Here is a 57,671-nt window from a genome sequence, read left to right as displayed (position 1 = left end):
AACGATGTACGACTCGGAACCCGCCGACCGGCTGGTCACGGCCGCCGCCGACGGTGAGGACCAGGCGGTGGAGGCGGCGCTGCGCCCCAAGCTGCTGGACGAGTTCATCGGCCAGGAGCGGGTGCGCGAGCAGCTGTCCCTGGTGCTCCAGGCCGCCCGCAAGCGCGGCAGCGCGCCCGACCACGTGCTGCTGAGCGGGCCGCCCGGGCTGGGCAAGACCACCCTGTCCATGATCATCGCGGCCGAGCTTGGCGCACCGATCCGGATCACCTCCGGCCCGGCGATCCAGCACGCGGGGGACCTCGCCGCGATCCTCTCCTCGCTCACCGAGGGGGAGGTGCTCTTCCTCGACGAGATCCACCGGATGTCCCGGCCCGCCGAGGAGATGCTCTACATGGCGATGGAGGACTTCCGGGTCGACGTGATCGTCGGCAAGGGCCCGGGCGCGACCGCCATCCCGCTGGAGCTGCCGCCCTTCACCCTCGTCGGCGCCACCACCCGGGCCGGCCTGCTGCCGCCCCCGCTGCGCGACCGCTTCGGCTTCACCGGGCACATGGAGTTCTACGCCCCGTCCGAGCTGCAGCGGGTGGTGCACCGCTCGGCCTCGCTGCTGGACGTGGAGATAGACCCGGCGGGCGCCGCCGAGATCGCCGGGCGCTCGCGCGGCACCCCGCGCATCGCCAACCGGCTGCTGCGCCGGGTCCGCGACTACGCGCAGGTCCGGCACGACGGCGTGGTCACCGCCGGGATCGCCGCGCAGGCGCTGGACGTCTACGAGGTGGACGCCCGCGGCCTGGACCGACTGGACCGCGCGGTGCTGGACGCGCTGCTGCGGCTGTTCGGCGGCGGACCGGTCGGTCTGTCGACGCTCGCGGTCGCGGTGGGGGAGGAGTCCGAGACGGTCGAGGAGGTCGCCGAGCCCTTCCTGGTCCGCGAGGGCCTGCTCGCCCGGACCCCGCGCGGGCGGATCGCCACCGCCGCCGCCTGGCAGCACCTCGGTCTGACCCCGCCGGTCCAGACCACCCGCGGCAGCGTGCCGCCCCAGCCGGAGCTCTTCCCGGCCGACGGAAGTTGACCGCCCTCGGCTGAACGGGTGAGACGAGGCCGAGCGTTCCCGCCCGGTGCGGTCGGCGCACGGCAAGGGGGAGGCGGGATCGGAGCCCGCGGAAACTGTGCAGGCGGAGGGTCGCCACTTTCGGCGGCAGGATGCGATGCTTGGCGTTGTCCGATCAGTTCGGGGTTGCATAGACTCCGCCGGACCGCCCCTCTCACCCGACGGGCCGACCCATACCACACAGGCCGCCGGCCGGCGGCCCGTAAAGGACCCTGGCTGCAGTGAACCTCATCATCCTTCTCCTCCCGATCATCGCGATCGTGCTCATGTTCCGGTCGCAGAAGAAGCGCCAGCAGCAGATGCAGAGCATGCAGACCTCGCTGGAGCCCGGGGCGGGAGTGCGCACCATCGGCGGTCTGTACGCCCAGGTGAAGGCGGTCAACGAGGAGACCGTCGAGCTGGAGATCGCGCCCGGCGTGGTCACCCACTTCACCAAGAGCGCGATCGCGGCCGTCCTGGACCCCCAGGAGTACGACGCGATCATCAACGGCCGCCCCGCCGGCGACGAGCTCCCCGAGCCGGAGGCCGCGGACGCCGACGCCGAGCCGGTCGAGGACAAGCCGCTGACGCTCACCAAGGACAGCGCCGAGAAGGGCGACGTCGAGGGCGGGGCTCCCGCGAGCAAGTAGTACGGACGGGCAACCCGCCCGGCCGCGCGGCACAGTGCCGCGAGCCCACAGGACCTCAGGGCCGCAGAACCGCCGGACCCCTGTCCCGCCACGAGCCGGACGGGGGTCCGGTCGGGGAAGTGGCATGGACAGGGAGAAACGAGCAAGGTGGCAACACCCAAGTCGCGCCCGCGCGACGGCTACCCAGGGCGGGCGCTGGCCCTCATCCTGGTCGTCACCGTCGGACTGGTCGCCCTCATGTTCGGGACGGGCAACACCAAGCCCCGGCTCGGGATCGACCTCGCCGGCGGCACCAGCATCACGCTGACCGCGAAGTCGTCCGACCCCAAGGCGATCAACAAGTCCAACATGGACATCGCCACCGGGATCATCGAGCGCCGCGTCAACGGTATGGGTGTCTCCGAGGCGGAGGTCCAGACCCAGGGCGACAGCACGATCATCGTGAACATCCCCAAGGGCGGCGACCGGCAGAACGCGGCGGACCAGGTCGGTACCACCGCCAAGCTGTTCTTCCGCCCGGTCCTGGCCGTGGCCCCGAGCGGCATCACCGCCCCGGCTCCCACCGGCACCCCGTCCGCGCCCGCCACGCCGTCGGCCGCCGCCACCCCCGGCGCGACCCCGTCGGCCGGTGCCACGCCGTCGGCCACCGCCGCTGCCAAGCCCGGCACGCCGTCCGCGACCGCGAGCGCCACCAAGCAGGGCCGCACTGTCGGTGAGGCGCTGGCCGCCGAGGGCACCCCGTCGGCCGCCGCCACCGGCGCGAGCGCGGCTCCGTCCGCCGCCGCCCCGGCCGCCACCGGCGCCCCGAGCGCCCCGGCCACCCCGCCGAGCGCCGCCGACCTGAGCGCCGCGATGACGCAGGGCACCGTGCCGCCGGAGCTGTCCGCCGCCTTCGCCGCCCTGGACTGCTCCAAGCCCGAGGTCCGCGCCGCCCAGACCGGCGCCGAGGACAAGGCCGTCGTCGCCTGCTCCCAGAAGGCCGAGAACGGCTACTACGAGAAGCTGGCCCTCGGCCCCGCGGCCGTGAAGGGCGCGGACGTCTCCAAGGCGCAGGCCTCCATCGACACCCAGACCGGCGCCGGCTGGCAGGTCCAGCTGCAGTTCAACGGCACCGGCACCGACGCCTTCGCCAAGGTCACCGGCCAGCTGGCCGCCCAGACCCCGCCGACCAACCAGTTCGCCATCGTGCTGGACAACCAGGTCGTCTCGCACCCGCAGGTCAACGGTCCGATCCCGGGCGGCAGCGCGGTGATCACCGGTCGCTTCACCCAGACCGAGGCGCAGGACCTCGCCAATGTGCTGAGCTTCGGCGCCCTGCCGCTGGAGTTCGCCAAGAGCGACATCACCACCGTCTCCCCGGCGCTCGGCAGCGACCAGCTCAAGGCCGGCCTGGTCGCCGGCGCGATCGGCATGTTGCTGGTCGTCGTCTACTCGCTGGTCTACTACCGCGGCCTCGGCCTGGTCTCGATCGCCGGTCTGCTGGTCTCGGCGGCCTTGACCTACTCGATCATGAGCCTGCTCGGCGGAGGGATCGGCTTCGCGCTGAACCTGCCCGCGGTCTGCGGTGCGATCGTCGCGATCGGTATCACCGCCGACTCCTTCATCGTGTACTTCGAGCGCATCCGCGACGAGGTCCGCGAGGGCGCCCCGCTGCGCCCGGCGGTCCAGCGGGCCTGGCCGCGCGCCCGGCGCACCATCCTGGTCTCGGACTTCGTGTCCTTCCTCTGTGCCGCCGTGCTCTACGTGGTCTCGGTCGGCAAGGTCCAGGGCTTCGCGTTCACCCTGGGTCTGACCACCGCGCTCGACGTCGTGGTGATCTTCCTCTTCACCAAGCCGCTGATCACGCTGCTGGCCCGTCGCAAGTTCTTCCTGAACGGCCACCCGTGGTCCGGCCTGGACCCGAAGCGGCTGGGCGCCCGCCCGCCGCTGCGCAGCAGCCGTCGCCGTAGCTCCTCCTCTGCCGCCGTGAAGGAGGCCTGACACCGTGTCGCGCTTCTCCAACCTGGGCCACCGGCTCTACCAGGGCGAGGTCAGCTTCGACTTCGTCGGGCGCCGCAAGCTCTGGTACTCCCTCTCCGGCGTGATCGTGCTGGTCGCGGCGATCGGCCTGGCCATGGGCCTGCACCTGGGCATCGAGTTCAAGGGCGGCTCGGTCTACACCGTGAGCAAGCCCGGACTGACCGTCTCGCAGGCGCAGGACAAGGCCGACCAGGTCGTCTCCTCGCACCCGCTGGTGCAGTCGACCGACAACGGCAAGATCCGCATCCAGGTCAGCACCGAGGAGCCGAAGAGCTCGGACGAGGTGCGTTCGCAGCTCGCCGAGAAGATCGGCGTTCCGCTGGACACCGTCGAGGCCCAGGTGATCGGCCCCAGCTGGGGCAAGCAGATCTCCAACAAGGCCATCACGGGTCTGATCATCTTCATGATCCTGGTGACGGCCTACCTGGCGATCGCCTTCGAGTGGCGGATGGCGGTGGCCGCCCTGGTCGCCCTCATCCACGACCTCCTGATCACCATCGGCGTCTACGCCCTGGTGGGCTTCGAGGTCACCCCCGGTACGGTGATCGGCTTCCTGACGATCCTCGGGTACTCGCTCTACGACACGGTCGTCGTCTTCGACACCGTGAAGGAGAACACCAAGGGGCTCACCAAGCAGAACAAGCTCACCTACAGCGAGGCGGCCAACGCGGGCCTCAACCAGACCCTGGTCCGCTCGCTCAACACCACCGTGGTGGCGCTGCTGCCGGTCGCCGCGCTGCTGTTCATCGGCGGCGGCATCCTGGGCGCCGGCACGCTGAACGACATCTCGCTCGCGCTGTTCATCGGCCTCGCGGCCGGTGCCTACTCCTCGATCTGCGTCGCCACCCCGCTGCTGGCGCAGCTCAAGGAGGAGCAGCCGGGGATGAAGGCGCTGCGCAAGCGGGTCCTGCAGCACCGGGCCGCGGCCGCCAAGGCCGAGGACGCGGTGCCCGGGGACGCGCTCGTGGACGAGGGCCAGCCTGCGGGTATGGTCGGTCAGCGTGGCCGCTCGGCCGGCACCCGTGCCAAGGGCCGTCCGTCCACCAAGCGCTGACCCGAACCACGACCCCGAGGAACACACCGTGACCACCGCCGACACCGCACTGGCCGAGCTGTTGAACAGCCGGATCCGGGACGTCCCGGACTACCCGAAGCCGGGTGTGCTGTTCAAGGACATCGCGCCGCTGCTCGCCGACGCCGAGGCCTTCGGCGCCCTCACCCGGGCGCTGGCGGACCGGGCGAAGGCGCTCGGGGCGACCAAGGTGGTGGGCCTGGAGGCACGCGGCTTCGTGCTGGCGGCCCCGGCGGCGGTCGCGGCCGGGCTCGGCTTCGTGCCGATCCGCAAGCAGGGCAAGCTGCCCGGCGAGGTGTTCCGGCGCTCGTACGAGCTGGAGTACGGCTCGGCGACGCTGGAGGTGCAGTGCGACGCCTTCGCGCCCGGTGAGCGGGTGCTGGTGGTGGACGACGTGCTGGCCACCGGCGGGACGATCGGCGCCTCGCTGGACCTGGTGAAGGAGGCCGGCGCCGAGCTGGTGGGCGTCGTGGTGCTGATGGAGCTGGGCTTCCTGGACGGCCGCGCGCGGCTGGCCGAGCACCTGGACGGCGCTCCGCTGGAGACGCTGGTCACGGTCTGACGGAGGTGAGCGGAGGGCGGCGGTCGGAACATCCGACCGCCGCCCTTCCGCTTGCTGGCCCGGCCGGATGAACACCCGGGCGCCCGGCTCGGTACCATGAAGATTCATCCCCTCCCGGTCGGGTCCGTCCGTTCGGGCCGCGGCAGGGGTCGGCCCGGTGCCCCGAGGAGTTGTCCTTGCCCGACGAGGTTGTGCCCACGGCCGCAGCGGCCGCTCCCGAAGACCGTCCCACGCCCTCGGGGGCCACCCCGGCACGCCCGGCGCCGACCTCCTCGCGTTCGCTCGCCCCCTCCGGGCGCGGCTCGACCGGCGGCATGCGCGCCCGTCTGGCCCGCCTCGGCGGCCAGCGCTCCAGCGTGCTCAACCCCGTCCTGGAGCCGCTGTTCCGCTCGATCCGGGCGAACGACCCCAAGGCCGACCCGGCACTGCTGCGCGACATCGAGAAGGCGTACGCGGTCGCGGAGAAGTGGCACCGCGGGCAGAAGCGCAAGAGCGGGGACCCGTACATCACCCACCCGCTCGCCGTCGCGACGATCCTCGCCGAGCTCGGTATGGACGCCCCGACGCTGATGGCCGGGCTGCTGCACGACACCGTCGAGGACACCGACTACGGCCTGGAGACCCTGCGCAAGGACTTCGGCGACTCGGTGGCCCTGCTGGTGGACGGCGTCACCAAGCTGGACCGGGTCAAGTTCGGCGAGGCCGCGCAGGCCGAGACCGTCCGCAAGATGGTCGTCGCGATGGCCAAGGACCCGCGCGTCCTGGTGATCAAGCTCGCGGACCGCCTGCACAACATGCGCACGATGCGCTACCTCAAGCGGGAGAAGCAGGAGAAGAAGGCCCGCGAGACGCTGGAGATCTACGCCCCGCTGGCGCACCGGCTGGGCATGAACACCATCAAGTGGGAGCTGGAGGACCTCGCCTTCGCGATCCTCTACCCCAAGATGTACGACGAGATCGTCCGGCTGGTCGCCGAGCGCGCCCCCAAGCGGGACGAGTACCTGGCGACCGTCATCGACCAGGTCCAGGCGGACCTGCGCGGCGCCCGGATCACCGCCTCCGTCACCGGCCGGCCGAAGCACTACTACTCGGTCTACCAGAAGATGATCGTCCGGGGCCGGGACTTCGCCGAGATCTACGACCTGGTGGGCATCCGGGTCCTGGTCGACACCGTCCGCGACTGCTACGCGGCGCTGGGCACCATCCACGCGCGGTGGAACCCGGTGCCGGGGCGGTTCAAGGACTACATCGCGATGCCCAAGTTCAACATGTACCAGTCGCTGCACACGACGGTGATCGGTCCCGGCGGCAAGCCCGTCGAACTCCAGATCCGCACCTTCGACATGCACCGGCGGGCCGAGTACGGCATCGCCGCGCACTGGAAGTACAAGCAGCGCGCGGTCGCCGGGGCGTCCAAGGTCCGCACCGACACCCCGACCCAGACCCGCAAGGACGACAAGGCCGGCGCCGTCAACGAGATGGCCTGGCTGCGGCAGCTGCTGGACTGGCAGAAGGAGACCGCCGACCCGGGCGAGTTCCTGGAGTCGCTCCGCTTCGACCTGGCCAGCAACGAGGTCTTCGTCTTCACGCCCAAGGGCGACGTGATAGCCCTGCCGGCCGGCGCGACGCCGGTCGACTTCGCCTTCGCGGTGCACACCGAGGTCGGCTACCGGACGATAGGCGCCCGGGTGAACGGGCGGCTGGTGCCGCTGGAGTCGACGCTGGAGAACGGCGACACCGTCGAGGTGTTCACCTCCAAGGCGGAGAACGCCGGCCCCTCCCGGGACTGGCTGGGCTTCGTCAAGTCGCCGCGCGCCCGCAACAAGATCCGCGCCTGGTTCTCCAAGGAGCGCCGCGAGGAGGCGATCGAGCACGGCAAGGAGGCGATCGTCCGGGCGATGCGCAAGCAGGGCCTGCCGATCCAGCGGATCCTGACCGGCGACTCGCTGGTCACCCTGGCCCACGAGATGCGCTACCCCGACATCTCCTCGCTCTACGCCGCGATCGGCGAGGGCCACGTCGCCGCGCAGAACATCGTGCAGAAGCTGGTCCAGGCGCTCGGCGGCGAGGAGGGCGCGACCGAGGACCTGGCGGAGACCGCCACCCCGACGCACGACACCCGCCGCGCGGTGCGCCGCCGGGCCAAGGGCGACCCGGGTGTGATCGTCAAGGGCGTCGAGGACGTCTGGGTCAAGCTCTCCCGCTGCTGCACCCCGGTGCCGGGCGACCCGATCGTCGGCTTCGTGACCCGCGGCAACGGCGTCTCGGTGCACCGCGCCGACTGCGTCAACGTGGAGGCGCTGAGCCAGCAGCCGGAGCGCATGATCGACGTCGAGTGGGCGGCCACCCAGTCCTCGGTCTTCCTGGTGGCCATCCAGGTCGAGGCGCTGGACCGCTCCCGCCTGCTCTCGGACGTCACCCGGGTGCTCTCCGACCAGCACGTCAACATCCTGTCGGCGGCGGTCCAGACCTCCCGCGACCGGGTGGCGATGAGCCGCTTCACCTTCGAGATGGGCGACCCGAAGCACCTCGGCCACGTGCTCAAGGCGGTCCGCGGCGTCGAGGGCGTGTACGACGTCTACCGCGTCACCTCCGCGCGGAAGTGACTCCGGCATGACGAAGGCCCCCGGGGAAGCTCCCCGGGGGCCTTCGCCGTACGGACCGCACGGACCGTACGGATCGTCCAGGCGGGATCAGCCGCTGAACTCCTCCTGGCTCTTGTGCGCCTGCTCCAGCAGGGTCTGCACGCCGGCCAGCTCGGACTCCAGCTTGGCGGCCTTGGCGGTGTTGCCGACCGCGCGGGCCTTGTCCAGGTCGGCCTGGATCTTGTCGGCCTTGGCCTGGAAGAGGCCGACCATGCCGGCCGCGCGGGCCTTGGCCTCCGGGTTGGAGCGCTTCCACTCGGCGTCCTCGGCCTCGCGGATGGCCCGCTCGACCGCGTTCAGCCGGCCGTCCAGCTTCGGACGGACCTCGCGCGGCACGTGCCCGATCGCCTCCCAGCGCTCGTTGACCTCACGCAGCGCGGCCTTGGCGGCCTTCAGGTCGGTGATCGGCAGGATCGCCTCGGCCTCGGCGGCCAGCGCCTCCTTGAGCTTCTGGTTCTCGACCTGCTCGGCGTCCCGCTCGCTGAACACCGCGGAGCGGGCCTGGAAGAAGACGTCCTGCGCGCCGCGGAACCGCGCCCACAGCTCGTCCTCGATGTCCCGCTGGGCGCGGCCGGCGGCCTTCCAGCGCGCCATCAGGTCGCGGTAGGCGGCTGCGGTGCTGCCCCAGTCCGTGGACGAGGACAGCGCCTCGGCCTCGGAGACCAGCGCCTCCTTGGTCTGCCGGGCCTTGTCGCGCTCGGCGTCCAGGGTGGCGAAGTGCGCCTTGCGGTGCTTGGAGAAGACCGAGCGGGCGTGCGAGAAGCGGTGCCACAGCTCGTCGTCGCTCTTGCGGTCCAGGCGCGGCAGGCCCTTCCAGGTGTCCACCAGGGCGCGCAGCCGGTCCCCGGCCTCCCGCCACTGGGTGGACTCGGCGAGCTGCTCGGCCTCGGAGACCAGCGCCTCCTTGGCCGCGCGGGCCTCGTCCTGGGCCCTGGCGCGGGCGGCCTTGCGCTCCTCGCGCCGGCTCTCGATCTCGCCGGCGAGCGTGTCCAGCCGCTTGGCCAGGGCGTCCAGGTCGCCGACCGCGTGCCCCTCGACCACCTGCGCGCGCAGGTGCTCCAGCGCGGTCTGGGCGTCCTTGGCGGCCAGGTCGGTGGTGCGCACCCGCTTCTCCAGCAGGCCGATCTCCACCTCGATGCCCTGGTACTTGCGCTCGAAGTAGGCGAGGGCCTCCTCGGGCGAGCCGGCCTGCCAGGAACCCACGACGCGTTCGCCGTCGGCCGTCCTGACGTAGACCGTGCCCTGCTCGTCCACACGGCCCCACGGGTCGCTGCTCATAGCGCGTCCTCCACATGACGTCGCGCCCGCGCCGGGGCGGCGCGCATCCGTCGTCCACAGTTGATGTGCGGCGGACCGATGAGTCCGCCGTCCCCGTCCGCCTTGACTTGCTGCCGAGGGTGACGGCCAGGCGGGTGCGGGCACCCTATACAACGCCAACATAGGCGACCAGGCCCGGTGCTGTCCGCATCCGGGCCGGGCGATTTCGGTCCGGGGCCGGCGGGCACGGCGGCGGTGCGCCGCTCAGAGGTGCCCGTCGACGGCCCCGGGATCGGTCAACCCTTGGACACCGTAACGGAGTTGAAGGTGACATCGGCCATCGGGTGGCCGTCCGGGGAGCCCTCCAGGGTGCCCGCGGCGGCGATCTTCTGCACGATGTCCAGGCCACCGGTGATCTTGCCGAAGGGGGTGTACTTCGGCGGCAGCTTGGTGTCCTTGTAGACCAGGAAGAACTGGCTGCCGTTGGTGCCCGGGCCGGAGTTGGCCATCGCCACGGTGCCCGCCGGGTAGGTCGCGCCGTCCAGGTTCTCGTCCGCGAACTTGTAGCCAGGGTCGCCGGTGCCGCCCGGGACGGTCGCGCTGGCGGTCGGGTCGCCGCACTGCAGCACGAAGATGCCGTCCGTGGTGAGGCGGTGGCACTTGGTGTGGTCGAAGTACTGCTCGCCGGCCAGGAAGGAGAAGGAGTTCACGGTGTGCGGGGCCTTGGCCGCGTCCAGCGCGATCGTCACCTTGCCGCAGTTGGTGTCCAGCGCCATGGTGTACGAGCCGCTCGGGTCGATCGACATGGCCGGTTCGGCCTGCCACTTCTTGCCGTTGGGCGCGCCCGGCGCCGGAGCGGCGCAGCCCTCGACCGGCTTGCGGGTCGGGGTGGTCGGCTCGGTGGCCTTGGTCGGCGCGGCCTGCGCGCTGCTCGCCGCGGACGCGGACTTGTCCTTGTCGTCCGAGCTGAACGCGCCGGTGGCGATCAGCGATCCGCCGCCGGCCAGGACCACGACGGCCAGCGAGGCGCCCAGGATCGTGTTCCGGCGCTTGCGGGCGGCCGCGGCCTCGACCCGGCGTTCCATCTGGCGCTCGTACTTTTCGCGGGCGAGCTGCCGCCGCCGCTGTTCGCTGCTGACCACCGGCCGTGTCTCCTACGGATGTGCGGGAAAAGTGGATGGATTCCGGAGCGGATCATCGCATCCCTCGGCGGCCAAGTGTAGGGACCGGGCCCGTAAGAACGCGGTGAACCTGTCATGCGGCCGTGTCCCGCACCCCTATCTGGTTCGCAACCGGAGGTGCACCGCCGGTAGGCTGCCCTTACATCACTTGACTGGCATCCATCCCTGTCGCCACCGACCGCATCACGAAGGACGCGCGTGTTCATCGCCGGATTCCCCGCTGGAGCCTGGGGCACCAACTGCTACCTGGTCGCTCCCGCGGCGGGCGAGGAGTGCGTCATCGTCGATCCCGGCCACCAGGCGGCCCGCGGCGTCGAGGAACTCGTCCGCGAGCACCGGCTCAAGCCCGTCGCGGTGCTGCTCACGCACGGCCACATCGACCACGTGGCCTCGGTGGTCCCGGTCTGCGGCGCCCGCGGCGTCCCGGCCTGGATCCACCCCGAGGACCGGTACATGATGTCCGACCCGGAGAAGGCGCTCGGCCGCTCCCTGGGCACCCAGCTGATGGGGGAGCTCACCGTCGGCGAGCCCGACGACGTCCGCGAGCTCACCGACGGCAGCGTGCTGGAGCTGGCCGGCCTGCGGCTCACCGTGGACCACGCCCCGGGCCATACCGGGGGGTCGGTGACCTTCCGGACGCCCGGTGCCGAGGACCTCCCCCCGGTGCTGTTCTCGGGCGACCTGCTGTTCGCCGGCTCCATCGGGCGCACCGACCTCCCGGGCGGGGACAGCGAGGCGATCATGACGTCGCTGGCCCGGGTGTGCCTGCCCCTCGACGACTCCACCGTGGTCCTCTCCGGCCACGGCGGTCAGACCACCATCGGCCGCGAGCGCGCCACCAACCCCTACCTCCGACAGGCAGCAGGGGCGGTCGGCGCCCCGGCTTTCCCGCGACGAGGAATGTGACGGAAGAGAAGTTGAGCACCTTCACCGCCCCCAAGGGCACCTACGACCTGCTGCCCCCCAGCTCCGCGACCTTCCTGGCGATCCGCGAGCGCATCGCAGCGCCCGCCCGCCGGGCCGGTTACGGCTACATCGAGACCCCGGTCTTCGAGGACGTGAAGCTGTTCTCCCGCGGTGTCGGCGAGTCCACCGACATCGTCACCAAGGAGATGTACACCCTCACCACCAAGGGCGGCGACGAGCTCGCGCTGCGCCCGGAGGGCACCGCCTCGGTGCTGCGCGCCGCCCTCCAGGCCAACCTGCACAAGCAGGGCAACCTGCCGGTCAAGCTCTGGTACTCCGGCTCGTACTACCGCTACGAGCGCGCCCAGAAGGGCCGCTACCGCCAGTTCTCCCAGGTCGGTGCCGAGGCGATCGGCGCCGAGGACCCGGCGCTGGACGCCGAGCTGATCATCCTGGCCGACGACGCCTTCCGCTCGCTGGGCCTGAGCAACTACTCGCTGCTGCTCAACAGCCTCGGCGACAAGCAGTGCCGCCCGGTCTACCGCGCCGCGCTGATCGAGTTCCTCTCCGGCCTGGACCTGGACGAGGACACCCGCCGCCGCGCCGAGATCAACCCGCTGCGCGTGCTGGACGACAAGCGCGAGTCGGTGCAGGCCCAGCTCACCGGCGCCCCGATGCTCCGCGACTACCTGTGCGAGGAGTGCAAGGCGTACGACGAGAAGGTCCGCGAGCTGCTCACCGCCAACGGCGTCGCCTTCGTCGACGACCCGAAGCTGGTCCGCGGCCTGGACTACTACACCCGCACCACCTTCGAGTTCGTGCACAACGGCCTCGGCTCGCAGTCCGCGATCGGCGGCGGCGGCCGCTACGACGGCCTGTCCGAGATGATCGGCGGCCCGGCGCTGCCGTCCGTCGGCTGGGCCCTCGGCGTGGACCGCACCTTCCTGGCCCTGGAGGCCGAGGGCGTGGACCTCGACCTGCCGGCCGCCACCTCCGTGTACGCCGTCGCGCTCGGCGAGGAGGCCAAGAACACGCTGTTCGCCAAGGTGGTCGAGCTGCGTCGGGCCGGCGTCGCCACCGACCTCGCCTTCGGCGTCAAGAGCATCAAGAACGCCATGAAGTCCGCCGACCGGTCCGGCGCCCGCTTCGCCCTGATCGCCGGGGACCGGGACCTCGCCGAGGGCGTCGTCCAGCTCAAGGACATGAGCACCGGCGAGCAGTCCCCCGTCGCCCTCGACGCACTCGTCACCACCCTGAAGGAGAAGCAGCTGTGATCCGCACGCACGACGCGGGCACGCTCCGCCCGGAGCACGCAGGCACCACCGTCACCCTGGCCGGCTGGGTCGCCCGCCGCCGCGACCACGGCGGCGTGGCCTTCATCGACCTGCGCGACGCCTCCGGCACCGTGCAGATCGTGGTCCGCGACCTCGACTCGGTGCACGGTCTGCGCGCCGAGTACTGCGTCAAGGTCGTCGGCGACGTCCGCGTCCGCCCGGAGGGCAACGAGAACCCCGACATCCCGACCGGTGCGGTCGAGGTCGTCGTCAGCGAGATCGAGGTGCTCTCCGAGGCCGCCCCGCTGCCCTTCCCGGTCGCCGAGTACGAGCCGGGCACGGTCAACGAGGAGGTCCGGCTGCGCTACCGCTACCTGGACCTGCGCCGTGAGGGCCCGGCCAAGGGCCTGCGCCTGCGCTCCAAGGTCAACAACATCATCCGCCGGGTGATGGAGGAGAACGACTTCCTCGACATCGAGACGCCGTACCTCACCCGCTCCACCCCCGAGGGCGCCCGCGACTTCCTCGTCCCGGTCCGCCTGCAGCCCGGCCACTGGTACGCGCTGCCGCAGTCGCCCCAGCTGTTCAAGCAGCTGCTGATGGTGGCCGGCATGGAGCGCTACTACCAGATCGCCCGCTGCTTCCGCGACGAGGACTTCCGCGCCGACCGGCAGCCGGAGTTCACCCAGCTGGACATCGAGGCCTCGTTCGTCGACCAGGAGGACATCCTGGCCCTCGGCGAGAAGATCATCGGCGCCATCTGGCGCGAGGTGCACGGCTACGAGGTCCCGAACCCGCTGCCGCGGATGACCTACGCGGACGCCATGGGCCGCTACGGCTCCGACAAGCCGGACGTCCGCTTCGGCCAGGAACTCACCGACCTCACCGAGTACTTCAAGGGCACCGAGTTCCGCGTCTTCCAGGCCCCGTACGTCGGTGCCGTGGTCATGCCCGGCGGCGCCTCGCAGCCGCGCAAGCAGCTGGACGCCTGGCAGGACTGGGCCAAGGCGCGCGGCGCCAAGGGCCTGGCCTACGTGCTGATCGACGCCGAGACCGGCGAGCTGCGCGGCCCGGTCGCCAAGAACCTCTCCGAGGAGCACCTGGCCGGCCTGGCCGCCGCCGCGGGCGCCAAGAACGGCGACGCGGTCTTCTTCGCGGCCGGCAAGGAGCGCGCCTCGCAGGAGCTGCTCGGCGCCGCCCGTCTGGAGATCGGCCGCCGCTGCGGGCTGATCGACGAGTCGAAGTGGGCCTTCCTCTGGGTCGTCGACTTCCCGATGTTCGAGCCCATCGAGGACGACAAGGGCCAGTTCCAGGGCTGGCACGCGGTGCACCACCCGTTCACCGCCCCGACCACGGAGTCGCTGGACACCTTCGACACCGACCCCGGCTCGGCGCTGTCCAACGCGTACGACCTGGTCCTGAACGGCTCGGAGCTGGGCGGCGGTTCGATCCGTATCCACCAGCGCGAGGTGCAGAAGCGGGCGTTCGACGCGATCGGCCTCTCCGAGGAGGAGGCGGCCTCGCAGTTCGGCTTCCTGCTGGACGCCTTCAACTACGGCCCGCCGCCGCACGGTGGCGTCGCCTTCGGTCTGGACCGGATCGTCACCCTGCTCGGCGGGTACGACACCATCCGCGACGTCATCGCCTTCCCGAAGACGTCCACCGGTGGCGACCCGCTGACCGGTGCTCCGACCCCGATCACCCCGGCGCAGCGCCGCGAGGCCGGCGTGGACGCCCAGCCCAAGGTCCGCGAGGACGCCAAGTCCGAGGCTCAGCCCAAGTCCTGACGAAGCGTCATCCGCTAACCTGCAACGGCCCCGGACGGTCCACCCACCGTCCGGGGCCGGTCCACAACGGTGTGTGACACAGGGAGGGTTGACTCATGCTGGTCACGAAGGTCACAACGAGAATCGAATGTCCGCAGGACGCCCCGGCGACCAGACGCGTCCACATGGCCGCGTTCCCCGGTCCGGACGAGGCGGACCTGGTGGACGCGCTGCGCCGCGATCCCGCCTGGCTGCCCGGGCTGTCGGTGGTCGCGGTCGACGAGGCCGGTCTGGTGATCGGGCACGCGCTGCTGACCCGGCTGCAGGTCGGCGACGGCGAGGCGCTGGCGCTCGCGCCGGTCGCCGTGGCGCCCGAGTGGCAGCGGCAGGGCGTCGGCGAGCTCGTCGTCCGGGCCGCGCTGGCGGAGGCCGAGGATGCGGGGGAGCGGCTCGTCGTCGTCCTCGGCGATCCGGGGTACTACGCGCGGTTCGGCTTCGCGCCGGCCGGGCGGCACGAGGTGGTCGGCCCCTTCGAGGTGCCGGAAGCCTACTTCCAGGCGCTGCCGCTGGCGGCGTACGACGGCGACCCGCGCGGGCTCTGCCGCTACCCCGAGCCCTTCGTCGCGGTCTGAGGCGTGTCTGACACGCCCTAGCGGTCCAGGGGTCCGCCTTCTCCGCCCGGTGCCGTTCCGGCCTGCGAACTCGCCGGGCTGCGCCTACGGTGAGTGTGCATCAGCAGCCATCGGACGGAGGATCAGAGGGTGCCCGAAAAGCAGCGGACCGCGCAGCCGGAGCGACTGGCGAAGAAGCCGTACGAGCGGGAGCTGCTGCGGCTGCAGCAGGAGCTGGTGAAGCTCCAGGAGTGGGTGCGGGTCGAAGGCGCCCGGCTGGTGGTGGTCTTCGAAGGACGTGACGCCGCGGGCAAAGGCGGGGCGATCAAGCGGGTGACGGAGTACCTGAACCCCCGCATCGCCCGGGTCGCGGCCTTGCCCACGCCGACCGAGCGGCAGAAGACCCAGTGGTACTTCCAGCGGTACGTCGAGCACCTGCCGGCGGCCGGGGAGATCGTGCTGTTCGACCGCAGCTGGTACAACCGCGCCGGGGTCGAGCGGGTGATGGGCTTCTGCACCGACGAGGAGTACTGGCAGTTCCTGCACCAGTGCCCGAACTTCGAGCGGATGCTGATCGAGGCGGGCATCCTGCTGCGCAAGTACTGGTTCTCCGTGAGCGACACCGAGCAGGAGCAGCGCTTCCGGGACCGCCTGGAGGACCCGGTGAAGCGCTGGAAGCTCTCCCCGATGGACGTCGAGTCGATCACTCGCTGGGAGGACTACTCGCGGGCCAAGGACGAGATGTTCATCCACACAGACCTCCCCGATTCGCCCTGGCACGTGGTGGAGAGCGACGACAAGCGGCGGGCCCGGATCAACATGATCGCCCACCTGCTCTCCACCGTGCCGTACCACGAGATCAAGGCGCCGCAGATCGAGCTGCCGCCCCGCCCGGCCTCGCGCGGCTACCAGCGGCCCCCGCGCGACCTGCAGAAGTACGTCCCGGACCACGCCGCCGAGCTCGGCTAGCGGGTCGCCCGGCGGATCGTGCCGCGCGGCGTCCCGCGGGTCGTGCCGCGGGTCGTCCGAACGGACGCGTGGCGTTGCCGATGCCCGGACGCGGTCGTGCGATGGACGTGCCCACTACGGCGCGGGCGCCCGACGCGGTGCCCGCCGGACGTCAGGAGACCCGCCCATGTTCGTGCGCACCGGCTACTTCACCGGCGACCCGGCCCGGATCGACGTGACCCTCGACGGCTTCCGGGCCGAGGCGGTCGGACTGGTCTCCGCCGAACCCGGCTACCGCGGCTACGGGCTCTTCGCCAACCGCGAGCTCGGCGTGATCACCATGGGCTCCTGGTGGGAGGACGCCGAGGCCGAGCGCAACAGCAACGCCAACCTGAGCCGGCGGCGTGACGAGCTGCTGGCGCCCTTCGGCGGGACGGCGGCGGTCGACGTCTGGGAGGCGGCGGCCTTCGCGCCGCCCGGGGAGGGCGGTCCCGGCGGCGGCTTCCGGCTGGTCAGCGCCGAGTTCGACCCCACCACGGCGGACCGGCTGGTCGAGCAGTTCCGGGAGAAGGCCCTGCCCGCCCTGGAGCAGATGGACGGCTTCGTCGGCGGCGCCCTGCTCGTCCAGCGGGACCGGGGACGGGCCTCGGTGGGCGCGATCTTCCGCGACCGGGACGCGCTGGCCGCCTCCCGCGGCCCGCAGGCCGAGGCACGGGCACGGGTCACCTCGGCCGCCGGAGTGACGGTGCGGTCGGTGGAGGAGTTCGAGGTCGTCCTGCTGGACCGCCGTCCGCCGCAGTAGCCGTCGAGCAGCAGTAGCCGTCGAGCCGTGGCAGCCGTCCGCCGCCCCCGGCCGTTGCCGGGGCGACGGGCTGTCCGAGCCCTCGCATAGGCTTCCGGTGTGGACGAACCGGACCTCTTCACCGCCGCCGCCGAGGAACGCCAGGCCAAGGAGCCGGGGCGGGCGCCCCTCGCCGTACGGATGCGCCCGCGCACCCTGGACGAGGTGGCCGGGCAGCGGCAGCTGCTGAAGCCCGGCTCGCCGCTGCGGCGGCTGGTCGCGGGCTCGCGCGGGCCGGCGGCCACCAGCTCGGTGATCCTCTGGGGTCCGCCCGGCACCGGGAAGACCACCCTGGCGCACGTGATCAGTCAGGCCGTGGAGGGGCGCTTCGTCGAGCTGTCCGCGATCACCGCCGGGGTCAAGGAGGTCCGGGCGGTGATCGACGGCGCCCGGCGGGCGGTCGGGATGTCCGGCCGCGAGACGGTGCTCTTCCTGGACGAGATCCACCGCTTCTCCAAGGCCCAGCAGGACTCGCTGCTGCCGGCCGTGGAGAACCGCTGGGTCACCCTGATCGCGGCGACCACCGAGAACCCGTACTTCTCGGTGATCTCCCCGCTGCTGTCCCGCTCGCTGCTGCTCACCCTGGAGTCGCTGACCGACGAGGACATCCGCGCGCTGCTGCGCCGCGCGGTCGCCGACGAGCGTGGCCTGGAGGGCGCGCTGGAGCTGAGCGAGGAGGCCGAGGACCACCTGGTGCGGCTGGCCGGCGGCGACGCCCGGCGGGCGCTCACCACGCTGGAGGCGGCGGCCGGGGCGGCGCTGGAGAAGGGCGAGTCGAGCATCACGCTGGCCACCACGGAGACGGCGGTCAACCAGGCGGCGGTGCGCTACGACAAGGACGGCGACCAGCACTACGACGTGGCGAGCGCGCTGATCAAGTCGATCCGCGGCAGCGACGTGGACGCCACCCTGCACTACCTGGCCCGGATGATCGAGGCGGGGGAGGACCCGCGGTTCATCGCCCGCCGGCTGATGATCTCGGCCAGCGAGGACGTCGGCCTGGCAGACCCGACGGCGCTGCAGACGGCGGTGGCGGCCGCGCAGGCGGTGGCGCTGATCGGCTTCCCCGAGGCGCGGATCATCCTCTCCCAGGCGGCGATCGCCCTGGCCCTGGCGCCCAAGTCCAACGCGGCCTACCTGGCGATCGACGCGGCGCTGGCGGACGTCCGGCAGGGTCTGGCGGGCGCGGTTCCGGCGCACCTGCGGGACGCCCACTACGGCGGCGCCGGCAAGCTCGGCCACGGCAAGGGCTACCAGTACCCGCACGACCTGCCGGAGGGCATCGCCACCCAGCAGTACGCGCCGGACGCGGTGCACGGCAAGGAGTACTACCAGCCGACCCGGCGGGGCGGCGAGGCCCGGTACGCGGACGTCGTGGAGTGGACCAGGGGGCGGCTCAGGGGGGAGTGAAAGGCGCGGCTCGCCACCCGGTACAATCAGTCGGAGTGCCATGTCCCGGGACGGCGGCGGGGGAGACCCCACCGACCGGCCGCACCAGCGGGACACCGGCCGTAGGCCCCTTCCGGGGGGCCCGCACCAGGAGCGTCGCGCACCGTTTCGGTGTCGCGTGCAGCCCACCAGCCTCGGTTCGGTGGGCCACACGCGTGCTTGCACTTTGTGCCCGGCTCCGGAGAGCGGCTGATCCCACCGCGCAGGCGGCGGGGTTTTCTCCGGGTCGCGACATGCGACCTCCGTCAACACCTGGTGAAAGCCGTATTCGTAAGCAAGGAAGGTTTGGTTCATGGCGAACCAGAAGCGTCCCAAGGTCAAGATCGCGCGTGCGCTCGGCGTGCCGCTGACCCCGAAGTCCGTCAAGTACTTCGAGGCCCGCCCGTACCCGCCCGGCCAGCACGGCCGTGGCCGCAAGCAGAACTCGGACTACAAGGTCCGTCTGCTCGAGAAGCAGCGTCTTCGCGCCCAGTACGACCTGAGCGAGAAGCAGCTGTCGCGTGCGTTCGACCGCGCGAAGAAGGCCGAGGGCAAGACCGGTGAGGCGCTCGTCGCCGAGCTGGAGACCCGTCTGGACTCCCTGGTCCTGCGTTCGGGCATCGCCCGCACCATCTACCAGGCCCGCCAGATGGTCGTCCACGGCCACATCGAGGTCAACGGTGGCAAGGTCAACAAGCCGTCGTTCCAGATGAAGCCGGGCTACGTGGTGACCGTCCGCGAGCGCAGCAAGGAGAAGGTCCCCTTCCAGGTCGCCCGTGAGGGTGGCTACGCGGGTGAGGGCCAGACCCCGAAGTACCTCGAGGTCAACCTGAAGGCCCTGGCCTTCCGCCTGGACCGTGCGCCGCAGCGCAAGGAGGTCCCGGTGATCTGTGACGAGCAGCTCGTCGTCGAGTACTACTCGCGCTGACCCGCGAGCGGTTCCGCTCTTCGCAGGACCACAAAGCGAGCCCCCGTCGCCTTTCGAGGCGGCGGGGGCTCGCCCCTTTGCGGGATCAGTGGCCCTTTCCGGTCAGCGGCCGGTGCTCACGGGTTCTCGCCGGTCATCGCGGCGGCCAGCCGCAGGTGCGGGCGGGCCTCCGCCGCGCGGCCCTGGCGCTCCAGGGTGCGGCCGAGCATCAGCCGGGCGTAGTCCTCGGCCGGATCGGCCTCCAGGATCCGGTGCAACTCGGCCTCGGCGCGCCGCAGTTGGGCGGAGTGGAAGTAGCTGCGGGCGAGCAGCAGCCGGACGGAGAGGTTGGCCGGCTCCTCGGCGAGCACGCCCTCGAGCAGGCGGGCGGCATCGGTGTACGCCTTGGAGTCGAAGTAGAACTTCGCCATGCGGTACTCGTCGGCGGCGTTGTGGACGGCCATGGTGCTCCTTCCGGGTGGATCCTTGCCTCCTCAAGCAATGGGCAAGCTTCAGCTATTCCGGACCGGGTCCCGGCGGCCTCCGGACCGGACCCGACCGCTCCGGACCGGGCCTCAGCTCTTCCGGACCGGCGAGGGCGCCGGGGCGGGCGGCACCGAGCAGGGCCCCGGGCCCGGCTCCGGACCGTCCGCCGAGCCCCCGCCGCCGAGTGCCCGGGAGACGGCCGCGTCCAGGTCCAGCAGGGTGCCGGCCTCGTAGCACTCCTCGTACTCCTGCTCGCTCAGCCCGGCGCGGGCGCGCTCGGCGCACTCCCGGTGGGTGCCGAAGAAGTTCCGCGAGCCCAGGAACGGCGTGCCGACCGTGCGCCAGATCCGGTGCGCGGCGCCCTGCAGCACCCGGGCCTCGCGCAGGTCGCCCGGCTCGCCCGGGCCGCTCGGCTCGGTCTCCAGCAGCGCCAGCAGGTCGATTCCCAGCACGATGCCCAGCAGGTCGTGGAAGAGGTGGTTCAGCCGGACGCACTCCCGGGCCAGCGCCCGGGCCGCCTGGACGGCGCCGTCCAGCCAGTGCGAGTAGGCCGTCGCGTACAGCACGTACGCGTACGCCCACTGCTCGCCGTGCTCCTCGCACAGCTCGCGGGCCTGGCCGAACCAGAGCTCGCCGCTGTCCAGGTCGCCCTGGAACAGGTAGGCCAGGCCCAGCTCCAGCATGGCCATCACCACGTTGCTGTTGAGCTCGCCGATGGTCCGGTAGTGCCAGAGCGCCTCCTCGAAGAGCTCGGCGGCGCGGTCCGGGTCGTCGCCGATCAGGGCGGCGCAGCCCTGGTGGTGGACGGCGTAGGCGAGGGCCCGGTCGTCGCCGGTGTCCAGGGCCTGGCGGCGGCACTCCTCGAGGGCCGGCCGGGCGGCTTCCAGGTCCCCCTGGAGGGTGGCCGTGTAGCCGGTCACCCAGAGCGCCTTGGCCCGGGCCTCGGTCGGTTCGCGGTCCAGGGCGAGCGCGCGGTCCAGCCAGTGCCGGCCCTCGCCGAGGTGGCCGCAGCCGACCCAGTAGAACCAGAGCGTGCCGGCCAGCAGCAGGGCGATCTGCTCCTCGCCGGGCTCGGCGAGGCAGAACTCCAGTGCCGCCCGGAGGTTGGTGTGGGCCAGCTCGGTGCGCTCGGCGGTCTCCGCCTGCCGGGGGCCGAACCACTCCACCTCGCCCCAGGTGGCGATGCCCAGGTACCAGTCCCGGTGGCGGCGCAGCAGCCGCGGCTGCTCGCCGGCGGCGCACAGCCAGTGGCCGCCGTACTCGCGCAGGGTGTCCAGCAGGCGGAAGCGGACGCCGAAGGCGCTGTCCTCGCGCAGGACCACGGACTTGGCGACCAGCTCGTCGAGCAGGTCAAGGACGTCCTCGGGCTCGATGCCGTCGCCGGCGCAGACGTACTCGGCGGCCTCGAGGTCGAAACTGCCGGCGAAGACCGACAGACGGGCCCAGAGTAAACGTTCCTGCACCGTGCAGAGCTCGTGACTCCAGCCGATCGTCGTCCGCAGCGTCTGGTGCCGCAGCAGGGCCGTGCGGGAGCCGCCGGTGAGCAGCCGGAAGCGGTCGTCCAGCCGGAGGGTGATCTGCTCGACCGACAGCGCGCGCAGCCGTCCAGCGGCCAGCTCCACGGCCAGCGGGATGCCGTCCAGCCGGCGGCAGAGCAGACCGACCGCCTCCGCGTTGGCCGCGTTCACCTCGAAGGACGGCAGCACCGCCCGGGCCCGCTCGGCGAACAGCCGCACCGCGTCCGGCAGCGCGTCGGCGGGCAGCGCGTCCGGCGCCGGGTCGACCGGCAGCGGTGCGAGGGTCAGCAGGTGCTCGCCCGAGGCCCGCAGGGCGGTGCGGCTGGTGGCCAGCAACCGCAGGCCGGGCAGTGCCCGCAGCAGCGCGTCGGCCAGCTCGGCGCAGGCCTCCACGAGGTGCTCGCAGCCGTCCAGCACCAGCAGCAGGCGTCGGCCGGCCAGCCGCTCGGTCAGGACGTCCAGCGGCGGACGGGCGGTGCCGTCGGTCAGCCGCAGGGCCTCCAGGAGGGCGTGGCCGAGCAGCAGCGGGTCCTGCACCGGGGCCACGTCCACCAGCCAGCTGCCATCCGGGAAGACGCCGTCCGCGCGGGCCGCCGCGCGCAGCGCCAGCCGGCTCTTGCCCACCCCGCCCGGGCCGGTCACCGTCACCAGCCGGGCGGCGGCCAGCAGGTCCGCCAGTTCGGCCAGTTCCCGCTGCCGCCCGACGAAGCCGTTCACCTCGGCCGGAAGCCGACCGTGCTCCGGCTCGCGCGGTTCCGCCGCGGGCTCCCTGAGCTGTGCTGTCCAGTCGCCGGCCAAGCGCTGCTCCCCGTGTTCCAGGCCGGACCGTCGCGGTCCGGGCGTGCTCGGGCCGTCCGCGCGACGGCCTGCCTGGCAGAACGAGGTGACCGGCCGGTAGGTTACGCGCGCGGATCGCACACCCGGTCGGATCGCCCGGGCCGATGACCCGGTCCGGAAACCGGGCGTGGGCGCGATAGGGTTCCGTTTGGAGAACGGCAAGGCGAGGGAGCGCGCAAAGGTGTCCGTGGGAGAGCTGGCCGGATTGCTCGTCGCCGTGTTCTGGGCGGTCCTGGTCACCCTGCTCGCCGTGGTGCTGGTCCGCCTCTCGCGGGTGCTGAAGGAGGCCACCGTCCTGGTCTCCGCGGTCACCGAGCAGGCCGTGCCGCTGCTGACCGAGGCGGGCGCCGCGGTGCGCAGCGCCAACGAGCAGCTGGAGCGGGTGGACGAGATCACCGCCAACGTGCAGGACGCCGCCGCCAACGCCAACGCGCTCTCCTCCACCGTGGCCGCCACCCTGGGCGGACCGCTGGTGAAGGTCGCGGCCTTCAGCTACGGCGTCCGCAAGGCCGTCGCCAAGCAGCAGGGCAGCCTGCCGTCCGTGCCGCCGCAGAGCGGCGAGCGCGAGGAGCTGGCCAGGCTGATCCGGGCCGAGGTGCGCGCCGCGACCGCGCCCAGGTCCGGCCTGCTCTCCCGGGTCCGGCGCGCGGTGAGGGGCTGACGGCATGGCACGCATCTTCTGGATGGCGGTCGGCGCCGGCGCCACCGTCTGGGTCATGAAGAAGGCCAACGAGGCCGTGCACCGGCTCACCCCGGACAGCCTCTCCGGCACCGCCGCGCGCGGTGCGCTGCACCTGGGCGACCTCGCCAGGCAGTTCGCCCAGGACGTGAAGGCCGGCATGGCCGAGCGCGAGGAGCAGCTGAAGGACGACCTCGGACTGCACGGCACCGCCGTGGTGGAGCCCCGCAGCGCCCGCCGGGCGCTGCGCGGCGAGCCGCAGTACCGAGCTATCTCGGCGGCGCCCGGCAGCCCGGCCGCCGCCCTGCCCCCAGCCCGCAGTGCCCGCACCACACCTCGGACCACTGAAGAAACGCCCCGCCGCGCCCTGCCGCAGCGGGGCGGCACCCCGAACCGGAAGGACCACTAATGGAGTCGGCTGAGATCCGCCGCCGCTGGCTGCGCTTCTTCGAGGAGCGCGGCCACACCGTCGTTCCGTCGGCGTCCCTGGTCGCCGACGACCCCACCCTGCTGCTCGTCAACGCCGGCATGGTGCCGTTCAAGCCCTACTTCCTGGGCGAGGTCAAGCCGCAGTTCTCGCGCGCCACCAGCGTCCAGAAGTGCGTGCGCACCCTGGACATCGAGGAGGTCGGGAAGACCACCCGGCACGGCTCCTTCTTCCAGATGTGCGGCAACTTCTCCTTCGGTGACTACTTCAAGGAAGGGGCCATCAAGTTCGCGTGGGAGCTGCTCACCACTCCCGTCGCGGACGGCGGCTACGGCCTGGAGAAGGAGAAGCTCTGGATCACCGTCTACAAGGACGACGACGAAGCCGAGCAGATCTGGCGTGACGTCATCGGCGTCCCGGCCGAGCGGATCCAGCGCCTCGGCATGAAGGACAACTTCTGGTCGATGGGCGTCCCCGGCCCGTGCGGCCCGTGCTCGGAGATCAACTACGACCGCGGCCCCGCGTACGGCGAGGAGGGCGGCCCGGCCGTCAACGGCGAGCGCTACCTGGAGATCTGGAACCTGGTCTTCATGCAGTACGAGCGCGGCCATGGCGACGGCAAGGACGGCTTCGAGATCCTCGGCGACCTGCCGAGCAAGAACATCGACACCGGCCTCGGCCTGGAGCGCCTCGCCGCCATTCTGCAGGGCGTCGACAACCTCTTCGAGATCGACACCAGCCGGATGATCCTCGACCGCGCCGCCGAGCTCACCGGCCACAGCTACGGCGCCGACCACAAGTCGGACGTCTCGCTGCGCGTGGTCACCGACCACATCCGCACCGCGCTGATGCTGGTCGGCGACGGCGTCACCCCCGGCAACGAGGGCCGCGGCTACGTGCTGCGCCGCATCCTGCGCCGTGCGATCCGCAACATGCGCCTGCTGGGCGCCACCGAGCCGGTGGCCAAGGAGCTCATCGACGTCGCCATCAAGGCGATGGCGCCGCAGTACCCCGAGCTGGAGACCGACCGCAAGCGCATCGAGACGGTCGTCATCGGCGAGGAGGCGGCCTTCCTGCAGACGCTGAAGGCCGGCACCAACCTGCTGGACGCCGCGGTCACCGAGACCAAGCAGTCCGGCGGCGTGGTGCTCTCCGGCGAGCAGGCGTTCAAGCTGCACGACACCTACGGCTTCCCGATCGACCTCACCCTGGAGATGGCCGAGGAGCAGGGCCTCCAGGTGGACGAGGCCGGCTTCCGCCGCCTGATGCAGGAGCAGCGGGACCGGGCCAAGGCGGACGCCAAGGCCAAGAAGATGGGCCACGCCGACGTCGCCGCGTACCGCGAGGTCGCCGACAAGTCCGGCGCGAGCGTCTTCACCGGCTACAACCTCACCGAGGGCGAGGCCACCGTGGTCGGCCTGCTGGTGGACGGCGTCCCCTCGCCGGCCGCCTCCGAGGGCGACGAGGTCGAGATCATCCTCGACCGCACCCCGTTCTACGCCGAGGGCGGCGGCCAGCTCGCCGACCACGGCCGGATCCGGCTGGAGTCCGGCGCGGTGGTGGAGATCCGCGACGTGCAGCAGCCCGTCCCGGGCGTCATCGTGCACACCGGTGGTGTGCTGTTCGGCGAGGTCGTGCTGGGCGCCGCGGCGTACGCCACGATCGACACCGAGCGCCGCCGGGCGATCGCCCGTGCCCACTCGGCCACCCACCTGACCCACCAGGCGCTGCGTGACGCGCTCGGCCCGACGGCCGCCCAGGCCGGCTCCGAGAACGCCCCCGGCCGCTTCCGCTTCGACTTCGGCTCGCCCGCCGCCGTCCCGGGCAGCGTGCTGGTCGACGTAGAGCAGAAGATCAACGACGTGCTGGGCCGCGAGCTGGACGTCACCGCCGAGGTCATGACGATGGACCAGGCCCGCAAGGCCGGCGCCATCGCGATGTTCGGCGAGAAGTACGGCGACGAGGTCCGGGTCGTCACCATCGGCGACTTCTCCAAGGAGCTGTGCGGTGGCACCCACGTCGGCAACACCGCCCAGCTGGGCCTGGTGAAGCTGCTCGGCGAGTCCTCGATCGGCTCGGGCGTGCGCCGCGTGGAGGCGCTGGTCGGCGTCGACGCGTACAAGTTCCTGGCGCGTGAGCACACCGTGGTCTCGCAGCTCACCGAGCTGGTCAAGGGCCGCCCGGAGGAGCTGCCGGAGAAGATCTCGGGCATGCTCGCCAAGCTCAAGGACGCCGAGAAGGAGATCGAGCGCTTCCGCGCCGAGAAGGTGCTGGCCGCCGCGGCGGGCCTGGCCGACTCGGCCGAGGACGTGCACGGCATCGCCGTGGTCGCCGCCCAGGTCGCCGACGGCGTGGGCGCGGACGAGCTGCGCAAGCTGGTCCTGGACGTGCGCGGCCGGCTCGGCTCGCGCCCGGCCGTGGTCGCCGCCTTCACGGTGGCCAACGACCGTCCGCTGACCGTGATCGCCACCAACGAGGACGCCCGCGGCCGTGGCATCAAGGCCGGCGAGCTGGTCCGGACCGCTGCCAAGACCCTCGGTGGCGGCGGTGGCGGCAAGGACGACGTCGCCCAGGGCGGTGGCTCCAACCCGGCCGCGGTCGGCGAGGCCATCGCCGCGGTGCGCGGCCTGGTCGCGGAGCGCGCCAGCTGATGGAGCCCGTCCAGGAGGAGCGCCCGTTCCGGCGTGGGCGGCGGATCGCCGTCGACGTCGGTGACGCCCGGATCGGGGTCGCGTCCTGCGACCCCGACGGGGTGCTCGCCACGCCCGTGGAGACCGTCCCGGCTGGTGTGAAGTCGCAGGCCAGGATCGCCGCCATCGTCGAGGAGTACGACGCGATGGAGGTGATCGTCGGGCTGCCCCGCTCGCTGAGCGGCAAGGAGGGCCCGGCGGCGGAGAAGGTCCGTGCGTACGCGGCGCGGCTGGCCAACCGGCTCTACCCGGTGCCGGTCCGGCTGGTGGACGAGCGGATGTCGACCGTCACCGCGACCCACGGGCTGCGCGCCTCGGGGGTCAAGGCGAAGAAGGGCCGCTCGGTGGTCGACCAGGCCGCCGCGGTGGTGATCCTGCAGACCGCCCTTGAGTCCGAACGGGTGAGCGGACGCCCGCCCGGTGAGAGCGTCGAGGCGGTCGGCTGAGGAGCCTGATCTAACGTCCCGGTTGAGGGGTCCGTGCGGACGCGTCCGCACGGACCCCTTTTCGTTCGTTTCCGATTCCGTTTTGGATCGATTTGAGATCGATCCAGATCGACCCGGTTCGACCTGGGACCGCCGAGGGGGCGCACGCCATGACCGACCAGGACTTCCACCCGGGGCTGACGCCCGGACACCTGGGTGCGCCGGTACTGGAGCCGGAGGGCCGTCCGCCGTCCGCGCCCCGTCCGCGCTTCGATGCACCGGATCCGCACCGACGGCGCAACGGACTGGCCTGCGGGCTCACCGCGCTCGCGCTGATCGCGGTGTTCGGCGGGGTCGGGCTGACGGGGTACACCTGGTTCCAGTCGCAGCGCAAGCCGCCCGCCGCCGCCGACTTCGCGGGGCAGGGCACCGGCAGCGTCCAGGTCTCGGTGCCGGAGGGCGCGGGCCTGTCCCAGATCGCCTCCGCGCTCGTCCGCAACGGGGTCGTCGCCAGCTCGCTCGCCTTCACCCGGGCCGCGAAGGGCAGCGCGGCGGCGGCCGGGCGGATCCAGCCCGGGACGTACACATTGAAGCAGCGGATGTCGGCCGCCGCGGCGCTGGCGATCCTGATCGACCCGGCCAACGCCAACGGCCTGACCATCCCCGAGGGCTGGCGCGGCTACCAGGTCTACGCGGCCATCGACAAGAAGCTCGGCCTGCCCGAGGGCACCACCCAGCGCACCGCCCAGGAGCAGGGTGCCGAGCTGGGTCTGCCCGACTTCACCAACGGCAGCCCCGAGGGCTACCTGTTCCCGGCGACGTACAGCGTCACCGACGGGACCACCGCGATCGACCTGCTGAAGCAGATGGTCGAGCGGGCCGGGAAGGAGTTCAGCAGGGACGATGCCAACGTCGTGGCGCAGAACCTCGGACAGACCGTGTACGGGCTGGTCACCGTGGCCAGCATGGTCCAGGGCGAGGCCGACAACACCGAGGACATGGGCAAGGTGGCCCGGGTGATCTACAACCGGCTGGCCAAGCACATGCCGCTGCAGCTGGACTCGACGATCAACTACGCGCTCGGCCGGTCGACCCTGAACACCACGGTCACCGAGACCAGGCTCGACTCCCCGTACAACACCTACCTGCACCCGGGGCTGCCGCCGACACCGATCTCCAACCCGGGGCGGCAGGCGATCATGGCGGCGCTGGACCCGACGCCGGGGGACTGGCTGTACTTCGTCACCGTGAAGCCCGGGGACACCCGGTTCACCGACAACTTCGACGTGCACCAGCGCAACGTGGCGGAGTTCAACGCCTACCGGGCGGCGAAGCCGAGCGCCTCGGTTCCGGCCTCGGTCTCGGCTTCCGCCTCCTCGGCCGCGTCCGGGTCGGCACCGGGGGCTTCCGGCGGCCAGGGTGCGGCGACTCCGTAGTGATCTTGTGTGCCCTCGGTGAGGTCCCCCACCGAGGACGCGTTCGCTCGGCCGGGGGTAAGGCTGCGGTACGGTAACGTCTCTCTCCTGGCGCTGCGCTAGCACGCCGGTTCGAGATTCAGCCGGGACGATGCCGTCCCGGACGGCCGGTCCGATCCGCCGGCCGTCACCGTCGGTTAAGGGGATCAATGACCGATCTGGGTGGGGGCTACGCCCCCCAGGGCGAGCCGTGGCACCCCGGTGATCCCGGGTACGACGGCCGGCAGCCGGTCCCCGGCCAGCAGGACGGCCAGTGGCAGCAGCAGTACCCGCAGCAGGGCCAGCACGGCCAGCAGCCGTACGGCGACACGCAGCAGGGGTACCCCCAGCAGCAGATGTTCCAGCAGCAGATGCAGCAGCAGGGCTACCAGCAGCAGCAGTTCCTGGGCAGCCAGCAGGGCTACCAGCAGCAGATGCAGCAGGGCCACCCGCAGCAGCAGATGCCGCAGCAGGCGTTCCAGCAGCAGATGCCCCAGCAGCCGGTGCAGCAGGGATATCCGCAGCAGCAGATGCCGATGCAGCAGCCGATGCAGCAGCAGGGCTACCAGCAGCAGGGGTTCCCGGGCGGTCAGCAGGCCGGTATGCAGCAGCCCGGTATGCAGCAGCTGGTGGGCATGCAGCAGCAGGCCATGCCGCCGCAGCAGCAGGTCCGGCCGCAGGCGGCACCGGCACCGGCGCCCGCACCCGCCTCGGGCCCCGGACCGGACGGCATCGATTGGGAGGCCGAGGCCGCAGCGCTGGAGTCCGGCGCCCCGGTCGGCGGCGCGGGTGAGGGCGGCACCGACGAGTGGGACGGCCACGAGGACGGCCACCACGAGGACGGCGCGTACCTGGACGAGGAGGCCGAGCAGCGCCAGGGCGCCTTCCTCGGCGACCAGGACGAGTCCCGCGAAGCGACGAAGAAGCGCAAGGAGAAGGGCAGGAAGTCGGGCCGCCGCAACGGTGGCGCCTGCCTGCTGGTCGCGGTGGTGCTGCTCGGTGCCGTCGGCGGCGCCGGTTGGTGGGGCTACGGCTTCTACCAGAGCCACTTCGGGCCGCCGCCGGACTTCACCGGCGCGGGTACCGGCTCCGTCCAGGTCGAGGTCAAGAAGGACGCGGTCGGTGGGCAGATCGGTCTGGCGCTGAAGAACGCCGGCGTGGTCAAGAGCGTCGACGCCTTCACCGACGCCTGCAAGGCCGAGCCCAAGTGCGGCACTGTCCAGCCGGGCTTCTACGGCCTGAAGAAGGAGATGCCGGCCGCCGCCGCGCTCAAGGAGCTGCTCGCGCAGGCGGGAGGCGCGGCGATCGTGATCCCGGAGGGCAAGAACTCCTCCGAGATCTACGCCAAAATCGACGACAAGCTGAAGCTCCAGAAGGGCACCACGGCGGGCGTCGCCAAGGCCCAGCTCAACGACCTCGGCCTGCCGGCGTATGCGAACGGCAACATCGAGGGCTTCCTCTGGCCGACCCGCTACAACATCGCCGACGGCATGAAGCCCGAAGACCTGCTGAAGCAGATGGTGAAGACCGCCACCGACAAGTACGCCAACCTGGACTCCCAGGCCGCCTCGGTGGGCCTCAAGACCGGGTACGAGGTGATCATCGAGGCGAGCATCCTCCAGCGCGAGGGCAACAATGTCGACGACTTCGCCAAGATGGCCAAGACCATCCAGAACCGGCTGGCCGCCGGCGGCGAGATCAACCACCGGCTCGGCATGGACACCACGCTCCAGTACTCGCTGGGCCGCAAGGACCTCAACAAGAGCGACATGGACGACGCGTCCAACAAGTACAACACCTACATCAACCCGGGCCTGCCACCGACGCCGATCTCCAACCCCGGCGACGACGCGCTGAACGCGGTGCTCCACCCGGCGGACGGCAAGTGGCTGTACTTCATCGCGATGGACCCGCAGCACACCCGGTTCGCCGAGACGAGCAAGGAGCACTACGCCAACGTCAAGGAGTACTGCCAGGCGGCCGGGCAGGGCTTCGACGAGGCGCGCGGTCACTGCACCACCACCAAGTAGCCCCGGCCGGACGGTAGTTCATGGAGAGGCAGCGTTGACCAGCAAGCATCGGGCGGCCGTCCTCGGCTCGCCGATCGCCCACTCGCTCTCGCCGGACCTGCACCGGGCCGCCTTCGCGGCGCTCGGGCTGGACGGCTGGCGCTACGACCGCTTCGAGGTCGACGAGGACGCGCTGCCCGGCTTCGTCGCCGGGCTGGACGAATCCGAGTGGGCGGGGCTGTCGCTGACCATGCCGCTGAAGCGGGCGATCATCCCGCTGCTCGACGAGGTCAGCGCGACGGCCCGCTCGGTGGACGCGGTCAACACCGTGGTGTTCACCGCCGACGGGAGGCGCACCGGGGACAACACCGACATCCCCGGACTGGTCAACGCGCTGCGCGAGCGCGGCATCACCGAGGTGCCCGGCGCCGCCGTGCTGGGCGCCGGGGCCACCGCCTCCTCGGCGCTGGCCGCGCTCGCCCAGATCTGCACCGGCGAGGTCACGGTCTACGTGCGCAGCGCCGAGCGGGCCCGGGAGATGGCCGAGCTGGGCGAGCGGCTGGGCGTGGTCGTCCGCACCGCCGACTGGGAGCGCGGCGCGGAGGCGCTGGCGCAGCCGCTGACCGTCTCCACCACGCCGGTCGGTGCGACGGACGCCTTCACCGGTTCGCTGCCCGCCGCGCCGGGGGCGCTGTTCGATGTGCTGTACCACCCGTGGCCGACGGCGCTGGCCGCCGCCTGCGCCGAGCGCGGGGCGACCGTCCTCGGCGGGCTGGACCTGCTGGTGCACCAGGCGGTGCTGCAGAGCGAGGCCTTCACCGGGCGGACGCCCGGGCCGCTGGCGGCGATGCGCGAGGCGGGGGAGAAGGCGCTCGCGGGGCGCTGAGTCGGCGCTGTCCTCGCGGCAGGGTCCCCAGCCGCCCCGGTTCCCCTCGCGGGGCCGCTTCCACGCCGCCTCCGGGCCGCCGCCGAGCCGTCCCGCGGCCGCCGCCGAGCCGTCCCGCGGCCGTCTCCGGGCCGGATGGTGACCGGTTGCCGTCCGTCACGCGGACTGTGCCCCCGGGTGCTGCTGGGGCATGAAAGGATTCAGGGAGAAGGCACGCTTGGGCGGGCCGCGGCGGTGCCGTGGGCCGGTTCGCTGATGAAGGAGCTCCGTTGGGTACGTTGCGCTGGCTGACGGCGGGGGAGTCGCACGGCCCCGCACTCGTCGCGACCCTGGAAGGCCTGCCCGCCGGTGTACCGGTCACCACCGCCGTGGTGGCCGACGCGCTGGCGCGCCGTCGGCTCGGTTACGGGCGCGGGGCGCGGATGAAGTTCGAGCAGGACGAGGTGACCTTCCTCGGCGGCGTCCGGCACGGCCTGAGCATGGGCAGCCCGGTCGCGATCATGGTCGGCAACACCGAGTGGCCGAAGTGGGAGCAGGTCATGTCGGCCGACCCGGTCGACCCCGAGGTGCTGGCGGGCCTGGCCCGCAACGAGGCGCTCACCCGCCCCCGGCCCGGCCACGCCGACCTGGCGGGCATGCAGAAGTACTCGATCGAGGAGGCCCGGCCGATCCTGGAGCGCGCCAGCGCCCGGGAGACGGCCGCCCGGGTCGCGCTGGGCGCCGTCGCGCGCGCGTACCTGCGCGAGGTGGCCGGGATCGAGATCGTCAGCCACGTGGTCGAGCTGGCCGCCGCCAAGGCGCCGGCCGGTGTGGTGCCGCTGCCCTCGGACGAGGCCCGGCTGGACGCCGACCCGGTGCGCTGCCTGGACGCGGACGCGTCGAAGGCGATGGTCGCCGAGATCGACCAGGCCCACAAGGACGGCGACACCCTGGGCGGCGTGGTCGAGGTGCTGGCGTACGGCGTGCCGGTCGGCCTCGGCTCGCACGTGCACTGGGACCGCCGTCTGGACGCGCGGCTGGCCGCCGCGCTGATGGGCATCCAGGCGATCAAGGGCGTCGAGGTCGGCGACGGCTTCGACCTGGCCCGGGTGCCGGGTTCCAAGGCGCACGACGAGATCGTCCCGACCCCCGAGGGCGTCAAGCGCACCTCCGGCCGCTCCGGCGGCACCGAGGGCGGCCTGTCCACCGGCGAGGTGCTGCGGGTGCGCGCCGCGATGAAGCCGATCGCCACCGTGCCGCGGGCGCTGCAGACCCTGGACGTGCGCACCGGCGAGCCGGCCAAGGCGCACCACCAGCGCTCGGACGTCTGCGCGGTGCCGGCGGCGGGCATCGTCGCCGAGGCGATGGTCGCGCTGGTGCTGGCCGACGCGGTCAACGAGAAGTTCGGCGGCGACCACGTCTCGGAGACCCGCCGCAACGTGCAGGGCTACCTCGACCACCTGATCATCCGATGACCACGCCCGTTGTGGTGCTGGTCGGCCCGCCCGGCAGTGGCAAGTCCACCGTCGGGCGGGCCTTGGCCGAGCGCCTGGGCGTCGGCTTCCGGGACACCGACGCCGACATCGAGGCGACGGCCGGCAAGCCCATCCCGGAGATCTTCATCGACGAGGGGGAGCCGCACTTCCGCGCGCTGGAGGTGGCGGCCGTGCGCGCCGCCGCCACCGGGCACGACGGCGTGCTGGCGCTCGGCGGCGGCGCGGTGACGGCCGAGGCCACCCGTGAGCTGCTGCGCGAGCTGCCGGTGGTCTTCCTGGAGGTCCCGCTGGCCGACGCGGTCAAGCGGGTCGGCCTGGACGCCCCGCGCCCGCTGCTGGCCGTCAACCCGCGGGCCCGCTGGCGCGAGCTGATGGAAGCCCGCCGCCCCCTCTACCTGGAGGTGGCCACCGCCGTGGTCGACACCGCCGGGCGCACCCCCGAGCAGGTCGCGGACGCCGTACTGGAAGCACTGGAGCTGAAGACCACCCATGACTGACACCACCGTCAGGATCCACGTCGGCGGCAGCGCCGGCCACGACCCGTACGACGTGCTGATCGGGCACCAGCTGCTCGGTGAGCTGGCGCCGCTGATCGGGACCCGGGCCAAGCGGGTCGCGATCATCCACCCGGAGGCGCTCACCGCCACCGCCGACGCCATCCGCGAGGACCTGGCCGGCGAGGGCTACGAGGCGATCGCACTGCAGGTGCCCAACGCCGAGGACGCCAAGAGTGCCGAGGTCGCCGCGTACTGCTGGTCGGTGCTCGGGCAGACCGGGTTCACCCGCAGCGACGTCATCGTCGGCCTCGGCGGCGGTGCCACCACCGACCTGGCCGGCTTCGTCGCCGCGACCTGGCTGCGCGGGGTGCGCTGGATCTCGATGCCCACGACTCTGCTCGGCATGGTCGACGCGGCCGTCGGCGGCAAGACCGGCATCAACATCGCCGAGGGCAAGAACATGGTCGGCGCCTTCCACCCGCCGGTGGGCGTGCTGGCCGACCTCGGCACCCTGGAGACCGTGCCCAAGCACGACTACGTCTCCGGCCTCGCCGAGGTCATCAAGTGCGGCTTCATCGCCGACCCGGTCATCCTCGACCTGATCGAGGCGGACCCCGAGGGCGCCAAGACCCCGGCCGGTCCGCACACCGTCGAGCTGATCCGGCGCGCCATCCAGGTCAAGGCCGACGTGGTCTCCGGGGACCTCAAGGAATCCGGGCTGCGTGAGATCCTCAACTACGGCCACACCCTCGGCCACGCGATCGAGCGCAACGAGCGGTACAAGTGGCGGCACGGCGCCGCGATCTCCATCGGCATGGTCTTCGCTGCCGAACTCGGCCGCCTGGCGGGCCGGTTGGACGACGAGACGGCCGACCGGCACCGTACCGTGCTGGCCTCGGTCGGCCTGCCGCTGAGCTACCGGGCGGACGCCTGGCCGAAGCTGCTGGACGCGATGAAGATCGACAAGAAGTCGCGCGGCGACCTCATCCGCTTCATCGTCCTGGACGGCCTCGGCAAGACCTCCGTGCTGGAGGGCCCCGACCCGTCCCTGCTGGTCGCCGCCTACGCGGAGGTCTCGGCGTGACCCGGGTGATGGTGCTCAACGGCCCCAACCTCGGGCGGCTGGGCAGCCGCGAGCCGGACGTCTACGGCGCGACCTCGTACGCCGGGCTGGTCGAGCGCTGCACCGCGCTCGGCAAGGAGTTCGGCTTCGAGGTCGAGGTGCACGAGACCAACTCCGAGCAGCAGATGGTGGAGTGGCTGCACGAGGCGGCCGACGGGAAGGTGCCCGTGGTGATCAACCCGGGTGCGTTCACGCACTACTCGTACGCGATGCGGGACGCCGCGGCGCAGCGCACCGCGCCGCTGATCGAGGTGCACATCTCCAACCCGTACGCCCGGGAGACCTTCCGGCACACCTCGGTGATCGCCGCGGTGGCCTCCGGCACCATCGCCGGATTCGGGCTCGGCTCGTACGAGCTGGCGCTGCGCGCGCTGGCCGAGCAGCTCACCACGCGCTGAGGCAGGGGCCCGTCCTCGGGGCCGGCCCGGCGGCGGACTGTGCCCGCTGCCGGGCCGACGTGTAGTGTCCCCGCTGAGAGGTGTCGGGAGGTTCCGTGACGCAGTACGCCGGAGGCGGGCAGGTCCCGCCGCGTCCCGTCGCTCCGCCGGTGCCGCCGGGGGGCGGTGCGGGGGTGGCCCCGTCGGGGGTACCGGTTCCGCCTCCTCCGCCGCCGGTTCGGCCCGCGCCGGCTCCGGCGCCGGCTCCTGCGCCCGCACCTGCGCCTGTTCCCGTGCCTGCCGCCGGTCCGGCTCCTGCTCCCGCTCCCGCCGCGGTCCCGGTGTCCGCTCCGGCGCCGAGCGCGCCGGTGCCCGCCGGGGGCACCGGGCACTTCGTGCTGCCGTCCGGGATGCCGGTCCAGCTGCCCGCCCACCCGCAGCAGCACGCGCCCACCGGGCCGATCGCCGTCCTGCTGATCGGACCGGCCGGGGCCGGCAAGACCACCGTCGCCCGGTACTGGGCCGAGCGCCGGCCCACGCCGACCGCGCACATCAGCCTGGACGACGTACGGGAGTGGGTGCAGTCCGGCTTCGCCAACCCGCAGTCCGGCTGGAACAACGCCTCCGAGGCGCAGTACCGGCTGGCCCGCCGCACCTGCGGCTTCGCCTGCCGCAACTACCTGGCGAACAGCATCTCCTGCATCATCGACGACGCCGTCTTCCCGGACCGCCCGGCGATCGGTCTCGGCGGCTGGAAGCGGCACATCGGCCCCGGCATGATCCCCGTCGTCCTGCTGCCCAGCCTGGACTCGGTGCTGCGCCGCAACGCCCGGCGCAGCGGCAACCGGCGCCTCGGGGACGAGGAGGTGGCGCGGATCCACGGGCGGATGGCCGGCTGGTACAACTCCGGGCTGCCGATCATCGACAACTCCTACCTGGACGTGGCGGGGACGGCCGCCGAGCTGGACCGCGTCATCCTCGCCCGGCTGATGGGCATGCCGGTCCGCTGATCCGCTGGTCCGCTGATTCGTCGGTCCGAGGGGCGGCGGTGGTGTCGGTGGCGGCTGCGATGATGGAGGCGTCCTCGGGCCCGCGCTGCGGCCCGTCCTGTCGAACGACCCGGGGGAGCTGACGCCCGTGCCGGAAGGCCACATCATCCACCGCCTCGCCGCCGAGAACCGGACGGCCTTCGGCGGCCGCCCGGTCCGGGTCTCCAGCCCGCAGGGCCGCTTCGCCGACGAGGCCAAGGTGATCGACGGGCAGCTGCTCACCGGGGCCGAGGCCACCGGCAAGCACCTCTTCCTCGGCTTCGAGGAGGGCGCCTGGGTGCACGTCCACCTGGGGCTCTACGGCGGCTTCACCTTCGGCACCGGCCCGGCGCCCGCGCCGGTCGGCCTGGTCCGGCTGCGGCTGGAGAGCGAGGACGGCTACGCCGACCTGCGCGGTCCCAACACCTGCGCGCTCGTCACCGACGCCCAGAAGGCCGCCGTCGCGGCCCGCCTCGGCCCCGACCCGCTGCGCGCCGACGCCGACCCGGAGGCCGCCTGGCGCCGGATATCGGGCAGCCGGACGACGGTCGCCGCCCTGCTGATGGACCAGAAGGTGCTGGCCGGGGTGGGCAACGTCTACCGGGCCGAGGTGCTGTTCCGGCACGGCATCGATCCGCACCGGGCCGGGCGCGACCTCTCCCGGAAGGAGTGGGACGCGATCTGGGCGGACCTGGTCGCGCTGATGCGCGAGGGCGTGGCGGCCGGCCGGATCGACACCGTCCGTCCCGAGCACACCCCCGAGGCGATGGGCCGCCCGCCCCGCGTGGACGACCACGGCGGCGAGGTGTACGTCTACCGGCGAGCGGCCATGCCCTGCCTGGTCTGCGGCACGGACGTCCGGACCGAGGAGCACGCCTCGCGCAACCTCTTCTGGTGCCCGACCTGCCAGGCGGCCTGAGGGGGACTCAGCTCCGGTGCGCCCCGATGCCCTTAGGCTGGGGCCCGGGCCGGCCGGAGGGAGCGTACGGGTGGACGACTACGAGGTGTCCAACAAGGTGTCGGGCACGGTGTACGGGAACGTGATCCAGGGCGGGAACGTCACGATCCATTCGGAGCCCGAGGTGCCGATCCCGCATCAGGTGCGACCGGCCCGCGAGTTCTTCGTCAACCGTGAGGGTGAACTCGCCGCGCTCACCGCCGCGTTGCGGAAGCCCGACCGGGGCGGACCGTCGATCGTCGTCTTCACCGGCCTGGGCGGTGTGGGCAAGACCGAGCTGGCGACGAAGTTCGCGAACGAGCACGCGGCGCACTTCCGGGGCGGTGTCCTGTACGCCGACCTCAAGGCCTACCGGCGCGGGTCCGGGGTGGACCTCGCCGGGGTGGTGGGCGGATTCCTGCGGGCGTTCGGTCTGCGCCCTCCGGACGTGGAGGCGGAGCGGTTCGCGGAGTTCCGTACGGCAACGGCCGCGCGGCGGTGCCTGTTCGTCCTGGACAACGCCGAGCACGCCGCCGAGGTCCGCGCCCTGCTGCCGTCCCGGGGGTTGGTGGTGGTGGCGAGTCGGCGGCGCCTGGACGCGCTGCGGATGGACGGTGCCGAGGTGCGGCAGCTGGACCGGTTGAGCGCGGCGGCCGGTGCCGCCCTCGTACGGGGCTGGTTGAGCGTGGGGCGCGGCACCGACGGCGAGGTGGCGGCGCTGGTGGAGCGGTGTGCGGGACTGCCGCTCGCGCTCAATGCCGTCGGCAGCCAGCTGCTGCGCCGGGGCCGGCTGTCGGTGGGGCAGGTGGTGGCCGAACTCTCGGACCGGGGCGCCACGTTGGCGATGCTCGACAACGAGGAGGGGAAGCTCCGCCAAACGTACGACCCGGTGTACGAGCGGCTCTCGCCGCAGGGGCAGGCGCTCTACCGGCTGATCGGCGTGCATCCGGGCTCCTTCGTGTCGGCCGAGCTGGCGGGCGCGGTGGGCGTCGAGCGGCCGGATGAGGCGCTGGACGAGCTGTGCGACGTCCACCTGCTGGACGTGGTCGTCGACGACGGGCCCGAGGACCGCTTCCAGGCCCACGACGTGGTGCGGACGCACGCCTATGCCTGCGCCCGCGAGCTTTCCGGCCGGGTCGAGCTGCTCGCCCGTGTGGTGGCGTACTTCCGGGGCCGGGCCTCGCTGGCCGACCGGGCGATGGGGGCGCGGCTGCGGCTCCAGGAGGACAGCGGCGAGGGGCTGCCCGGATTCGCCTCGGACGCGGCGGCGCTGGAGTGGCTGTACGCCGAACGGACCGACCTGCGCGCGGTGGTGGAAGCCGCGTCCCGGCAGGGCTGGCACGGCGAGGTGTGGCGGCTGTGCGAGTCGCTCTGGCCGCTGTACCACGGACGCAAGCTCTACCAGGACTGGATCGCGACCCACGAGCGCGGCGTCGAGTCGGCCCAGTGGGACAACCAGCCGGCCGCCGTGGTCCGGATGCGCAACCAGCTCGCCCGCGCCCACTTCGAGCGCAAGGAGTACCGGCTCGCCGCCGAGCAGCTGGCACTGGCCTCGGAGCAGCTGCCGCTGGTGGCGGACCGCAGGGTGGCGGGGGTGCTCCACGAGACCGACGGCCTGCTCTGCCTGGCCGACGGCCGCCCCGGCGAGGCGGTGGAGCGGTTCACGCTGGCCCTGGCGGACAACCGGGGCGACGACCACGGCGAGATCGTGCAGAGCTACAACCTGGCGCAGGCGCTGATCGCCGACGGCCGTCCGGACGAGGGGCTGACGGTGCTCGAGGCGGCCACCGCCCGGGCCGTGGACACCCGCGACGACGACATGCTGATGAAGCTGCCGCTGGTCCGCGCCCGCGCCCACCGTGCGCTCGGGCAGCTGGACCTCGCCGTCGCCCACGCCGGTGACTGCGCCCGGCAGGCCGAGTCGCGCAGCCAGTACGCGAAGGAGGCGCAGGCGCACACCCTGCTCGTCGGCGTCGCGGAGGAGCTGGGCGACGAGGCACTGGCGGAGCGCAGCCGTGAGCGGCTGCGGCAACTGGGCGGCTAGGGGCCGGTGGTGAAGGACACCCGGGTGCGGTGCTCGCCGGTGCGGACGGTGAGCCCGTGCTCGGGGAGGCCGGCCGGGTCGCCGCCGCCGGCGAGCCAGCAGGCCACGGCGGAGCCGAGCAGGAGCGGGTCGATGCCGGGATCGGGGCTGCCCCAGTCGGGTTCGGCGCGGGCCTCGAGAAGCAGTCCGGTGTGCAGCCGGAGCAGGTGGCGGGCCGGGCCGAGGGCGGCCACCGCGACGGCGAGGCCGGGGAGTTCGGTGGCGGTGTCGGCGAGCCAGCGGGCGGCGGGGCGCTCGGCGTGTGGCTCGGTGCGGGCGAGGACCTCGGCGGTGTAGCGCAGCGCGTCGCCGGGGTGCTCGTCGGTGAGCGCGTGGAAGCCGCGCGGGGTGTGGTCGTCCGGGTCGAAGGGGTAGCGCCGCAGGCTGACCTCGGTGCCCTCGCTCTTGCCCTCGACGTCGTAGGCGGTGGGCCGTTCGGTGGTGCCGGGGCGGGGGACGGGCTTGGGGTAGGGCGGCAGGACCGGTTCGTCGGCGGGTTCGTCCAGCCGGTCCAGGAAGGAGTAGAGCAGCGGGCGCAGCACCCGGGCGGACTCGCCGCGACGGGCGAGCGAGCGGTCGGTGATCCCGCTCAGTTCGGACGGGTCCTGGGCCAGGGCCCGTTCGAGCTGGGCAGCGAGGTCGCCGTCGGGGTCGAGGACGGGTGCGGCCTGGCCGAAGGCGTAGCCGGGGGAGTGCGGGTCGAGTTCGGCGGCGCCGGTGGCGACGAGCACGGTGGGCCGTCCTAGGGCGGCGCCGTAGACGGAGACCGAGCCGTGGTCGCCGATCAGGCAGTCGGCGGCGACCAGGGCGGCCTGCCAGCCCTGGTGGGGCGGGATCAGGCGCAGGCCCATCCGGCGGGCGCTGTCGAGCAGGGCCTCGGGGTCGTGCCGGCTCCAGATGTTGGGGTGCAGCACGACGGCCACGGTGTACTCGTCGGCGGGCAGTCGGCGGACCAGGCGCTGGGGCAGGTCGGGGCGGCGGCCGAATAACGAGTGCTCGCTCCAGGTGGAGTTGACGACGACGAGCCGCCGGCCGTCGACGGCGCCGAGTGCGGCGCGGTAGGCGTCGCGGGAGCGGCGGCTGCGCAGCATCCGGTCGAAGCACGGGTCGCCGACCACCCGGGCGACGTCCAGGGCCTCGGGGCAGGAGATCCGCAGGCGGTCCAGCTGCTCGGGGTGGGAGAGGCCGAGGACGTCCACGAACACCCGCCCGCGGTGGGTGAGTTCGTTGCGGGAGAGGCCGGCGGCGCTGACGGTGTCGCCGGTGGACTCGGTCACCAGGCGGTTGTAGCCGGCGCCGTGCGGGAGGACGACGAGGCGGGCGTCCAGGCGGTGCATGGAGGAGTGGACGGCGCAGGAGACGGCCAGGTCGAAGCGGTGCCGGACGGCGTCTTCCCAGTCCAGCACGGTGAACCCGGGCAGTGCGTGCAGGTAGTCGTCCAGGGCCCGGTCGGCGAAGGCGGAGCCGGGGTTGACGGTGAAGTAGCGGGCGATGCCGTCGGGGTTCAGCAGGGCGAGGACGTCCAGGACCCGGGTGGCCGAGGTGAGGGTGCGGGCGACCGCCAGCACGCGGGCCTTGATCGGTCGGGTGTTCCAGCGGTCGGCGGGCCAGGCGTGGGGGTGGGACGGCACGCCATGATCGTACTCATCCGGGGTGCCGCCCCGGGGGCTGTTCCCCGAGTGTCGGTCAGCCCGCCGCAGCGGTGGGCTCGTGGTGTTCGGCGGCGGCGCACTCGTCGAGGAGGGGGCGCATGCCCTCGTCCACGAGCCGGTAGCGCACCACGCGTCCGTCCTTGTCGCCGGTGACCACGCCCGCGGTGCGGAGCAGCCGCAGGGCCTGGGAGACGGCGGGGTCGCGCATGCCGGTGGCGACGGCGAGGTCGGTGACGGCGAGAGGGCCGGCCCGGTGGAGGGCGAGCAGCAGGGCGAGCCGCCCGGGGTCGGCGAGCAGGGAGAACCGCTCGGACCAGGACCGGACGTGCGCGGTGTCGCCGATCGCGGCGATGGCCTCGCAGACCCGGTGTCCGTCGATGGTGCGGTGGCCCGCGCGGTCGGCCGGTACGAGATGCATGCGGGCATTCTTGCAGGCGGTGGGCTGTGATCCTGAACACCTGCGCAGGTGCGCAGCCTTGCATGGGTGGGGCGGGACCCCTACGGTGTAGCCCGCCGTGGTGCTCGGGAAGACCGGTGACGGACCCTCAGGGGTCCGGAGTCCGGAGCGGCCCTCGCCACTGTGATCGGGTCGTTCCTTCGTCCGCGATGGAACGCCGTCCGTGTCCACGACGCCACTGGGTGCCCCGCGCACCTGGGAAGGCGGGCACGGACGTCCCGTAAGCCAGGAGACCGGCCACGGCACTTCACGAAGTGATTCCACGAGGTGCTGGAGCGTGATCCGGAGATGACCCTGCCCGAAACCGTCGCCGCTGATGCGAAGGCGGCGCCGTCGGTGCTGCCCACCTTCAGGTGGAAGCGCGAGGACACCGTCCGTACGGCCGGGCTGATGGGTGTGATCCTGGCCATGCACGTGGTGGCCTTCGGGACGCTCATCTTCCTGGTGGCGCCCGAACGGTACGCGGTCGGTACCCAGGTCTTCGGGGTGGGCCTGGGTATCACCGCGTACACCCTCGGCATGCGGCACGCCTTCGACGCCGACCACATCGCGGTGATCGACAACACCACCCGCAAGCTGATGGCGGACGGGAAGCGGCCGGTCTCGGTGGGCTTCTGGTTCGCCCTCGGGCACTCCTCGATGGTGGTCATCATGGCCGCCCTGGTGGCGGGCGGCGCGCAGCTGGCGAACACGCTGATGGACGACGAGTCGACCACCCACAAGTGGCTCGGCATGATCGGGACGACCACCTCCGGCGTGTTCCTGTACCTGATCGGCGCGCTCAACCTGGCGGCGCTGCTCGGCATCGTCAAGGTGTTCCGGGCGATGCGGGCCGGACAGTACGACGAGGCCGAGCTGGAGGCGCACCTCGACTCCCGCGGCTTCATGGCCCGGGTGCTGAACCGGGCGACCCGATCGATCACCCGGCCCGGGCAGATGTTCCCGGTCGGCATGGTGCTGGGCCTGGGCTTCGACACCGCGACCGAGGTCACCCTGATGGTGATGGCGGGTTCTGGTGCGGCCTCCGGGCTGCCCTGGTATGCGATCGTCTGCATCCCGCTGCTGTTCGCTGCCGGGATGAGCCTGTTCGACACCCTGGACGGGACGTTCATGAACTTCGCGTACCAGTGGGCCTTCGCCAACCCGGTGCGCAAGGTGTACTACAACCTGACCATCACGGGGCTGTCGATCGCGGTGGCGTTCATCATCGGCACCATCGAGCTGGTCGGCGTGCTGCACGAGAAGCTCGACCTGACCGACCCGGTGACCGGCTGGATCGCCGACATCTCGCTGGACAACGTCGGCTACGCGATCGTCGCGCTGTTCGTGGTGGTCTGGGCGCTGGCGATCGGGTACTGGAAGCTCGCCAAGGTCGAGAAGCGCTGGACGCCCGAGGGGTCATGAGAGTTGCTCATGGGGCGAGGTCATGAGCGCGGCTCATGGAGCGAGGTCATGAGAGTTGCTCATGGGGCCGGGGCATGAGTGTTGCTCATGGCGCTGCCCCATGAGCCGCACTCATGGGGCACCGTCATGAGCGCGGCTCATGCGGCCGCGAGCAGCAGCGTGCCGGCGACGGCGAGCCCGGCGCCGACCACCTGGACCGGACGCAGTCGCTCCTTGAACACCCCGCGCGCCATCAGTGCGGTGACCACCGGGTAGAGCGAGGAGAGGACGGCAGCGACCGTCGCCGAGCCGCGGTGCCAGGCCACCGCGTAGGCGGCGTTGGCGATGACGTCGGAGAGCCCGATCGCGGTGAGCACGGGCAGCTGCGCCCGCAGCCCGAGCGTCGACCCGGGCACCGCCCCGGGGCCGGGCCCGGACGCCGTCCCGACCGCTCGCCCGGAATCGCGAAGGCCGGCCAGCAGGATGGCACCTACCACGGTGGCGCTGAAGCCCCGCTGCACGGTGAGCACCAGCAGCAGGCCGCCGCCCGTCGAGGCGTGGGCGATCAGGACCAGCACCGTGCCGAAGCCCAGCGCGGCGCCCAGGCTGAGCAGCAGTGTGCTGCGGGCGGCGGAGGAGCCGCCGCGCTCGGGCCCGGCGGCCAGCACCACGCCGACCAGGGCCACCGCGATCCCGGCGATCTGGCCGGGCCCCGGACGGTCGCCGAGCGCGAGCCCGACACCGATCGGCACCACGACGGCGACGGTGGTCAGCGGGGAGACCACGCCCATCGGGCCGAGCGCGAGCGCACGGTAGAAGGCGAGGAGCGCGAACGGGCCGATCACCCCCGCGGCGACGGCGTACCAGAGGGCGGGGGTGGCGTCCGCCCAACTGCCGGTGGCGACGACGGCGGCCAGCAGGACGGCCATGGCCATCGCCTGGGAGGCGACCACCACGGTCAGCGCGGGTATTCGCCGGGCGAGCGCGCCGCCGCCGAAGTCGGCGAGCCCCCAGAGCAGGCTGGCGGAGAGGGCGAGCAGGGCGGTCACGGCCGGGCCCCGGGCGCGACGGGGGTCAAGGACAGCACAATGCACTCCGCAGTACAGTCGGATGGACTCGGTGCCAGGACTGGCAGCGTAGTGCAATGAACTGAACTTTCCGAACAATATTCCGCACTGTTTCGACCAGTGGACACCGGAGGACTCATCGCGTGCCGGACCCCGACCTCGTCTCTCGGGCCCTCGCCCGCAACCTCAAGCGGCTGCGCACCGAGCGCGGTCACACCCTGGACGCCCTCGCCGCCCGCTCCGGCGTGAGCCGCGGCATGATCGTCCAGATCGAGCAGGGCCGCACCAACCCCAGCGTGGCCACGGTCGTCCGGCTCGGCGACGCGCTCGGCGTCTCGATCGCCACGCTGCTCGACTACCACGAGGGCCCGGACGTCCGGATCGTGCCGGGCGACCAGGCGGTGCCGCTGTGGACCGGGCCGTCCGGCGGCACCGGCACCCTGCTGCACGGGATCGAGGCACCCGGGCCGCTGGAGCTGTGGGAGTGGCGGATGGAGCCGGGGGAGGAGTACTCCTCCGAGCCGCACCCGGCCGGGACGGTGGAGGTCGTCCGGGTCGACGAGGGGGAGCTGACCCTGGTCCACGACGAGCGCGAGCACCTGGTGCCGGCCGGCAGCACGGTCTCCTTCGACGCCTCCTACCTGCACGCCTACCGCAACGCGGGGGAGCGGATGCTGCGGCTGACCATGGTGGTCTCCGTCCCGCCGCCGCGCTGACCCCCCGGTCGTCGGCGCGCCCGTCACGTGCCGAACGGCGCCTCCCCGCGGTGGGGAGGCGCCGTTCGCGCGTACGGGCTCAGCGCTCCTCGCGGAAGCCGACGTGCCGGCCCGCGACCGGGTCGTACTTGCGCAGGACCATCCGGTCCGGGTCGTTGCGGCGGTTCTTGCGGGTCACGTAGGTGAAGCCGGTGCCGGCGGTGGAGCGGAGCTGGATGACGGGGCGCAGTTCGCTGCGGGCCATGGGGTGTCCTCCCGGGTCGTGGCTCGGGTGACGGTCGGGACCGTACACCGAAATGGAAGTCGTTTTCGCCGGCTCCAACGCGGGGCGAGGTCCGGTCCATTCCCGGGCGCCGGGGAGCACCCGACCCGGCGGCCCGGCGCCGATCGGGGGGTGGTGCGGGGGCGCGTAGGGGGCTCCGGGGGTTCTGTCGGGGGTGCTCGGCGGGCGGTTCGGGCTGGGGGTTCGTAGGCTCGACGCATGGCGGATGCGTACGCGGGGCGGCGGGAGCGGGTGAGGGAGCACTGCAGTGCGGCCGGGGCCGATGCGGCGCTGATCACCCGGGCGGCGAACGTGCGGTATCTGACGGGCTGCGCGCCCTGCGGGGCGACGCTGCTGCTGACCAGGGAGCGGGCGCTGCTCGCGCTGCCGGACGACCTGCCGCCGGACGACTCCGGGGAGCACCTGATCGCCCCGGACGTCACCCAGCTGCCGGTGGCGGCCGGGGTGGACACCGCGCTGGCGGCAGCCGCCGCGGCGGCGAGCGCCGGGGTGTCGGGCCTGGCGGTGGAGGAGCACGACCTGACCGTCAGCCGGCACCGGGCGGTGGCGGGCCTGCTCGAGCAGGCCCGGCTGGCCGATCTCGGGCAGGTGGTCGAGCGGCTGCGGGTGGTCAAGGACGAGCACGAGATCGCCGACCTGCGGATCGCCGCCGAGATCGCCGACCAGGCCCTCGGCGAGCTGCTGGAGTCGATCCTGGTCGGTCGCACCGAGCGGCACCTGGCGATGGAGCTGGAGCGCCGGATGATCGACCACGGTGCCGACCGGGCCGCCTTCCCGGTGTCGGTGGGCACCGGCAGCCACTCCGGCCAGGCCGCCCACCAGCCGACCGACCGCCGGGTGGAGGAGGGCGACTTCCTCACCGTGGTGATGGGCGCGCAGTACCGCGGCTACGGCGTCTCGACCGCCCGCACCTTCGTGATCGGGGCCGCTCCGGCGCCCTGGCAGGTGGAGCTGCACCGGCTGGTCTTCCGCGCCCAGCGGGCCGGTCGGGAGGCGCTCGGACCCGGCGTGGAGCAGTGCGTACCCGACCGGGCCGCCCGGCAGGTCCTGGAGGCGGCGGGCCACAGCGAGGCCTCGCCGCACCCCGTGGGTCACGGCATCGGGCTGGAGATCCGGGAGGCGCCGCGCCTCGGTCCGTCGGACATGGGTAAACTGGACAGCCGCGTACCGGTCACCGTCGGTCCAGGGGTCCACCTCCCGGGCAAGGGCGGCGTCCGGATCGAGGACACGCTCGTCGTGCGCCCCCTCGAAGAGGGCGGGCCCGAGCTGCTCACCATCACCACCAAGGAGCTCCTCGCCCTGTGACCGCGGCCTCCCGACGGCCGTCGGCGGCAGGACGCAACCCTTGGTTCCTTGACAGCTATATCCAGGAGTAAGTGCGCCCGTGGCTTCCACGAACGATCTCAAGAACGGCATGGTCCTCAAGCTGGAGGGCGGCAAGCTCTGGTCCGTCGTCGAGTTCCAGCACGTCAAGCCCGGCAAGGGCCCGGCCTTCGTGCGTACCAAGCTCAAGGAGGTCCTGACGGGCAAGGTCGTCGACAAGACCTTCAACGCGGGCACCAAGGTCGAGACCGCCAACGTCGACAAGCGCGGCATGCAGTTCTCGTACAAGGACGGCGAGAACTTCGTGTTCATGGACATGGACACCTACGACCAGCTGACCATCGAGCCGGCCGTCGTCGGCGACGCGGCCAACTACCTGCTGGAGGGCTTCGAGGCCCTGGTCGCCACCAACGAGGGCGCGGTGCTCTACATCGAGCTCCCGACCTCCGTCGAGCTGGTCATCGCCCACACCGAGCCGGGCGTCCAGGGCGACCGCTCCACCGGTGGCACCAAGCCGGCCACCCTGGAGACCGGTGCCGAGATCCAGGTGCCGCTCTTCGTCGTCACCGGCGAGAAGGTCAAGGTCGACACCCGCGACGGCAGCTACCTCGGCCGGGTGAAGTAAGTCCGTGTCGGCCGCACGTAGCAAGGCCCGCACCCGGGCCTTCCAGATCCTCTTCGAGGCCGACCACCGCGGGGTCGACCCGCAGCAGGTCCTCGCCGACTGGGTGGCCCGCGCCCGCGAGCCCAAGCCCGACGAGGGCACCCCGCAGGTGGGCGAGTACACCATGGAGCTGATCGAGGGGTACGTCCAGCACGCCCGTCGCATCGACGACCTGATCTCGCAGTACGCGGTCGGCTGGACGCTCGACCGGATGCCGATCGTGGACCGCAACGTCCTGCGGCTCGGCGCGTACGAGCTGATCTGGGAGGACGGCGTCCCGGACGCGGTCGTCCTGGACGAGGCGGTCGAGATCGCCAAGGAGTTCTCCACGGACGACTCCCCGGCCTTCGTCAACGGTCTGCTCGCCCGCTTCCTCGAGCTGAAGCCGAGCATCCGCCGGTAACGGTCACGCCCTTCGGACGGCCGCCGACCCGAACTTCGGGCCCGGCGGCCGTTCCGCGTTTCACCCGGCAGGCGTAATGTGGAGCCCTACTCGCCAGTAACTTGAAGGGCAGGTCTCCCCACATGACCACCGCGATCCGCAGCGAGTTCGACCGGGGCATCGCCCTGACCAGACACCCCGCGGAGGCCGGCCGCTACGAGGCCGAGCTGGGCGCCGGCTGGCAGATCGGCGGCGGGGTCAACGGAGGGCTGCTGCTCGCCGTGGCCGGACACGCGCTGTCGCTGGAGCACGGTACGCACCCGGACCCGGTGTCGATCAGCGGTTACTACCTGTCCGCCTCCACCCCCGGCCCGGCCACCATCCGCACCGAGGTGCTGCGCACCGGCCGCGGGCTCTCCACCGGCACCGCCTCGCTCAGCCAGGACGGCGTCGAGCGGCTGCGCGTGGTGGCCAGCCACGGCGACCTCTCCGCCGCCGACGGCGAGGTGCGCACCAGTGCGCAGCCGCCGCAGCTGCCGCCGCCGGACCAGTGCATCGGCGTGGAGCACGCGCCCAAGGAGCTGATCGCCCAGGCCGCCCTGCTGGAGCGCTTCGACCTGCGGCTCGACCCGGCCACCGTCGGCTGGGCACTCGGACAGCCCTCCGGCGACGGGCGGATCCAGGGCTGGTTCCGGCTGGCCGACGGCCGCGAGCCCGACCCGCTGCTGCTCCTGCTGGTCGCCGACGCGCTGCCGCCGGTCACCTTCGACATGGGGATGCCGGGCTGGGCCCCGACCGTCGAGCTGACCGTCCACCTGCGTGCCAAGCCGGCCCCGGGCTGGCTGCGGGTCACCCACGCGACCCGCAACCTGGCCGGCGGGTACTTCGAAGAGGACGCCGAGGTCTGGGACGAGTCCGGCCGCCTGGTCGCGCAGTCCCGCCAGCTGGCCCGGGTGCCTCGTTAGAGCGCCCCGGAGAAGCTTGCGGAACCGGTGCTATTACCGGTGGTTACATTCCTGTGACACGCCGTACGTGTGCGGCGTGCGAGGGGTGGGGAGGAAGGCGGTCAGCGGCGAGCCCGCCGCCGACCGTCACCGCCGACGGTCGCCCGCCGAAGCGAGGAGCCACCGATGCGAAACGGCCGCGCCCGCCGTAACTCCGACTGCACCTCCGGCGGCTCGCGACCCGCGGTGCGGGCCTCGCACCGGCCACAGCGGGCCGAGGGCGCCGAGGGTGTCGACCAGGCGTTCGTCATCGGGGTGCTGACCAACGCCGCCGACTTCGCGCGGGCCCGCGCCTGGGGGCTCTCCGACGCCCCCGACTTCGAGCGCTACCTGGCCGACACCGCCGAGCTGCTGGCCGACGCGCTGGAGCGCTTCGAGACCGTCCGGGCCCGGATGTTCCACCCGCAGGACTTCGAGGAGTTCTGCCTGCTCAACGCGCTGGACCCGGCCGCGTCCGCCGCGCGTGACCGCTACCTGGTCAACCCGGCGCTGCAGACCCAGCTGCTCGCCTACCAGGGTGAGGAGCTGGCCGGGGACTTCCTGCCGCGCCTGGTCCGGGCCCGGGAGAACGGGCTGACGCTCTGCCACGTCGACCTGCTGCTCGACGGGGGCCTGTACGGGGGCGCGGACGAGCAGGACGAGGAGCACGTCCGCTGGGTGCGCGCCGCCTACACGCGCGGGGGCGAGGTGTTCCGCCGGATGCTGGTCGGTGCGGGCGCCGGGGTGTACGAGCTGCGCCTGCGGGTGGACGCGCCCGGCGGGAAGCTCGCCGCGGCGGCGCGGGTCCTGCAATGGGAGGACGGCGTGGTGCGGATCAACGACGAGGACCTGGAGCTGGTCTGCGCGGTGCTGTGCGCCGGGCTGGCCCTGGAGCTGCCGGGGGTCGCGGTGCTGCACGGCTCGCAGGGCTCGGCCGCCTCCTGTGGGGAGTACCTGGCGGCCTCCTGGGCCTGGTCGAGCGGTGGGCAGGAATGGGCGCCGGCGGACCGCCCGGTCCGGCTGGACGGCGTGGCGGCCCGGCCCGGCTACAGCCTGGGCACCGTCTGCTGACGCCCCCCGGGAGAGCGGCTTCGCCGCCGAGCCGGCGGTCATACGAACACCGCGGCGCGGCCCCCGTTCGGGTGCCGCGCCGTGACGTTTCTGCTTGTCAGCACAGGTGGAACGAGTGCTGGGTTTTGTAAGGATCCGCTGGCAGGAGCCGGTGCGGTGAGCCTCAGCTCGCGTCCTCCTCGCGCACCGCGCGGCGCGCGTCGGGGTTCAGCACGCCCCAGGAGATCAGCTGCTCGGTGAGGATCGAGGGCGACTGGTCGTAGATGACCGCCAGGGTGCGCAGGTCGTCCTGGCGGATCGACAGCACCTTGCCGTTGTAGTCGCCGCGCTGGCTCTGGATGGTCGCCGCGTAGCGCTGCAGCGGGCCGGCCTTCTCGGAGGGGACCTGGGTCAGTCTCTCCAGGTCGAGGACCAGGCGCGGCGGCGGCTCGGCCGCGCCACCGGGGGTGCCGCCGGGCAGCAGCTCCTGCACCGGTACGCCGTAGAACTCCGCCAGCTCGGCCAGCCGCTGCACGGTGACCGCACGGTCGCCGCGCTCGTACGAGCCGACGACGACTGCCTTCCAGCGCCCCTGGGACTTCTCCTCGACACCGTGCAGGGAGAGCCCCTGCTGAGTGCGGATCGCTCGGAGCTTGCCTCCGAGTTGCTTCGCGTAGTCGCTGGACATTGATCTCCCCGGACGAGATTGCTTCGCGTTCAGTGGTGGGTCACGGGCGATTGCCGACGCCGTTACCGGTGGGTTCGACGTCCGTCTCGTAACTCACTGTGAGGTTACGTAGAGTAAGGTAGTTGCGTCAAGCCGAATGGGGCACTCGTGCGAATGGCTCGCATCGTCGGCGCGTCCGGCGTGTTAACCGGCGGAAGCGGAATGGTTGACTTCGGTTTCCCGTCCGGGGCACTGCTAGGATGTCCCGAAGCCCGCGCCGAGTCGGCGGGGGCCATCCCAGACATCCTTTAAGACCCGTCCCGTGAGGCGGGGAAGGAGGTCCGCTTCGGCATGACCGCACACAGAGATTCGACGCAGGAACCGACGCCGCGGCCGCCGCACCAGGTGCTGGACGGTACGGACATCGCCCGGGTCATCACCCGGATAGCGCACGAGATCGTCGAGCGCGCCAAGGGCGCGGAGGACGTCGTGCTGCTCGGCATCCACACCAGGGGCGTCCACCTCGCCCGCCGCCTGCACGCCCGGCTGGCCCAGATCACCGGGCGCGAGATCCCGCTGGGCACCCTGGACATCACCATGTACCGGGACGACCTGCGGCTGAAGCCCGCCCGCGCCCTCGAGCACACCGAGATCCCGCCCGGCGGCATCGACGGCAAGCTCGTCGTCCTCGTCGACGACGTGCTCTTCTCCGGCCGCACCATCCGCGCCGCGCTCGACGCGCTCAACGACATCGGCCGGCCGCGCGCCGTCCAGCTCGCCGTCCTGGTCGACCGGGGCCACCGCGAGCTGCCGATCCGTGCGGACTACGTGGGCAAGAACCTCCCCACCTCGCTGCGCGAGGCCGTGCAGGTGCGCCTCTCCGACGCCGACGGCGTGGACGCCGTCCTGGTCGGGGACCGCGACTTCGCCGCACGCTCCTCGCAGGCCCTGGCCGAAAAGCCCACCGAACCGCACCTCCCGGAGTAACCCGCGTGAAGCGCCACCTCGTCTCCGCCGCCGATCTCAGCCGCGACGACGCGCTGCTGATCCTGGACACCGCCGAGGAGCTGGCCCAGCTCTCCGGCCGGGCCGTCAAGAAGCTGCCGACGCTGCGCGGCCGCACCGTCGTCAACCTCTTCTTCGAGGACTCCACCCGGACGAAGACCTCCTTCGAGGTCGCCGAGAAGCGCCTCTCGGCCGACGTCATCAACTTCTCCGCCAAGGGCTCCTCGGTCTCCAAGGGCGAGAGCCTCAAGGACACCGCGCTGACCCTGCAGGCCATGGGCGCCGACGCGGTGGTCATCCGCCACCACGCCTCGGGCGCGCCGGCCCGGCTGGCCCAGTCCGACTGGCTGCACGGCAGTGTGATCAACGCCGGTGACGGCACCCACGAGCACCCCACCCAGGCGCTGCTCGACGCCTTCACCATGCGTCGCCACCTCAACCCCGGCGCCGGGCACGACCTCGCGGGCCGCCGGGTGACGATCGTCGGCGACGTCCTGCACAGCCGGGTCGCCCGCTCAAACGTCCACCTGCTGAACACCCTCGGTGCCCAGGTCACCTTCGTCGCCCCGCCGACGCTGCTGCCGATCGGCATCCGGAACTGGCCCTGCGAGATCAGCTACGACCTGGACAGCGTGCTGCCCAAGACGGACGCGCTGATGATGCTGCGGGTGCAGCGCGAGCGGATGAACGCCGCGTTCTTCCCGACCGAGCGCGAGTACAGCCGCCGCTACGGCATGAACGGCCGCCGTCTGGCCCAGCTGCCGGAGCACGCGATCGTGATGCACCCCGGCCCGATGGTCCGCGGCATGGAGATCACCGCCGAGGTCGCCGACTCGCCGCGCTGCACCGCGATCGAGCAGGTCGCCAACGGCGTCTCCGTCCGGATGGCCGTGCTCTACCTGCTCCTCGGCGGAGCGACCCTCGCCGACACCCCCGCCGACGCCCCCCGCACCGAGACCGTGGAGACCGCGCAGTGACCACCTACCTGATCCGCAACGCCCAGATCCTCGGCGGCGCCGCGCAGGACCTCCTGCTCGCCGACGGCGTGATCAAGGCGATCGGCACCGGCCTGGCGGTCGAGGCCGACATCGAGATCGACGCCACCGGCCTGATCGCCCTCCCCGGCCTGGTCGACCTGCACACCCACCTGCGCGAGCCCGGCCGCGAGGACGCCGAGACCGTGCTCACCGGCACCCGGGCCGCCGCGATGGGCGGCTTCACCGCCGTGCACGCGATGGCCAACACCACCCCGGTGGCCGACACCGCCGGCGTGGTCGAGCAGGTCTGGCGGCTCGGCCAGGAGGCCGGCTACTGCGACGTGCAGCCGGTCGGCGCCGTCACCGTCGGCCTGGAGGGCAAGCAGCTCGCCGAGCTCGGCGCGATGCACGAGTCCGCCGCGGGCGTCCGGGTCTTCTCCGACGACGGCAAGTGCGTGGACGACGCCGTGCTGATGCGCCGCGCCCTGGAGTACGTCAAGGCCTTCGACGGCGTCGTCGCCCAGCACGCCCAGGAGCCGCGGCTGACCGAGGGCGCCCAGATGAACGAGGGCCAGGTCTCCGGCGAGCTCGGGCTCGGCGGCTGGCCGGCCGTCGCCGAGGAGTCGATCATCGCCCGCGACGTGCTGCTCGCCGCGCACGTCGGCTCCCGGCTGCACGTCTGCCACGTCTCCACGGCCGGCTCGGTCGAGATCATCCGCTGGGCCAAGGCCAAGGGCTGGGACGTCACCGCCGAGGTGACCCCGCACCACCTGCTGCTGACCGACGAGCTGGTCCGCTCCTACGACCCGGTGTACAAGGTGAACCCGCCGCTGCGCACCGCCGAGGACGTCCAGGCGCTGCGCAAGGCGCTCGCCGACGGCACCATCGACGCCGTCGCCACCGACCACGCGCCGCACCCGGCCGAGGACAAGGACTGCGAGTGGGCCGTGGCCGCGATGGGCATGGTCGGCCTGGAGACCGCGCTGTCGGTCGTCCAGCAGACCATGGTCGAGACCGGCCTGCTGAACTGGGAGGGCGTCGCCGACCGGATGTCGCGCCGCCCGGCCCGGATCGGCCGTCTCACCGGTCACGGTCGGCCGATCTCGGTGGGTGAGCCTGCCAACCTGGTGCTGTTCGATCCCGCGTACCGTGGTGCCGTGAACCCGGACAGCTTCGCCACCCGTAGCCGCAACACCCCCTACAAGGGCCTGGACCTGCCGGGACGGGTGCACGCCACCTTCCTGCGCGGCCGCGCCACCGTGCTGGCCGGCGAGCCGGCCGAGCAGGGCGGCGAGTCGTGAGCGGCTTCGCCGAGCTCGCCAAGGAGCAGGCGAAGGTCACCAACTGGCCCGGGTACATCGGCTGGTCCGTCGGCCTGCTGATCGTGATCGGCCTCGTCTACTGGCTGATGCGCCAGGGCTGGAACTGGCGCCGCACCCTGCAGTCCGGCATCCCGCCGCTGCCCGCCGTGCCGGACCGCGCCGGGCGCACCATCCTGGAGACCAGCGGGCGGTACCACGGCACGACCACCGCCGGGAACTGGCTGGACCGGGTCGTCGCGCACGGCCTCGGCACCCGCAGCCGGGCCGACCTCACGCTCGGCGAGGACGGCCTGCTGGTCCGGCGCCCCGGTGACGTCGACTTCTGGATCCCGGCCGCGCACCTGACCGGTGCGCGCACCGACTCCGGGATCGCCGGCAAGGTCGTCCCCTCCGGACTGCTCGTCGTCACCTGGACGCACGAGGGCACCGAGCTGGACTCCGGCTTCCGGGCCGACCACCCCGACGAGCACGCCGCCTGGGTCGAGGCGATCGCTCACCTTGCAACACGTACGCAGACGAAGATGACGGAAGAGGCCGCGCAATGACCGCACCTGCCCCCACCACGCAGCGCCAACGGCGGGAGCGTGTCCCTGCCGTGCTCGTCCTGGAGGATGGCCGGACCTTCCGCGGCCAGGCCTACGGCGCGATCGGCGAGACCTTCGGCGAGGCGGTCTTCAACACCGGCATGTCCGGCTACCAGGAGACCCTGACCGACCCGTCGTACCACCGCCAGGTGGTCGTGATGACCGCCCCGCAGATCGGCAACACCGGCTGGAACGACGAGGACGACGAGTCCAAGCAGATCTGGGTCGCCGGCTACGTCGTGCGCGACCCCGCCCGGGTCGCCTCCAACTGGCGCTCGCGCCGCTCGCTGGACGAGGAGCTGGTCAAGCAGGGCGTCGTCGGCATCAGCGGCATCGACACCCGCGCGCTGACCCGCCACCTGCGCGAGCGCGGCGCGATGCGCTGCGGCATCTTCTCCGGCGAGGCGCTGGCCGAGCAGGCCGAGCTGCTCGCCCGGGTGCAGCAGTCGCCCGAGATGAAGGGCGCCGACCTGTGCGCCGAGGTCGCCACCACCGAGCGGTACGTGGTGCCGGCGATCGGTGAGAAGCGGTTCACCGTCGCGGCGCTGGACCTCGGCATCAAGGCGATGACCCCGCAGCGGATGGCCGAGCGCGGCATCGAGGTGCACGTGCTGCCCGCCAACGCCACGCTGGAGGACGTCTACGCGGTCGACCCGGACGGCGTCTTCTTCTCCAACGGCCCGGGCGACCCGGCCACCGCCGACCACCAGGTCGCCGTCGCGCAGGGCGTGCTGGAGCGCAAGACCCCCTTCTTCGGGATCTGCTTCGGCAACCAGATCCTCGGCCGCGCCCTGGGCTTCGGCACCTACAAGCTCAAGTACGGCCACCGCGGCATCAACCAGCCGGTGCAGGACCGCACCACCGGCAAGGTCGAGGTGACCGCCCACAACCACGGCTTCGCCGTGAACGCCCCGCTGGACAAGGTCAGCGACACCCCGTACGGGCGGGTCGAGGTCTCCCACGTCTGCCTGAACGACGACGTGGTCGAGGGCCTGCAGGCGCTCGACGTCCCCGCCTTCAGCGTCCAGTACCACCCCGAAGCTGCTGCCGGCCCGCACGACGCCGCCTACCTCTTCGACCGTTTCGTGAAGCTCATGGAGGGCCAGCGTGCCTAAGCGCACTGACATCAAGTCCGTCCTGGTGATCGGCTCCGGCCCGATCGTCATCGGCCAGGCCGCCGAGTTCGACTACTCGGGTACGCAGGCCTGCCGGGTCCTCAAGTCCGAGGGCCTGCGGGTCGTGCTGGTCAACTCCAACCCGGCCACGATCATGACCGACCCGGAGATCGCCGACGCCACCTACGTCGAGCCGATCACCCCGGAGTTCGTCGAGAAGATCATCGCCAAGGAGCGCCCCGACGCGCTGCTGCCGACCCTGGGCGGGCAGACCGCGCTCAACACCGCGATCTCGCTGCACGCGGCCGGCACGCTGGACAAGTACGGCGTCGAGCTGATCGGCGCCGACGTCGAGGCGATCAACAAGGGCGAGGACCGCGACCTCTTCAAGGGCGTCGTCGAGGCCGTCAACGCCAAGATCGGCCACGGCGAGTCCGCCCGCTCGGTCATCTGCCACACCATGGACGAGGTGATCGCCGGCGTCGACACGCTCGGCGGCTACCCGGTCGTCGTGCGCCCCTCCTTCACCATGGGCGGCGCCGGCTCCGGCTTCGCCCACAACGAGGAGGACCTGCGCCGCATCGCCGGCCAGGGCCTGACGCTCTCGCCGACCACCGAGGTGCTCCTGGAGGAGTCCATCCTCGGCTGGAAGGAGTACGAGCTGGAGCTGATGCGCGACAAGCACGACAACGTCGTGGTCGTCTGCTCCATCGAGAACTTCGACCCGATGGGCGTGCACACCGGTGACTCGATCACCGTCGCCCCGGCGATGACCCTCACCGACCGCGAGTACCAGATCCTGCGCGACATCGGCATCGCCGTCATCCGCGAGGTCGGCGTCGACACCGGCGGCTGCAACATCCAGTTCGCCGTCAACCCCGAGGACGGCCGGGTCATCGTCATCGAGATGAACCCGCGCGTCTCCCGCTCCTCGGCGCTCGCCTCCAAGGCCACCGGCTTCCCGATCGCCAAGATCGCCGCCAAGCTGGCCGTCGGCTACACCCTGGACGAGATCCCCAACGACATCACCGAGGAGACCCCAGCCTCCTTCGAGCCGACCCTCGACTACGTCGTGGTCAAGGTGCCGCGGTTCGCGTTCGAGAAGTTCCCGAGCGCCGACGCCACGCTGACCACCACCATGAAGTCGGTCGGCGAGGCCATGGCCCTCGGCCGCAACTTCCCCGAGGCGCTGCAGAAGGCGCTGCGCTCGCTGGAGAAGAAGGGCTCCCAGTTCTCCTGGACCGGCCAGGTGGGCGACAAGGGCGAGCTGCTGGCCAAGGCGGTCGTGCCGACCGACGGCCGGATCAACACCGTCATGGAGGCGATCCGGGCCGGCGCCACCCCGGAGGAGGTGTTCGAGGCCACCAAGATCGACCCGTGGTTCGTCGACCAGCTCTTCCTGCTGGACGAGATCGCGGGCGAGCTGGCCGACGCCGCCGAGCTCACCCCCGAGCTGCTGCGCCACGCCAAGCGCCACGGCTTCTCCGACCAGCAGGTCGGCGAGATCCGCGGCCTGAAGCCGGACGTGGTCCGCGAGGTGCGCCACGCCCTCGGCATCCGCCCGGTGTTCAAGACCGTCGACACCTGCGCCGCCGAGTTCGCCGCCAAGACCCCGTACTTCTACTCGTCCTACGACGAGGAGAGCGAGGTCGCGCCGCGCTCCAAGCCCGCCGTGATCATCCTGGGCTCCGGCCCGAACCGCATCGGCCAGGGCATCGAGTTCGACTACTCCTGCGTGCACGCCTCCTTCGCGCTCGCCGAGGCCGGGTACGAGACCGTCATGGTCAACTGCAACCCGGAGACCGTCTCCACCGACTACGACACCTCCGACCGGCTCTACTTCGAGCCGCTCACCCTGGAGGACGTGCTGGAGATCGTCCACGCCGAGCAGCAGGCCGGCCCGCTCGCCGGTGTGATCGTCCAGCTCGGCGGCCAGACCCCGCTGGGCCTGGCCCAGGCGCTCAAGGACAACGGCGTGCCGATCGTCGGCACCCAGCCCGAGGCGATCGACCTCGCCGAGGAGCGCGGCGCCTTCGGCCGCGTCCTGCGCGACGCCGGCCTGCCCGCGCCCAAGCACGGCACCGCCTTCTCCTTCGAGGAGGCCAAGGCGATCGCGGACGAGATCGGTTACCCGGTGCTCGCCCGCCCGTCCTACGTGCTCGGCGGCCGCGGCATGGAGATCGTCTACGACGAGGCCTCGCTCGCCTCCTACCTGGAGCGGCACGCCGGTCTGATCTCCGAGCACCCGGTGCTCATCGACCGCTTCCTGGACGACGCGGTGGAGATCGACGTCGACGCGCTGTACGACGGCACCGAGCTCTACCTCGGCGGCGTCATGGAGCACATCGAGGAGGCCGGGATCCACTCCGGCGACTCCGCCTGCGCGCTGCCCCCGATCACCCTCGGCGGCCACGACATCAAGCGCCTGCGCGCCTCCACCGAGGCGATCGCGCGCGGCGTCGGGGTGCGCGGTCTGATCAACATCCAGTTCGCCCTCTCCGGCGACATCCTGTACGTCCTCGAGGCCAACCCGCGCGCCTCCCGGACCGTCCCGTTCACCTCCAAGGCGACCGCCGTGCCGCTGGCCAAGGCCGCCGCCCGGATCTCGCTCGGCGCCACCATCGCCGAGCTGCGCGCCGAGGGCCTGCTCCCGGCCGAGGGCGACGGCGGCACGCTGCCCGCCGACGCGCCGATCGCGGTCAAGGAGGCCGTGATGCCGTGGAGCCGCTTCCGCGACATCCACGGCCGCGGCGTGGACACCGTGCTCGGCCCGGAGATGCGCTCGACCGGTGAGGTCATGGGCATCGACAAGGTCTTCGGCACCGCGTACGCGAAGGCGCAGACCGGTGCCTACGGCGCCCTGCCGACCAAGGGCAAGGTCTTCGTCTCCGTCGCCAACCGGGACAAGCGCAACCTGGTCTTCCCGGCCCGCGCGCTGGCCGGCCTCGGCTTCGAGCTGCTCGCCACCGCCGGCACCGCCGAGGTGCTGCAGCGCGGCGGCATCCCGTCCACGCTGGTGCGCAAGCACAGCGAGGGCGAGGGCCCGAACGGCGAGAAGACCATCGTCCAGCTGATCCACGACGGCGAGGTCGACCTCATCATCAACACGCCGTACGGCACCGGTGGCCGCCTCGACGGCTACGAGATCCGCACCGCGGCCGTGTCCCGCGCGGTGCCCTGCCTGACCACCGTCCAGGCGATGGGCGCGGCCGTCCAGGGCATCGACCGGCTGCTGCGCGAGGAGGTCGGGGTGATGTCGCTCCAGGAGCACGCCGAGCTGATCAACGCCGGCCGCAAGTAGCACCACCGCAGTGGGGGGCACCGGAGCCAGATTGGTGCCCCCCACTCCCATGCCCGAGTACGGCCCGTGATCCGGGAGTTGAACCACCCTTGTACAAGCTTCTGTTCGACCTGGTCTTCAAGAAGATGGACCCCGAGAAGGCCCACCACCTGGCGTTCTTCTGGATCCGGCTGGCCTCCTCGGTGCCGGGCCTGCGCACGCTGGTGCGGCTGGTGCTCGCCCCGCGCGACCGCGCTCTGCGCACCGGCGCCCTCGGCCTGGACCTGCCCGGCCCGTTCGGCCTCGCGGCCGGCTTCGACAAGAACGGCGTCGGCATCGACGGCCTGTCGATGCTGGGCTTCGACTACGTCGAGATCGGCACCATCACCGGCGAGCCCCAGCCCGGCAACCCGACGCCTCGGCTGTTCCGCCTGGTCGAGGACCGCGCGCTGATCAACCGGATGGGCTTCAACAACCAGGGCTCCGCCCGGGTCGCCGCCCGCCTCGCCGCCCGCCCGCACACCAGCTCCACCCCGGTGATCGGCGTCAACATCGGCAAGACCAAGGTCGTCGAGGAGGCCGACGCGGTCGCCGACTACGTCAAGTCCACCGAGCGGCTGGCCAAGTACGCCGACTACCTGGTGGTCAACGTCAGTTCGCCGAACACCCCC

51 protein-coding genes and 1 riboswitch (1 of these 52 cut by a window edge) are annotated in these 57,671 nt (G+C 72.2%); of the genes, 42 read left to right on the top strand and 9 right to left on the bottom strand.

The features are described 5' to 3' along the window. The first annotated feature begins 4 nt into the window (after positions 1 to 4). The 6 genes from ruvB to ACZ3TI_RS18025 all read left to right on the top strand — a co-directional run bounded on the left by ruvB (position 5) and on the right by ACZ3TI_RS18025 (position 8,002). Positions 5 to 1,075, top strand: coding sequence for a Holliday junction branch migration DNA helicase RuvB (gene ruvB, locus ACZ3TI_RS18050; protein ID WP_465727193.1), 1,071 nt, complete (start codon positions 5 to 7; stop codon positions 1,073 to 1,075). Positions 1,076 to 1,335: 260 nt separating this feature from the next. Continuing rightward, positions 1,336 to 1,743, top strand: a complete 408-nt coding sequence (yajC, locus tag ACZ3TI_RS18045; RefSeq protein WP_465727192.1) for a preprotein translocase subunit YajC — start codon at positions 1,336 to 1,338, stop codon at positions 1,741 to 1,743. A gap of 147 nt (positions 1,744 to 1,890) precedes the next feature. Continuing rightward, on the top strand, positions 1,891 to 3,723 hold the full coding sequence (secD, locus tag ACZ3TI_RS18040) for a protein translocase subunit SecD (RefSeq protein WP_465727191.1): 1,833 nt from the start codon (positions 1,891 to 1,893) through the stop codon (positions 3,721 to 3,723). Positions 3,724 to 3,727: 4 nt separating this feature from the next. Continuing rightward, positions 3,728 to 4,816, top strand: coding sequence for a protein translocase subunit SecF (gene secF / locus ACZ3TI_RS18035; protein ID WP_465727190.1), 1,089 nt, complete (start codon positions 3,728 to 3,730; stop codon positions 4,814 to 4,816). A 28-nt stretch (positions 4,817 to 4,844) separates the two neighbouring features. Next, the gene (locus ACZ3TI_RS18030) at positions 4,845 to 5,396 is read left to right on the top strand and encodes an adenine phosphoribosyltransferase (protein WP_465727189.1); all 552 of its coding nucleotides are present in this window, start codon (positions 4,845 to 4,847) and stop codon (positions 5,394 to 5,396) included. Positions 5,397 to 5,566: 170 nt separating this feature from the next. After that, positions 5,567 to 8,002: a RelA/SpoT family protein gene (locus ACZ3TI_RS18025; RefSeq protein WP_465727188.1), complete on the top strand. Its 2,436-nt coding sequence runs from the start codon at positions 5,567 to 5,569 to the stop codon at positions 8,000 to 8,002. 87 nt (positions 8,003 to 8,089) lie between these two features. On the opposite strand, the gene ACZ3TI_RS18020 is transcribed toward ACZ3TI_RS18025, so the two are convergent. Together ACZ3TI_RS18020 and ACZ3TI_RS18015 are read right to left on the bottom strand one after the other, a co-directional pair. Continuing rightward, on the bottom strand, positions 8,090 to 9,319 hold the full coding sequence (locus tag ACZ3TI_RS18020; RefSeq protein ID WP_465727187.1) for a DUF349 domain-containing protein: 1,230 nt from the start codon (positions 9,317 to 9,319) through the stop codon (positions 8,090 to 8,092). 275 nt (positions 9,320 to 9,594) lie between these two features. Further along, on the bottom strand, positions 9,595 to 10,440 hold the full coding sequence (locus ACZ3TI_RS18015; RefSeq protein ID WP_465727186.1) for a peptidylprolyl isomerase: 846 nt from the start codon (positions 10,438 to 10,440) through the stop codon (positions 9,595 to 9,597). A 237-nt stretch (positions 10,441 to 10,677) separates the two neighbouring features. Here ACZ3TI_RS18015 and ACZ3TI_RS18010 point away from each other — a divergent pair, with 237 nt between their 5' ends. The 8 genes from ACZ3TI_RS18010 (at position 10,678) to rpsD (ending at position 19,181) form a co-directional block, all read left to right on the top strand. Continuing rightward, on the top strand, positions 10,678 to 11,385 hold the full coding sequence (locus tag ACZ3TI_RS18010; protein WP_465727185.1) for an MBL fold metallo-hydrolase: 708 nt from the start codon (positions 10,678 to 10,680) through the stop codon (positions 11,383 to 11,385). Between the two features lie 11 nt (positions 11,386 to 11,396). Continuing rightward, positions 11,397 to 12,659, top strand: coding sequence for a histidine--tRNA ligase (gene hisS, locus ACZ3TI_RS18005; protein ID WP_465727184.1), 1,263 nt, complete (start codon positions 11,397 to 11,399; stop codon positions 12,657 to 12,659). Beyond that, positions 12,656 to 14,446: an aspartate--tRNA ligase gene (aspS, locus tag ACZ3TI_RS18000; protein ID WP_465727183.1), complete on the top strand. Its 1,791-nt coding sequence runs from the start codon at positions 12,656 to 12,658 to the stop codon at positions 14,444 to 14,446. The genes hisS and aspS overlap by 4 nt, the downstream gene beginning before the upstream one ends. Positions 14,447 to 14,541: 95 nt before the next feature. Further along, a complete protein-coding gene (locus tag ACZ3TI_RS17995) occupies positions 14,542 to 15,057 on the top strand; it encodes a GNAT family N-acetyltransferase (protein ID WP_465727182.1) in 516 nt (171 codons plus the stop codon). Between the two features lie 129 nt (positions 15,058 to 15,186). Beyond that, a complete protein-coding gene (ppk2, locus tag ACZ3TI_RS17990) occupies positions 15,187 to 16,005 on the top strand; it encodes a polyphosphate kinase 2 (protein ID WP_465727181.1) in 819 nt (272 codons plus the stop codon). Positions 16,006 to 16,171: 166 nt separating this feature from the next. Then, the gene (locus ACZ3TI_RS17985; protein ID WP_465727180.1) at positions 16,172 to 16,786 is read left to right on the top strand and encodes an antibiotic biosynthesis monooxygenase; all 615 of its coding nucleotides are present in this window, start codon (positions 16,172 to 16,174) and stop codon (positions 16,784 to 16,786) included. Between the two features lie 99 nt (positions 16,787 to 16,885). After that, positions 16,886 to 18,235: a replication-associated recombination protein A gene (locus ACZ3TI_RS17980; RefSeq protein ID WP_465727179.1), complete on the top strand. Its 1,350-nt coding sequence runs from the start codon at positions 16,886 to 16,888 to the stop codon at positions 18,233 to 18,235. 331 nt (positions 18,236 to 18,566) lie between these two features. Then, complete coding sequence (gene rpsD / locus ACZ3TI_RS17975) at positions 18,567 to 19,181, top strand: 30S ribosomal protein S4 (RefSeq protein ID WP_270148363.1); 615 nt, start codon at positions 18,567 to 18,569, stop codon at positions 19,179 to 19,181. Positions 19,182 to 19,297: 116 nt separating this feature from the next. Here the strand turns inward: rpsD and ACZ3TI_RS17970 are convergent, their stop codons facing one another. Together ACZ3TI_RS17970 and ACZ3TI_RS17965 are read right to left on the bottom strand one after the other, a co-directional pair. After that, on the bottom strand, positions 19,298 to 19,624 hold the full coding sequence (locus ACZ3TI_RS17970) for a tetratricopeptide repeat protein (RefSeq protein ID WP_465727178.1): 327 nt from the start codon (positions 19,622 to 19,624) through the stop codon (positions 19,298 to 19,300). 111 nt (positions 19,625 to 19,735) lie between these two features. Continuing rightward, a complete protein-coding gene (locus tag ACZ3TI_RS17965) occupies positions 19,736 to 21,961 on the bottom strand; it encodes an ATP-binding protein (RefSeq protein WP_465727177.1) in 2,226 nt (741 codons plus the stop codon). A gap of 220 nt (positions 21,962 to 22,181) precedes the next feature. On the opposite strand from ACZ3TI_RS17965, the gene ACZ3TI_RS17960 reads away from it, so the two are divergent. The 14 genes from ACZ3TI_RS17960 (at position 22,182) to ACZ3TI_RS17895 (ending at position 38,051) form a co-directional block, all read left to right on the top strand. Beyond that, the gene (locus ACZ3TI_RS17960) at positions 22,182 to 22,661 is read left to right on the top strand and encodes a DUF948 domain-containing protein (RefSeq protein WP_465727176.1); all 480 of its coding nucleotides are present in this window, start codon (positions 22,182 to 22,184) and stop codon (positions 22,659 to 22,661) included. A gap of 4 nt (positions 22,662 to 22,665) precedes the next feature. Continuing rightward, positions 22,666 to 23,088 carry a DUF6167 family protein gene (locus ACZ3TI_RS17955; RefSeq protein WP_465727175.1) on the top strand — a complete coding sequence of 141 codons (423 nt, stop codon included), beginning with the start codon at positions 22,666 to 22,668 and terminating at the stop codon, positions 23,086 to 23,088. Then, positions 23,088 to 25,757 carry an alanine--tRNA ligase gene (alaS, locus tag ACZ3TI_RS17950; protein WP_465727174.1) on the top strand — a complete coding sequence of 890 codons (2,670 nt, stop codon included), beginning with the start codon at positions 23,088 to 23,090 and terminating at the stop codon, positions 25,755 to 25,757. The genes ACZ3TI_RS17955 and alaS overlap by 1 nt, the downstream gene beginning before the upstream one ends. Next, on the top strand, positions 25,757 to 26,242 hold the full coding sequence (gene ruvX / locus ACZ3TI_RS17945; RefSeq protein WP_465727173.1) for a Holliday junction resolvase RuvX: 486 nt from the start codon (positions 25,757 to 25,759) through the stop codon (positions 26,240 to 26,242). Before alaS ends, ruvX begins: the two co-directional genes overlap by 1 nt. Before the next feature lie 149 nt (positions 26,243 to 26,391). Further along, the gene (gene mltG, locus ACZ3TI_RS17940; RefSeq protein WP_465727172.1) at positions 26,392 to 27,657 is read left to right on the top strand and encodes an endolytic transglycosylase MltG; all 1,266 of its coding nucleotides are present in this window, start codon (positions 26,392 to 26,394) and stop codon (positions 27,655 to 27,657) included. Positions 27,658 to 27,845: 188 nt separating this feature from the next. Beyond that, positions 27,846 to 29,705 carry an endolytic transglycosylase MltG gene (mltG, locus tag ACZ3TI_RS17935; protein WP_465727171.1) on the top strand — a complete coding sequence of 620 codons (1,860 nt, stop codon included), beginning with the start codon at positions 27,846 to 27,848 and terminating at the stop codon, positions 29,703 to 29,705. 34 nt (positions 29,706 to 29,739) lie between these two features. Beyond that, entirely contained in the window at positions 29,740 to 30,570 is an 831-nt protein-coding gene (locus ACZ3TI_RS17930; protein ID WP_465727170.1) for a shikimate dehydrogenase, read from the top strand. Between the two features lie 269 nt (positions 30,571 to 30,839). After that, positions 30,840 to 32,024 (top strand): chorismate synthase, encoded by a 1,185-nt coding sequence (gene aroC / locus ACZ3TI_RS17925; protein WP_465727169.1) that lies wholly within the window; start codon positions 30,840 to 30,842, stop codon positions 32,022 to 32,024. After that, the gene (locus ACZ3TI_RS17920) at positions 32,021 to 32,542 is read left to right on the top strand and encodes a shikimate kinase (RefSeq protein ID WP_465727168.1); all 522 of its coding nucleotides are present in this window, start codon (positions 32,021 to 32,023) and stop codon (positions 32,540 to 32,542) included. The genes aroC and ACZ3TI_RS17920 overlap by 4 nt, the downstream gene beginning before the upstream one ends. After that, a complete protein-coding gene (aroB, locus tag ACZ3TI_RS17915; protein ID WP_465727167.1) occupies positions 32,535 to 33,626 on the top strand; it encodes a 3-dehydroquinate synthase in 1,092 nt (363 codons plus the stop codon). The genes ACZ3TI_RS17920 and aroB overlap by 8 nt, the downstream gene beginning before the upstream one ends. An 8-nt stretch (positions 33,627 to 33,634) precedes the next feature. Continuing rightward, a complete protein-coding gene (gene aroQ, locus ACZ3TI_RS17910) occupies positions 33,635 to 34,063 on the top strand; it encodes a type II 3-dehydroquinate dehydratase (protein ID WP_218200358.1) in 429 nt (142 codons plus the stop codon). Positions 34,064 to 34,158: 95 nt separating this feature from the next. Then, positions 34,159 to 35,052, top strand: a complete 894-nt coding sequence (locus ACZ3TI_RS17905) for an AAA family ATPase (RefSeq protein ID WP_465727166.1) — start codon at positions 34,159 to 34,161, stop codon at positions 35,050 to 35,052. Positions 35,053 to 35,179: 127 nt separating this feature from the next. After that, positions 35,180 to 35,989 carry an Fpg/Nei family DNA glycosylase gene (locus tag ACZ3TI_RS17900; RefSeq protein WP_465727165.1) on the top strand — a complete coding sequence of 270 codons (810 nt, stop codon included), beginning with the start codon at positions 35,180 to 35,182 and terminating at the stop codon, positions 35,987 to 35,989. 70 nt (positions 35,990 to 36,059) lie between these two features. After that, complete coding sequence (locus ACZ3TI_RS17895) at positions 36,060 to 38,051, top strand: AAA family ATPase (RefSeq protein ID WP_465727164.1); 1,992 nt, start codon at positions 36,060 to 36,062, stop codon at positions 38,049 to 38,051. On the opposite strand, the gene ACZ3TI_RS17890 is transcribed toward ACZ3TI_RS17895, so the two are convergent. Together ACZ3TI_RS17890 and ACZ3TI_RS17885 are read right to left on the bottom strand one after the other, a co-directional pair. Beyond that, positions 38,048 to 39,721, bottom strand: a complete 1,674-nt coding sequence (locus tag ACZ3TI_RS17890) for a hypothetical protein (RefSeq protein ID WP_465727163.1) — start codon at positions 39,719 to 39,721, stop codon at positions 38,048 to 38,050. The two genes, ACZ3TI_RS17895 and ACZ3TI_RS17890, sit on opposite strands and share 4 nt — an antisense overlap. 55 nt (positions 39,722 to 39,776) lie before the next feature. Then, positions 39,777 to 40,160: an ArsR/SmtB family transcription factor gene (locus tag ACZ3TI_RS17885; protein ID WP_465727162.1), complete on the bottom strand. Its 384-nt coding sequence runs from the start codon at positions 40,158 to 40,160 to the stop codon at positions 39,777 to 39,779. 81 nt (positions 40,161 to 40,241) lie between these two features. Then, a riboswitch (cobalamin riboswitch) is annotated at positions 40,242 to 40,455 on the top strand. A 32-nt stretch (positions 40,456 to 40,487) separates the two neighbouring features. Between ACZ3TI_RS17885 and nicT the strand changes: the two genes are divergently transcribed. After that, positions 40,488 to 41,603, top strand: a complete 1,116-nt coding sequence (nicT, locus tag ACZ3TI_RS17880) for a Nickel transporter NicT (protein WP_465727161.1) — start codon at positions 40,488 to 40,490, stop codon at positions 41,601 to 41,603. A gap of 137 nt (positions 41,604 to 41,740) precedes the next feature. Here the strand turns inward: nicT and ACZ3TI_RS17875 are convergent, their stop codons facing one another. Next, complete coding sequence (locus ACZ3TI_RS17875; protein ID WP_465727160.1) at positions 41,741 to 42,631, bottom strand: EamA family transporter; 891 nt, start codon at positions 42,629 to 42,631, stop codon at positions 41,741 to 41,743. A gap of 161 nt (positions 42,632 to 42,792) precedes the next feature. Here ACZ3TI_RS17875 and ACZ3TI_RS17870 point away from each other — a divergent pair, with 161 nt between their 5' ends. Then, a complete protein-coding gene (locus tag ACZ3TI_RS17870) occupies positions 42,793 to 43,365 on the top strand; it encodes a helix-turn-helix domain-containing protein (protein WP_465727159.1) in 573 nt (190 codons plus the stop codon). Positions 43,366 to 43,444: 79 nt separating this feature from the next. Here ACZ3TI_RS17870 and rpmG read toward each other — a convergent pair whose 3' ends face one another. After that, positions 43,445 to 43,609, bottom strand: a complete 165-nt coding sequence (rpmG, locus tag ACZ3TI_RS17865; RefSeq protein WP_465727158.1) for a 50S ribosomal protein L33 — start codon at positions 43,607 to 43,609, stop codon at positions 43,445 to 43,447. Positions 43,610 to 43,846: 237 nt separating this feature from the next. Between rpmG and ACZ3TI_RS17860 the strand changes: the two genes are divergently transcribed. The 5 genes from ACZ3TI_RS17860 to ACZ3TI_RS17840 all read left to right on the top strand — a co-directional run bounded on the left by ACZ3TI_RS17860 (position 43,847) and on the right by ACZ3TI_RS17840 (position 48,071). Continuing rightward, the gene (locus ACZ3TI_RS17860) at positions 43,847 to 44,953 is read left to right on the top strand and encodes a M24 family metallopeptidase (RefSeq protein ID WP_465727157.1); all 1,107 of its coding nucleotides are present in this window, start codon (positions 43,847 to 43,849) and stop codon (positions 44,951 to 44,953) included. Positions 44,954 to 45,032: 79 nt separating this feature from the next. Next, positions 45,033 to 45,596, top strand: a complete 564-nt coding sequence (gene efp / locus ACZ3TI_RS17855; RefSeq protein WP_465727156.1) for an elongation factor P — start codon at positions 45,033 to 45,035, stop codon at positions 45,594 to 45,596. A gap of 4 nt (positions 45,597 to 45,600) precedes the next feature. Further along, positions 45,601 to 46,038, top strand: coding sequence for a transcription antitermination factor NusB (gene nusB / locus ACZ3TI_RS17850; RefSeq protein WP_363568111.1), 438 nt, complete (start codon positions 45,601 to 45,603; stop codon positions 46,036 to 46,038). A 122-nt stretch (positions 46,039 to 46,160) separates the two neighbouring features. Beyond that, positions 46,161 to 46,982, top strand: coding sequence for a thioesterase family protein (locus ACZ3TI_RS17845; RefSeq protein WP_465727155.1), 822 nt, complete (start codon positions 46,161 to 46,163; stop codon positions 46,980 to 46,982). Between the two features lie 165 nt (positions 46,983 to 47,147). Further along, the gene (locus ACZ3TI_RS17840; protein ID WP_465727154.1) at positions 47,148 to 48,071 is read left to right on the top strand and encodes a hypothetical protein; all 924 of its coding nucleotides are present in this window, start codon (positions 47,148 to 47,150) and stop codon (positions 48,069 to 48,071) included. Between the two features lie 163 nt (positions 48,072 to 48,234). Here the strand turns inward: ACZ3TI_RS17840 and bldD are convergent, their stop codons facing one another. Then, positions 48,235 to 48,738, bottom strand: coding sequence for a transcriptional regulator BldD (bldD, locus tag ACZ3TI_RS17835; RefSeq protein WP_030056198.1), 504 nt, complete (start codon positions 48,736 to 48,738; stop codon positions 48,235 to 48,237). 330 nt (positions 48,739 to 49,068) lie between these two features. Between bldD and pyrR the strand changes: the two genes are divergently transcribed. From pyrR to ACZ3TI_RS17800, 7 genes are all read left to right on the top strand, one after another. Further along, positions 49,069 to 49,704 (top strand): bifunctional pyr operon transcriptional regulator/uracil phosphoribosyltransferase PyrR, encoded by a 636-nt coding sequence (pyrR, locus tag ACZ3TI_RS17830; RefSeq protein ID WP_465727153.1) that lies wholly within the window; start codon positions 49,069 to 49,071, stop codon positions 49,702 to 49,704. Positions 49,705 to 49,709: 5 nt separating this feature from the next. Next, positions 49,710 to 50,699 (top strand): aspartate carbamoyltransferase catalytic subunit, encoded by a 990-nt coding sequence (locus tag ACZ3TI_RS17825; RefSeq protein ID WP_465727152.1) that lies wholly within the window; start codon positions 49,710 to 49,712, stop codon positions 50,697 to 50,699. Beyond that, positions 50,696 to 52,000, top strand: a complete 1,305-nt coding sequence (locus tag ACZ3TI_RS17820; RefSeq protein ID WP_465727151.1) for a dihydroorotase — start codon at positions 50,696 to 50,698, stop codon at positions 51,998 to 52,000. The genes ACZ3TI_RS17825 and ACZ3TI_RS17820 overlap by 4 nt, the downstream gene beginning before the upstream one ends. Further along, positions 51,997 to 52,566: a PH-like domain-containing protein gene (locus tag ACZ3TI_RS17815; protein WP_465727150.1), complete on the top strand. Its 570-nt coding sequence runs from the start codon at positions 51,997 to 51,999 to the stop codon at positions 52,564 to 52,566. Before ACZ3TI_RS17820 ends, ACZ3TI_RS17815 begins: the two co-directional genes overlap by 4 nt. Continuing rightward, the gene (gene carA / locus ACZ3TI_RS17810; RefSeq protein ID WP_465727149.1) at positions 52,563 to 53,720 is read left to right on the top strand and encodes a glutamine-hydrolyzing carbamoyl-phosphate synthase small subunit; all 1,158 of its coding nucleotides are present in this window, start codon (positions 52,563 to 52,565) and stop codon (positions 53,718 to 53,720) included. The genes ACZ3TI_RS17815 and carA overlap by 4 nt, the downstream gene beginning before the upstream one ends. Next, the gene (gene carB, locus ACZ3TI_RS17805) at positions 53,713 to 57,021 is read left to right on the top strand and encodes a carbamoyl-phosphate synthase large subunit (RefSeq protein ID WP_465727148.1); all 3,309 of its coding nucleotides are present in this window, start codon (positions 53,713 to 53,715) and stop codon (positions 57,019 to 57,021) included. Before carA ends, carB begins: the two co-directional genes overlap by 8 nt. 89 nt (positions 57,022 to 57,110) lie before the next feature. Then, on the top strand, positions 57,111 to 57,671 hold the 5' portion of the coding sequence (locus ACZ3TI_RS17800) for a quinone-dependent dihydroorotate dehydrogenase (protein WP_465727147.1). 543 nt of this gene lie beyond the right edge of the window; 561 of the gene's 1,104 nt are visible here — the first part of the coding sequence; the start codon lies at positions 57,111 to 57,113; the stop codon falls past the right edge of the window.

Source organism: Kitasatospora sp. NPDC023120 (assembly GCF_055560835.1).
The sequence above is the reverse complement of the archived record's forward strand: the minus strand, read 5'-3'. Positions and strand labels throughout refer to the sequence as shown.

Bases quoted from the DNA above. Each gene is read 5' to 3' on its own strand.
- ruvB (WP_465727193.1), top strand. From the start codon at position 5: ATGTACGACTCGGAACCCGCCGACCGGCTGGTCACGGCCGCCGCCGAC.
- ACZ3TI_RS18020 (WP_465727187.1), bottom strand. From the start codon at position 9,319: ATGAGCAGCGACCCGTGGGGCCGTGTGGACGAGCAGGGCACGGTCTAC.
- ACZ3TI_RS17995 (WP_465727182.1), top strand. From the start codon at position 14,542: ATGCTGGTCACGAAGGTCACAACGAGAATCGAATGTCCGCAGGACGCC.
- ACZ3TI_RS17985 (WP_465727180.1), top strand. From the start codon at position 16,172: ATGTTCGTGCGCACCGGCTACTTCACCGGCGACCCGGCCCGGATCGAC.
- rpsD (WP_270148363.1), top strand. From the start codon at position 18,567: ATGGCGAACCAGAAGCGTCCCAAGGTCAAGATCGCGCGTGCGCTCGGC.
- ACZ3TI_RS17970 (WP_465727178.1), bottom strand. From the start codon at position 19,624: ATGGCCGTCCACAACGCCGCCGACGAGTACCGCATGGCGAAGTTCTAC.
- ACZ3TI_RS17955 (WP_465727175.1), top strand. From the start codon at position 22,666: ATGGCACGCATCTTCTGGATGGCGGTCGGCGCCGGCGCCACCGTCTGG.
- alaS (WP_465727174.1), top strand. From the start codon at position 23,088: ATGGAGTCGGCTGAGATCCGCCGCCGCTGGCTGCGCTTCTTCGAGGAG.
- ruvX (WP_465727173.1), top strand. From the start codon at position 25,757: ATGGAGCCCGTCCAGGAGGAGCGCCCGTTCCGGCGTGGGCGGCGGATC.
- mltG (WP_465727172.1), top strand. From the start codon at position 26,392: ATGACCGACCAGGACTTCCACCCGGGGCTGACGCCCGGACACCTGGGT.
- mltG (WP_465727171.1), top strand. From the start codon at position 27,846: ATGACCGATCTGGGTGGGGGCTACGCCCCCCAGGGCGAGCCGTGGCAC.
- ACZ3TI_RS17920 (WP_465727168.1), top strand. From the start codon at position 32,021: ATGACCACGCCCGTTGTGGTGCTGGTCGGCCCGCCCGGCAGTGGCAAG.
- aroB (WP_465727167.1), top strand. From the start codon at position 32,535: ATGACTGACACCACCGTCAGGATCCACGTCGGCGGCAGCGCCGGCCAC.
- aroQ (WP_218200358.1), top strand. From the start codon at position 33,635: ATGGTGCTCAACGGCCCCAACCTCGGGCGGCTGGGCAGCCGCGAGCCG.
- ACZ3TI_RS17885 (WP_465727162.1), bottom strand. From the start codon at position 40,160: ATGCATCTCGTACCGGCCGACCGCGCGGGCCACCGCACCATCGACGGA.
- nicT (WP_465727161.1), top strand. From the start codon at position 40,488: ATGACCCTGCCCGAAACCGTCGCCGCTGATGCGAAGGCGGCGCCGTCG.
- rpmG (WP_465727158.1), bottom strand. From the start codon at position 43,609: ATGGCCCGCAGCGAACTGCGCCCCGTCATCCAGCTCCGCTCCACCGCC.
- ACZ3TI_RS17860 (WP_465727157.1), top strand. From the start codon at position 43,847: ATGGCGGATGCGTACGCGGGGCGGCGGGAGCGGGTGAGGGAGCACTGC.
- ACZ3TI_RS17845 (WP_465727155.1), top strand. From the start codon at position 46,161: ATGACCACCGCGATCCGCAGCGAGTTCGACCGGGGCATCGCCCTGACC.
- ACZ3TI_RS17840 (WP_465727154.1), top strand. From the start codon at position 47,148: ATGCGAAACGGCCGCGCCCGCCGTAACTCCGACTGCACCTCCGGCGGC.
- bldD (WP_030056198.1), bottom strand. From the start codon at position 48,738: ATGTCCAGCGACTACGCGAAGCAACTCGGAGGCAAGCTCCGAGCGATC.
- pyrR (WP_465727153.1), top strand. From the start codon at position 49,069: ATGACCGCACACAGAGATTCGACGCAGGAACCGACGCCGCGGCCGCCG.
- carA (WP_465727149.1), top strand. From the start codon at position 52,563: ATGACCGCACCTGCCCCCACCACGCAGCGCCAACGGCGGGAGCGTGTC.